Here is a 57,671-nt window from a genome sequence, read left to right as displayed (position 1 = left end):
CCTTGAGCAGTGAGAGCACAAAGTCCTGAACTTCAGGGCGGCTACCATTCATCCACTGGAATCCGTCTTTGCTGACGAGTTTGCCGTCGACATCCAAAGCTGCCCAATCGGGATGTTTTCGAATTAACCAGCCTCCGTCGGGCTCTTCATAGGAACAAGAGAACCCGAATTCAAACCAGGCGATTACACGGATCTTCTTAGCATGCGCCGCATCGACGATTTCCTTCAGCATGTCGAATTCTTGGTAGCGAGGATCGACTGCTTGACCCGATTCTCGCAGCATGATTTCGCTCGGGTACGTCGTCATGCCGCGATTCCAAACCACCACATACAGCGTGTTGATACCGCAGCGGTCGGCTAGATCAACGAACTCGTGAATGCCTTTTATTGAGGTCAATGTGGGCGTACCCACATTGGCAACCCACACGCCGCGAACGGGGCGCACAATGCGCACTGCGGAATCGGTGGAGCTTTGAGAGTAGCAGTCAGCCTCAAATAGCCCGGCTGAAAACAACAAGGCAATTAACCATCCGTGGTACATTGTTCGCTTCATGGCAAAGTATTTAGTCTCTACTAGAAGGAAAGAGAAATGCCAAGTACGCTATACTACCGAGGCACCTTTATCGGTGGACCTGTCAAGCGAAGCTCAATCGGTTCATTTCCCTCCGAATTGATATCGGCAGTAAGTCCACTTTGATCAGAATAGGTGTAATTCTCAGGAATTAGGCTGGGACCAAGTGTTTGTTCCCCGACAGTTTTCTTCTTGGCAAGCTCGGGGCTCTGAGATGCGTAACAGGAAACTTTCACTTTGTGCTGGCCGACGATTGCTCCATCGTATTCAGAAAAAGTACTGAGCTTGAAAGTTCCATCTTCAGCAATTCTCGCACCAGCGGGCTGTCCCATTTGTGGTTGAAACATCACGCTGCCGAAGGGAAGAGGCTTATCGTTGTAGTAAACCGTTCCCTCTACTGGAACAACCAGGGGCCCTTGATCGCAGCCCGCAGATATTCCAACGACCACGGCAAGCAATCCTATCCACCACAGAGGGAATGCTCGAACTTCACAGCGCCACATTAACAGGTTCCTCACCGTTTGCAGTGGCCAAGTCTTTATAAATCTCAATGTCGATATCATCGGAGATTGAATGAACGCTACCATCAATGTTCACAAACTGAGTAGTTCCCGGGTGAAAGCTACCCAGCGGGAGATAGTTGAAGTTTATCGCATTCCCAGTCACGCAGTCACCCGAATTTCGAACGACACAAGCATTTGGAGATGTTTCTAGGACCTTAAATGCATAAGGGCCATCACTGAACCCTGATACGTACCACGGTCGCACATTTCCGGGAGGAGCTTCCACCAATTGACCGAGACAACAGGCACGGTGGACAAACTCCCCGATCATGAATGTATTGCTTTGCCCATCCTGAATTTCGGCAAGTTTTCTCTCTCTGCCAATTCTTGCTATTTTTGGACGCGCTCCACCACCATACCTTATTTCCTCCATAAGAAACGCCCCATTGTCAGGTATGCTTCCGAAGGATGAAGCAATGAGCGCCTCTCCACGGTTTCGGACGGCTCCCCCAACTCCTGTATAAGAGTTCAGGGCACCCAACTGATATTCATAGTTCGGGTCAGCTGAGAGAGTAATCTTCGCATCTGGCCAGGAGGGACAAATATAGCTCTCGACAACGGAATCTCGCGCAGGGTCTTCGAAGTAAGGTTTTCCTGTCTTGTAATAGTCGAAGATCATTTGATCGTAGACGTTGCCTTGTTCCATATAGGGCAAAATATCCACAAATAAGCCATGCTTAACAAAGTTTACATTTTCCTCAATATGCTCAAGAGTTCTCCCATACCCAGTTGGAAGCGAATTGTGAGTTGAAGCGTAGTTTTGTGCGCCCAGTCCCATTTGGTGAAGATTATTACTGCACTGGGCTCGCCGTGCAGCTTCTCGGGCTGCCTGAACGGCTGGGAGCAATAAGGCTACCAAAACACCAATAATAGCAATTACCACCAATAGTTCTACTAAGGTAAAACCATGAATTGGCTTGTTGCGTTGCACTCTTTGCATGATTCACTTACTCCAGCATAAGTTGAGGGGCTTTTGGACAATCAGTGATCCAGATCATAACGCAATGCTCTCGACTAGGAATGGTTCTCAAAGAGGATAAAAAACTGTTGTGGCGCTGCCGTGCTACCCCAACCGGCAGCGCCGATAGTAACAGAATATATTATCGACGGTTGCGCCGACTCGTCCAGCAGCAGACCAATCCGCAGATGGCCAACCAAGCAGTAGCTGGCTCAGGCACTGCTGCGATAGCTACAACTAAAGGCGTGCCGTACTGCGTCTGCCAAATCTCCAGATCAAGCCCATCGACGTTCTGATCGTTATTGGCATCGCCATCCATCAGAGTTGCACCTCCCAACAAGCCAGAGTTGCGTTGCCAAGTGAGGAAATCTTTGCCGTCCACATCGCCGTCGCCATCGAAGTCAGCGTCGTCGACCGTAGCAGGGTCGATAGTCAATTCAAATGCCTGAATCCCGTTGTTGGTGCTCAGTCCGTAGATGATTGCCGTGCGGCCTTCGATGGGACCGAATCGGACCTGCCCCGTACCGTTGATGTTAGGATTCTGAATCATCCCCGTAGGCAACAAACTGGCCTCGGCAATCTTTCTCTCAGCTAATGGGAGTGAGAGATCCGACATGTCGTAAACAAACATCCTTGCACGGGCTATAGAATCCTGCGCGGCGCTGGCTTCCATGATCGCTAAGATGGGCCGACCATCGACAATTGCAAAATCCATGGGTCTAAGTACATTGCCATCGGTAGTAAAGGTGTCGACCAGCGTGCCAGTACTCCCCGAGACATCAACAATCGCTGGCGTATCAATTCCCATACCGATGACCGTATCTTCGTCCTGAAAGGTGATGCCCAGACTAAAATTTCCCGCATTTGGAGGAGTGCTCGCCACACTGACGTTCGCGGCTGAAAAGTTAGTGCCATCGGTCGTATCGAAAATTGCAAAGCTGTTGTTACCGGGTATATTGGGGTTGCGACCATAGCCTGCAATTAAACGGGTGTTGCTTCCGCTACCAATTACGTCAAACGAGTCGCCTAGGCGTGCGCCAGCGAGAGGGGTTCCGCTATAGGCTAAAGTTGGGGAGGCAGCGGCTTCATTATCCCAGCGATAAATCTTGAATGGCGACGCGGTGGCATCGGTGGTGAGATTGGCCATATAAATCGCACCGTCGTCAGCAACGGCTATCATGTTTCGAGTGAACGTACCGCCAGTCACGTTCGTGTTGTTGAAATCTACAAAGCCCTTGTCGACGCCCGTCGTACCATCGAGAATCCGGAGTCCCTTGACGGTATCAGGACTTCCAAAGCGGCTCAGCAATAGCAAGTTGTTTGTCGTAGAGTTATAAGCGATACCACGTTCCAAATCGGGCGTTCCAATGCCATCGTTGACGTCCCAGAGGAAGTCGTAAAAAGTGTCCATGTTTGTGTCAGCGCTGGCCACGTCGCCAGCGAGTAGTTCAGCCGGTGCACGCCAACCGGGCTGCGCCCCTCCGAAAGTAGACAGCGGGTTCAGCGTCGCCGCCGAAGTCGAAGCTGCCAGTAAACCAACGATGGTCGAAATACTTAGACTCAATATTATTGTTCGCTGGGTGCACATCATCCTCATCTCCAATGAATATCCGTTAAATTTTAACTATTCGTAAATCTTAATTGCAATAAACTACCGCCACTGAAAGTCTCATTGACCTCAGTTGCCAGACGGTAATTGTTGGTCGCGGCCCGTTTTTCGGGCCGCGACCCAATCTCTAGCTCAGTCTCTTTCTTAGCTTCGACGTCGGCTGATCAGTAGCCCCGCAAAGCCAAGACTCAACAAAGCAAACGACGCTGGCTCTGGAACCACCTGAAACGCTTGGATGCCGTTGTTGGTGTTCATGGCGTACAGCCGTAGGTCACCGGAAGGTCCCGTGCCGAACTTAAGATCGCCGACGCCGTTGCCATTCGCTACCGAAGCCGCTGTCAAGTTATTGGCCAAATCCATAAAGCCGGTTGTGGTGAGCAGACTCAAATCGCTACCGTCGTATAACCTCACGTCGCTGGAATTAATATCTATTGTGGCCAGCAGGTTGTTCGTCTGGTCGTACGCGAGAGGCGCTTCACCCAATGAATTCACGGGGTTGCCATTGGCAGCTCCTCCAGAAAAATCGGCGTCACTTATCGTTCCACCAGTCTGTAAGCCGACAGCGCGGGTGCTGTCGATAAAGTCGATTCCCAACCGAAATCTTCCAGCTGGAGCGGTCGCTCCAAAGTTTCCGGCGTTGTTGAAATTCACTCCGTCCACCGTATTGAGAAGCGCGAAACCTGTTGATCCGCCACCGCTAGCGATAATCTGGGTGCCGACACCTGATCCGCGGACGGCCAAGCTGTCTCCAGTTCTAGGCAAGTTGCTTAGTCCGTCGAAGGCAACCGTTGGCAAGGCTGCTTCGTTGGCCCAGCGATAGACCTTGAAATTGCTTGCTGCCGAAGTAGAGAGATTTCCAACGTAAATGGCGCCGTCTTCGGCGACGTCTATCATGTCAATAGTAAAAGTGCCGCCGCCAACTCCGGTCATATCCAGCGAGCTAATTAACGCGCCGGTGTCGCCATTAAGTACACGGATATTTGAGCCGCCTTCGCGATCAGCAACATAAACATGGTTATTCAAAGAATTATATGTCATGCCCCTCTGATTATTATTGGTTGTCAGAGCGGTTGATTCACTGGGATCCAGCCATCCGTCACCGCCACCAAAGCTACTGAGCGGAACAAGTGTCTTGGCCTCAGCCTGACCAAGGGCACTGAAAACTATCAGTACACAAAAGGACATCGGATAAAGTTTTCTCAAAAGCATTAGACTACCTCCCCATGATGTGGGACTAAGGGTGATTGCCAGAGAGCCATTAACAAAGCCGACTGGACTTGGATTCGTAAAATCCTATTCTTGGTGAACCAAAAGAAGAGTCAATTTAACGTCCACTTCAGACATACTAAGTACGATCCGCAAAAACCGCAAACACTTATCGCGTAAATTATTCCACTAAATGCGCATGGCTGCCTTGACTTCTCACTGTTTCTTCACGACATTTCCCTACTCTTCTGACAAGTTAATCAAGAGATTTTCGACCCTCCTAGCAATCAATCAACAGTCGGTTTGCCACGATGTCGTGCCAAATTCCAGCTCCTTCAGTTGCAACTGCAACAATCAACGAGAGACTCCTTTCGCTCGACGCCTTTCGCGGGTTTGTGATCGGGGCGATGCTGCTGGTAAACATGACCTGGAACGAGTCGGTCTTTCCGAGACAGTTCTTCCATGTCCCCTGGAACGACCCTCAACAAGGGGCCACCTTTGCTGACTTGGTGTTTCCCTGGTTCCTATTTATTGTCGGTGCTTCGATTCCATTCTCGATGGAAAGTCGAATCCGTGTCGGGCTATCTACCGCCAGAATTGTATCCTCCGCAGCCCGACGGGCAATGATCCTTTATTTGTTGGGAGTCTTACTGACCGTAGCCGGAACTGCAACAACCCATCCGTTGAGTTGGCAAAATTTGCTCCAGTGGAACATCCTGCAACTCATCGGAGCCGCCTACTTCGTGGCGATTTGTGTCTGGTTATTACCTACACAATGGCGGATAGGATTTGTGTTTCTCGTGTTGATTGGTCGCTGGGTGACGATGGAGGTCCCCTCCTGGGAGACAGCCAACGAGTTGATCGTGACACGTGCCCCCACAGATGCTCCGCTCGGACCTGGAACCTGGGCACATTTTGACGCCCTGCGGCGAATCTATTCCCTGGAGCATCTCCAACCTTCAGTTTGGCGAACTTTCTTCGGCTGGTTCGGAGCGAGTCAAGAATATCTACCTGGAGCTGCGATCGCTGTGCTAGGTGGCTTCACATCTTCAGCTCTCGCCGCTCAGCGCACCTACCACGGTGCCATTCGAGTTGTTCTAGCTGGGGCTGCACTGGTCTTAGTTGGGTTCATTTTGCAAGGAAACTACCAACCGACCGGAGGGGGTTTGCTGGGTGAAATCACCATTCCGTTTAGCAAATGGTTTTTCAGCCCAGCCTATTGCTTGCTAGCCGCTGGCACCGGGATGCTTTTGTTTGTCGCCTTTTTTATCGTGATTGACCTGAAACGCTGGACAACTGCATGGTGGCTGCGCGTATGGGGGATGAATGCCTTGGCCCTCTACGTAGCTGCGGAACTCTCCTTCAAAATGGTCTTCAGCAAATGGTTGATCAGGCTGCCGAGTGGCGGATCCGACTCGCTTGCTTCGGGATACCTTGCCTGGGTCGAGCATTCCACAGGATCGCCTGCCATCGCAGGGTGGAGTTTCGTATTAGGTTGGTTGGTAATGTGGTGGCTTGTTTGCTGGTGGCTTTATCGTAGGGGAATCTTTCTACGTGTCTGAAACAATCTAGCTTCCGTGGAGATTCTTACGGAATGCGAGCGGGGTTTGGCCGAAGCGTTTGCGGAAGGCGACGCCAAACTGGGTGGTCCCCGCGTAGCCACAGGCATCCGCGATTGCCTCGACTGACAGTTCAGATTGCGAAAGAAGTTCCTTTCCCCGTTCGAGCCGCAAGCGACGGATCTCTTCAGCAGGCAAACGGCCGAAATAGCGTTTGAATTGCAGTTCCAAAAATCTACGAGAGACCGGCACCTCGCGTAAGATGTCCTCAACGACAATCCCCTGGAAAGCATGCGTTTGGATAAATCGCATCGCCTTTGTAATCATCGCGTCATCGATCGCCAAAGCGTCGGTAGACTGCTTAGCAATGACGCAATTGGGTGAGATCAAGCGGGGCTCGCTGGGGCATGATTCGCCCCGCATGATTGCATCCAGCATAACGGCCGCTTCATATCCTATTCTCTGGCTGGCCACTGAGATGCTCGACAATGGAGGGGAGCTGAGACCGCAGATCAAGTCATCCGTGTCAGCGGCTAATATGGCCACTTCATCTGGAACTGAGATTCCCTCCATGCTGCAGATTTCAGTAAGTTCTCGGCCTCGACGTGCATCGACGGCAAAGATTGCCACCGGCCGAGGCAGGTTGCTGAGCCATCGATGAACGCGATTATGTTGCTCATCTCGCCCAATCCGCCGCGTTACTCGATACCCCGGCTTGTAGACGTGGCATGAGAGGTTCTGTTCGCTCAACTCAGCAACGAAGGCTTTTTCGCACTCTTTGGAATATTCATTACTCGGCGGGGCATAATACGCAAAGTGTTTCAGGCCACGCCCCTGAAAATGGCTAACCGCCATCTGCGCTCGTTCCGCCTCATTGGTTCGCACATGTCCCATATGGGGGAGATTGGGAAACACATCGTCGACATTGACTGTCGGAAGTCCCGTCTGAACAATCTCCTCGAGTTGCAGAGGAGAACTAATCCGCGCGATGATGCCATCTCCCCGCCAGCGATCCGGCAGCGACCATCTTCGACTATAGTCGCGAGGATCCGTCAGTAGATTCCACGGGCCGAACTTGTTGCAGTAGTCTGCGATGCCTTGTACGACAGAACGTCCCCAACTGTGATCCGTTTCTACGAGAACGGCGACTTCGAGTACTCGTATCTTGGAAGAATTGGGCATAGACAATTGATGTAGTCGAGGAGACTTGAGCGGGGTTTTACTGTCGAGCTAAAGAATCTCGTGGCGAATCAAATCTAAGCACATCATAACATGCGATGCGCAAATTGTCGAAATTTCTGCGCTGTTTATCGGGCGATATTTTGAGACAGCTGGTAGACTGAGATTTTAGGCTTTCTGTGGAATCTCCTCACGAGAGGTGCTGGGTGCCTCATTCCCCGCTTATTCGGTCCGTCGGATTAACGAGCTCTACTTCGGGCGACGGGGTAGAGGCTGCGGTCATTGATACCGATGGTCGAGATGAGATATCCCCGCTGGGAGGCGTTTCTCTTCCCTATGATAGCCAGCTTCGGTGGCGAATCCTCGAGGCGACCCAGAACGACCTACCAACGACGGAAATCCTCCGACTCGAAAAAAAACTTACCCAGCACCATATAAATGCTTTTGGACTCTTGAAAGAATCTTACCCAGAGAAAGTGGCAAAAGCGGAACTGATAGGTTTTCAGGGACACACCCTCCGTCACATGCCTAGCGAAGGACTGACCCTGCAATTAGGCAATGCCTGGCAACTGGCCGAAGGCACCCGGTTGCCGGTGGTGAGTGACTTTCGTCGCCACGATATGGCGATTGGTGGCCAGGGTGGCCCACTGGTTGCCATGTTTCACTGGGCACTTATGGCGCAGGAGCCTCGTCCCGCATTGATGCTTAACCTCGGTTCGGTAGCCAGTGTGACTTGGCTGAGCAAAGAGAACGAAATCATCGCCGGCGACACCGGTCCCGGTGTAGGGCTCCTCAACGAGTGGGTCCAGGAGATGGCGGAGCTGCCACACGACTTAGATGGTCGTGTGGCGATTGAAGGTAAAGTCGACAACACGGTAGTGCGGGAAGCATTGAAATCTCCGTTCTTCTCACGCAGCCTGCCAAAGTCGGCTGATCGATACGAATTCGATCACGTTGATGTTGCTGGACTGAGCGTGCCGGATGGTGCTGCCACATTATGTGCAGTGACAGTAGAAGCATTCGTGCGGGCAGCCAAGAAACTCCCGGAATTGCCCGACCTCTTGTGGGTAACTGGTCCCGGAAGTCAACATCCAGTGATTGTCAATCTGCTTTCCAAGCACTTTGGCAAGGTAGAAAACGTGAGCGCGCGCGGTCTCGATCCGCAGACGATGGCTGCAGAGTCTTACGCCTGGCTAGCGGTCCGCCACACCAAAGGCTTGCCCATTACAACTCCAGAAACCACGGGCTGCCGTAGTGCGGATTGCGCCGGGTTCATGACCTTGCCCCAGCAATAATAACCATAAGAAACAGCCACAATGTCATTTAAACGAATTGGTTTCGTCGACTACCACCTGGATAATTTCCATACCCGGGTCTATTTGGACGCATTGCGAGGTACCCTGGCAGATCGCGGGTTTCGTGTAACGGGTGCGACTGCCGTCCTTGCGGAACCAAGTGAGACTTGGGCATCGGCCCACGACTTGCGTTATTACGATTCCATCGAGGAACTTGCCGACGTGGTCGACTACTTCGCCATCTTGGCACCTTCGAATCCTGAGCAGCATTTCCATCTCTGCCAGGGGGTTTTTCCGCATAAGAAGCCGACGTTCGTCGACAAGACTTTTGCTCCAGACTACGAAACAGCAGAGAATATTTTTCGGCTTGCCGACGAGCATGGCGTCGCCGTGCAGACTACTTCCGCCTTGAGGAACACGAACATTCAACAACGAGTTCGTGAGCTTGTCAGTCCCCTGCGGAGCATGTTCATAACCGCGGGTGGGAGTTCCTTTCCTGAATACGGCATCCATCCGATGGAACTGGCAGTCAGTTGCCTCGGAGCCAACGTGATATCACTTATGCGAATCGGTAGCCCCGAAAATCCGCAATTCATATTGCAGTTCAGCGATAATCGTACGGCGATCATTGATTTTAACGAAAAGGCAGACGTTCCTTTCAGTGCGATACTATCGTCGCGTGAAGGGATTAAGTACGAGGTCGTGGACACCGCAACGCTGTTCGTCGACGCAGCTGCTGCAATCTTGGATTTCTTTACAGCCGAGTCAGCTCAGGTTGATCGTAAGGAAACCTTAATGATTCGCCGGATTCTCGATGTGGCAATGACTGACGAAGCAGCTTCCCGATTTGTTAGCCTCGTTGATGATCCTGATGGTGGACAAATAGTCCCTGCCCCTCATTGGAAGCTTTCTAAAACACATAAGGCGGAGAAGAGATGAAGATCGGTATTATTGGAGCGGGTACGATTGGCCAAAAGCATGCCGCCGCTGCCAAACTGGCTGGCGCAGAGATAATCTGGGTTGTGGATGCCAATGAAAGTGCCGGCCAAGCACTGGCTCAAGAGTATCAGGCTAAGTATAGCGCAACTACGGATGAGTTATGGAGCGATGAATCTGTAGCCGCAGTTGTCATTGGTGTTCCCAATTTTTTGCATCAAAGCTTAGCAATCGAGGCCCTCGAAGCACGGAAAGACGTCTTACTTGAAAAGCCGATGGCCTTGTCGCTGGAAGAATGTCAACAAATAGCCCAAGTCGCTGACGCAACGGGGCGGGTGTTGCAAATAGGATTTGTCCATCGCTACACAGGGGTAGGCAAGTTAGCCAAACAGATTGCGTCTTCCGGCAAGTTAGGCGAGATCTACTCCGCAAAGGCAAACTTGTATCTCCGTCGAAATGTGCCAGGCTTGGGAAAATGGTTCACGACCAAGGAGCTCTCTGGAGGTGGAGCACTCATCGACGTTGGAGTGCATCTTATCGATTTGTCTTGCCATATCATGGACTTTCCTGAAGTCGAATCGGTAGCGGCTCAGACATTCGAGAACTTCGGCCGTCGGATGGAGGCCTACCAATACGAGAATATGTGGGCAGGGCCGCCGAATTTAGCGGGTATTTGCGACGTGGAAGATGCCGCTCAGGCGCTGATCCGCTTCACTAACGGTTCGACGCTGGAATTGCACGTCGCTTGGGCGGGCAACTATCCACGCAGTTTTTTTCCAGATTCCGTGATGGGTTTCTTCGGAGATCAAGGGGGGATTGCGTTCGAACTGTTCGGCAGTGAAGTCCAGTTTACCTCGGAGCACGAAGGCAAGGTTGCTGACGAGTCCCTCGCCGTCGAAGACGGAGACTTTTTCCTGGATCAATTCCGAGACTTCCAACGGAGTGTTGAAACCCGTATCGTCCGGGGCGCCGACCACAAGCAGGCTTGCTCGGTTCAGGCGATAGTCGACGCAATCTATTCCTCCAGTCGACAGCAAGCGGCTCTCTCATTGTAAACTAGCGATCATCCATGCTTTCTTAGTCCCTCTATTCTTAGGTTGCCATCCTAAATCTTCCGCCGGCGACTATGAACGAACTCCCTTTTACCATCATGCCATTTGCGACAGCACATACGATCGATGCGGTGGTTATCGGCATCTATCTACTAGTGAGCTTTGGCCTGGGAGCATTTGCCAGTCGCCTACTGAACACTGGCGAAGGGGAAGAGGGCTACTACCTCGCGGGACGGAAGATACCCGGGTGGGTCAATGGCATCTCCTATGCCGTCACGGCGATGAATGCCGATGTTGCCCCACTCTATTGCGGATTGACGGCAGTGATCGGCCTGCCGATCGCTTGGTATTATTTGTCGCGTTTTACGTTCGCTTGGATGCTGGTTGCCTTGCTCTTCGCAGTCCGCTGGAGGTCAATGGGCATCCACACAGGTCCTGAGTTCTACTCCATTCGCTTTGGAGGACACGGTGCAAAGTTTGTTCGAGTCTATTCGGCCCTTTTCGCGATTGCCATTAATATGGTCCCCTGGTTGGGGGCTGGTCTGTTGGGAACTCATAAGATTCTGGGCCCCGTCTTCGGCATCGAGAGCAAGTTCACCACGCTTGCGCTAGTTCTCCCACTGTTGGTCGCTTATGTGTGGATCTCTGGTTTTGCCGGGGTTGTCTTCACAGACGTATTGCAATCTGCAGTCATCGTGCTGGCCAGCGTAATCCTGCTAGGTACGGTGCTATTCAACCACGGGGGACCCGTGGGCTTGGCAGAAGAACTCGTTGCTGCTCATCCTGCTGAACACGAACAAATCATGTCCATCTTTCCAGTGCCGGGCCATGCGGTCTTAGGGCCGCTGGTAGTGCTGGCGTGGTTCATCGTTCCGACAATTGGTCGCGGGGGAAGCGTAGACCTTGATGGACAGCGACTTTTTTCGGCACGGACACCCCGTGAAGCAGCCAAGGTACCCATCTGGGCTGCGGGAGCCTTGTACCTAATGTTGCTCCTGCTCACACTGCCAGTGCTAGGACTCTTGGCTAGTCGGCCGGAACTCTATCATGCCTCTCCCAGTGTGCGTGAAGAAACCTACGGTATGCTCTTAGACGAGCATCTGCCCGTAGGAGTTTTAGGGATCGCATTGGCGGCACTCTTGGCAAGTGTCATGTCGACCATTGACAGCCACATGAACTATGGAGCTCAAACGTTTGTCAATGACGTACTTCGTCAGATACTTCCCAAGTCGAAATGGCTGGATCCAGAGTCAAGCTCCTGCGTCTGGATTGGTCGATTGGCAATGCTCGGAATCCTGGCTTGTGGCGTTGGAGTCATGTTAGCCGCAGATTCACTATTCAGGATTGCCACGATCATTGCTGGCATGTTTGCATCTAGCGCAGCGTTCTTCTGGGCACAGTGGTGGTGGTGGCGGGTGAATTTCCTCTCCTGGGTGGCGGCCATGGTCTGTGGCCCTTTTGTGTATTTCGGTTTGGGATGGCTCTTACCGCACAACGAATGGTGGGCAGCCCAAATAGCAGTCAGCCCCGCGAATGCAGACACGATGGCAATGCTGCAAGCAGTGATTTCAATTGGTTTGACAACAGTTGTCTGGTTCACTGTCGCGCTTGTGACCGCTCCCGAGAGTGAAGCAACCCTTCGCAATTTTTATCGCCGCGCTCGACCTTTGGGTCTCTGGGGACCGATTCGCAAATCTGTCTTGGCAGAAGAAGGAAATCTCTCCCCCGTACCTCGGCTTTTACTAGCCGGGACTTTGATCGGCGTGGTCGGTGCCGTCTGGATCGCATCGGCTGTTTTGGGCCTCTCGCAATTAGCGGTCGGTCGATACGTCAACGCGATCGTATTAGTCATGTTTTCCTTGGTTGGGGCCGCCGTGTTCCTGCCACTTTTTCGTTGGCATATCAAACGCATGGAGGATTCCCAATTCGCCGCCCCAGCTAAGGCTATGGATTAACGGAAAATCAATCTATGAACTTTCTTTCACTCACCGCCAGAGTTATTTCGCGAGCCTCGCTCCGCCCCCTTCCGCTACTGGTCTTGGTTATCAGTGTGATCACCTCACCACATAATGCGAAATGCGCTGAACCTGTCGAGCTCAACGATTTCGACGTAGTCATCGCCGGAGGTTCAACGGCGGCCTTCGCTGCCGCTCTCGCCTCGGCCAACAGTGGCGCGAAGACGGCGCTGCTCGAACCAACCGATTGGATTGGCGGGCAACTCACCTCCAGCGGAGTCCCCGCGGTGGATGAAGCATGGCATACAATCCTCGATGTTGAAACGAAAGAGCCTCTGTTAAATGTAGCCAAAATTGCCCGCGACCCTCGGAATATAACTCCCAGTTTTCGCAAGTCGCTTGAAGACATTGCAGATTGTGGTGACTGCTGGGTAAGCCGCTTTTGCTTTCGACCGAAATTGTATCTCGAACAACAACTCCTACCGCTCCAGCATGAAGCTGGCGAGAATCTTACCGTGTTCCTTGAAACCGTTGTGAAGCAAGTTGAGGTAGATGCAGAATCTGGGCAGATACTTTCCCTGACTGCAATTCGCAGAGCCCCTGCAGAGAAACTTGCAGCTAAGGGCTACGATCGGCTACCGTCCGAAGACCTTCCCGACTGGTATTCGCCTGAACCTTCTGAACGCTTTAGCAAGGAAGTGCTTCGTTTCGGATCGCACAATGGTCGCCCACCGGTTTTTGTTGATGCAACTGAATGGGGCGAGCTGCTTGCCCTCTCGGGTGCGGATTACTTGCTGGGTGCTGAAGATTCCGAAGGAGAGCCTAACGGCCATGACCATTGTGGCCAGGCCACTGTCTTTTGTTTTGTTCAAGAACTACACACTAGACCGCAGCAACAGATGGCTACGGATCAAGATCTCTCAACCTTCGGATATGCTGACTACAACAACAACAAAGAAAATCCCTGGGAATTGATTTGGACCTATCGTCGAATCCATGGCCAAGACAAGCCTGCCCCGGGGGATCTTTGTCTGCAAAACTGGGGTTATTCGGGACGTCTCAAGCAGGGAGGAAATGATTATCCATTTGGCTTCCTTTTCAAGACAAATGCTGACACCGAGGTGGAACTCGCCGATTGGCAAGGAGGCATCGATTTGGAGGTTCTATCTGGTGCCGAACAACGAGCGTTTGGCTGGCATGAGTGGTTTCGACAGAATGCTCCGCCACCGCTTGAACCGGACCAGATTACTCTCAATGGCGCTGAATTAGGGACCGGACATGGCCTGGCCAAACTTCCCTACATCCGGGATACGCGACGATCTATAGGTCTCGATGGATTCGTACTGAAGTTTGACGATCTCTCGGGGCCAGCGAGCCAAGTAACCGGCACACAGTTTCCGGATCGGATTGCACTGGGGGCATACGCCGCTGATATCCATCCGTTGGTGACTTGCAGCTACCCGGCACACACTCAAGCTGCACATGACACCCTCCCCTTCTACCTACCCTTTCGAGCACTGACACACTATCGCTTTGGAAACTTGTTGGTCACCGGGAAGACGATGGCACAGAGCTTCCTAGCCAACTCAGCTACCCGCTTGCACCCTATCGAATGGTCGACAGGCACCGCGGCAGGCGTCGCCGCCGCCTACATGGCAGAAACTAGGCAGAATTCTCGACAGACTCTAGAGAATATTGAAAAATTGCAAGCAAGAGTCAAAGTCTTCACGCCCATTGACTGGACGATTCCGGATTAGAAGCGAAAGATTCAGACGAATAAAAATCATCTGATGAATACTGAGGAATATCCCAATGAATATGCGTGATCTGCAGGTAGCCGTTTGTCTTCTATGCTGCCTCTTGACGAACTCTTTGCCTGCGGCAACTCCCGAAGTACGAGGTACTTGGCTAACAACTACGGGTGTCGATCATATCCGAACAGGTTTCAATACCGAAGGCACAATGCATGACCTGCGCGCGGTTGGTCTAAATACTGTCTATGTCGAGACTTGGAAGAACGGCTACACCAACTTTCCTTCCCAGACACTCAAGGCACTAATTGGTACGACAGATCGCAACCCGACCATAGGAACAACGCGAGATCTGGTTCAAGAAACGCTCATTCATGCCCATCGCAATCAGATGGAGTACTACGGCTGGTTTGAGTACGGTGCCATGAGTCAATACATTGGTGCTGGAGGTAACCCCAATAATCCACTCTCAAACTACATGAAAAACCGCGGATGGCTTCTCAAGAATCAGTCCGGACAATACGCCGACAGCACCAACGGCGGGTTCGCCTATATGAATATAGCCGTCCCCGAAGTGCGGCAGTTCATAATCGGCATGACTCTCGAAGCAGTCAATCGCTATGATTTGGATGGAATTCAATTCGATGATCACATGGCTTGGCCAGTAAACTTTGGTTTCGATAGTACCACAATAAACCTCTACACCTCGCAAACTGGAAATCCGGCTCCCACATCGCCAACTAACTCGCAGTTCAGCGCCTGGCGACAGCAAAAGGTAACCAAGTTTGCTAGTGAATTTTACTCGGCCGTCAAATCGGCCCGCCCTGAAATCAAGTTTTCCATCAGCCCGTCAATCACCTCCTTCTCGACCACAAACTACAACGCAGACTGGCCTTTGTGGGAATCCCAAGGCATTTTTGACGAATTCGCAATTCAGATGTATCGATCTTCACTTTCCAGCTTCAATTCCATTGTGAATCAACAGGTCACACCTTTTGAACCCAACGACCTTGATAAACTTGTTTTTGGCTTGCGAATCAATCCCTCTCCTCTTACGCCTTATAATGATGTGCAATCTATGATTCAGCGCAGCCGTACCGAGGGTGCAGCAGGACACAGCCTTTGGTTTTCTAGCGGTGTTCTTGATATCTACGAAAGCCAATTGACCTCTTTCTACGACGTCGCCGGTCAAGGACAGGCTCAAAACCCCAATTTCTCCGCCGACCATCGCCCCGCACCGTTGGTGGCCAGCAGTCTTGGGAGCGGCCTGTGGGACGTAAAAGTAACCAACGCAGATCGCTATCGAATCGTCGCCAAAATCGGCAGCTTCTGGACAGAGTTCAACGTCGCAGAATTAAATGCCGGATCACAGCTAATTCAGGTGCCGGGTGCCACACAAGTTGAGTTGCTTGTCGATCGCCGTACGGCAACTTCATTCCTCGGTGATTTCGATGGGGACTTTGATGTAGACGCCAGCGATTTCATTCTCTGGCAACGAGGTAAAGGTTTAACTTCAGGTGCTACAGCTATGGATGGAGACGCCAACGCCGATGGCAAAGTCGATGCCTTAGACCTTGCCCGCTGGCAACTGAATTACGGTTGGTTCCAAGCTAATGGAGCCGTTAGCCAGCACAGCATTCCAGAACCGTCTGCCAATGCTATTCTAAGTGTGATTATTCTTGGCTGGCTAATACAGATACGACATTTCAAATCAGAATTCTTCAGAAAGCGAATTCCCATATGAATAACCTATTTTCTGATGTATCCCGTCGCAAGTTTATTACGGTGTCCACCGCTTCTGCGGCACTGGCTGCTGCGCAAGTTACGCGTGTCTCGGCTACATCCAACTCGCCATCAGCCAATGATCGGCTACGAATCGGCTTCATCGGTGTGGGAGGACGATGTCAGCAACATCTCGATTCAGCGGCACGATTACAAAACGAAGACGGCACTGTGGAGATTGCCGCCGTATGCGATGTGTTCAACCGTTACCGTGATCGGGCCGTGCAGAAAGTCACTGACGCCACCAAAAAGAAGCCGACCGTCACGGCTGACTATCGAGACATTATCAACGACAAGACGATCGATGCCGTTTGCATTGCCACGCCAGACCATTGGCATGCAAAACAAACACTGGATGCACTCGCAGCCGGCAAGCATGTTTATTGCGAAAAACCCATGACCCATACGGTGGAGGAAGCACTCGAAGTTTACAAAACCTGGAAGAAATCGGGCCTCGTGATGCAGGTGGGGGTCCAGTCCACTCAATTGCCAGTGTGGGAAGATGCTCGTCGCCGCATCTGTGAGGGTCAGCTTGGCAAGGTTGTGCAATACCAAACCGAGATTTTCCGCAACTCTGATATGGGGCAGTGGCGCTATTACGAACTCACCGAGGACATGACTCCGAAGAACGTCGATTGGAAGATGTTCTTGGGTACCGACTTTGGATTGGCCCCCGACATGCCTTTCGACCGGGCCAAATTCGGGCAGTGGCGTTGCTACTGGCCCTTCGGCTCTGGATTGTTTACCGATCTGTTTGTGCATCGTACCACTTCCATGCTGGCTGCCACAGGACTCCGTTTTCCTGGCCGCGTTACGGGAGCCGGGGGAATATTCCTGGAATATGACGAACGCAACGTTCCTGATGTAGCAACGGTCGTTGCTGATTTTCACGAAGGAGTACAGGGTTTTGTCACTGCCACGATGGCCTGCCAGGAAACCCCTTTGAATCAGACTATTCGGGGACACCATGGTTCCTTTGTATTCGGATCGGGCGAAGTCTTTGCAGGTTATGACTTTGTAGCTGAGCGTCCCCAGGTAACTCATGATAGTAGTATTAAGAGTGAGCGGATCGAAGTCTCCGTGCCCGAAGATACAACCTTTGCCCACTTCAAGAACTTCTGCGAGGCGGCAAGGGAGGGAGACCCAGTAGCTGTAAAGTGCGATCCCGAGATGGGGGCGTCGGCCATGGTAATTGTTAAGCTGGGATCAGAGAGCTATCGCCAGGGGAAAATTTTCCACTTCGATCCAAAGACCATGAAAATTTCTGATGGAAACTCCGAGTGGGCATCGAACTGGGAATCGATGTCCGCCCAGCGGGCGTCCGCCCACCATGTGCCGGGTTGGTCAGCGGGCGAGACTGGAAGCAAACTCATCCCTAAAGACTATCAGAGATTAGAAGGCCCTTGGGTAAACGGAGTCGATCCTGCCTCGAAGTCGTAGCCAAGTTTGTGCAACCCGAATCGACTCGTTTCACTACTTGAGCTATCCGAAATGAGCGACAAATTCTATTCAAGTGATAAATAGATATGCATACCTTTGCAGTCGGATTTATGAGCGGTACTTCTTGTGATGGAGTCGATGTCGCTGTTCTTGATACCGACGGGAAATTAAACGTCACCGCGTTGAGTGGCTTGACACTTCCCTATGAAGAGGACCTTAGCTCGCGTTTAATGGAAGCTTCTCAGCAAGAAGTTCCTTTGAGTAGTTTGCTTCGCTTAGAAAAAGAACTTTCCAATCACCATGTTGCAGCGCTCCGACTGCTTTTAGAGAAGCAGCCTGAGCTACGTTCAGAAGTTGCTGTCTTGGGGTTTCATGGTCATACCGTTCGTCATATTCCAGATGAACAGCTAACCATGCAGATCGGCAATCCATGGATCCTAGCCAAGGCGTTTGGAATACCCGTAGTCACCGATTTTCGCCGCTGTGACGTAGCCGCAGGTGGACAGGGTGCTCCGTTGGTGCCACTCTTTCATCAAACTCTGTTTGCCAAGGAAACACAACCTGTCTTAGTGCTTAATCTAGGAGGAGTGGCCAACGTCACTTGGTTGGGGCAGCATGAGCATATCATCGCCGGTGATACGGGGCCTGGATGCGGCTTGCTTGACAAATGGGCACAGGAAATGGCGAACCTACCTTACGACCGAGATGGAATACTCGCCTCTGCTGGCCAAGTGGATAGCGATATCCTGGTATCCGCTCTTTCAAGGAACTACTTCTCACGCCCGCTTCCTAAATCAGCAGACCGCTATGACTTCGACTTCGTCGATGTTTCTCGGCTAAGCGTCGAAGATGGTGCGGCAACGTTGTGTGCGGTTACGGCCGAATCTGTTTATCGGGCTGTTCAAAACCTGCCTGCCATGCCCAAGCAAGTTTGGGTTACAGGGGGAGGAGTGCATCACCCTGTAATCATGAGTATGTTAAGAGAGCGATTCAAAGATGTTCGCAATATAAGTGAACGAGGTCTCAATCCAGACTTCCTCGAAGCGGAGTGCTTTGCCTGGCTCGCAGTCCGGCATTTGGAGAATTTGCCGCTTACGATCCCTGCGACAACCGGTTGCGAGAAGTCGGTCAGCGGTGGAGTGACCGTTCGTTTCCAGTGAAACGACTAACTCTGGCACTGCTCTCTGCTGTTGGTAGCCAATTCGCGCCGAGCGAGCTTAAGGCACCCCTGCACAGGGTCGGTGACCATTTCTATCTTGTCGGGTAGCACGTCTTTGAGAGCCAACTTCTTAAGCAACGTGTCACGAAGTAATTGACTTCCGCAGAGCACGCCGCCTGCCATAGCCAACGAAAAGGTGTTGCCGAGTGCGAGTTTTTGGGTTGCCGCGACGACCAATCCCGCCAATTGCTCAGCAGCTTGGTCCAAGATCTGCAAGGCGATGAGGTCCTGTTGATCAGCCGCTTCTGTTACCAGATCGGCCAGCCCCGCAATCTCGGACCGCACATCGCCTCTCTGAGAAAGGGCAGTCAGCATCTCTCGCGGTTCTGAAAGTGCCATACGATCAAGGATCGCTTTAGTAAGTCTAGTCGGCAAAATGCGCCCGTCGTCTGCTTGGGAAACTGCTCGCAAAGCAGCTTGGCCCAACCAGTAGGCACCCCCTTCATCGCCAAACCAATAACCCCATCCACCTGCTACAGCTGTGTTGCTGTCTTGATCTGCGGCAAAGGCCACTGAGCCGGTCCCCGCAATAAGGGCCACGCCATGTCCCTGAGGAGTGCCAGCCGCGAGTACCGGCAATGCGTCATGGACGAGCATAAATCGCTGCGAGATTGAGTATTCCATATTCCACTGCTGCATGAGGACTTGTGCTTCCGGTCGACCGGCACCCGACATTCCCAGCACCGCTAGTGAAACAGGTTCTGGTGCTAAGTCAGTGGCAGACCAAGCCTGCTGAAGGGCTTGGAGTAAATTCTGAAGAGCTTTCTCAGGGCCAACGGCTTTCAAATTCGAGGATCCCGAGTTTCCCCGTCCCAGGATTGTCTGCTCGCCATCAAGACTAATTTGAGCCAAACAAGCAACCGTCTTCGTTCCTCCCCCGTCAATTCCGAGAATCAATTGCTTTGCCGCAGACATGAGCACGTTCTATCCTGGAAGTGTCAGGCGCTACCATTTTCTAAGGCTTGCCGTAGATGCCCTTGGTTCGATTCTAATCGCTGGCGCGCCTGTTCGGGATTCAAAGCCAATCGCTGGGAAACTATGGCGACTTTGAGTTCTCCACTGCATTGCTCAAGCAGCCTCGCGGCTTCGTCTGAAGTAATGCCGGTCAATCGAGACAAGATCCGCTTACTGCGCTCAACTAGCTTGGTGTTAGTGGCTTGAAGATCGACCATGAGATTGCCATAGGTTTTTCCGAGTCTCACCATGGCCCCGGTCGAAAGCATGTTGAGCACCATTTTGGTAGCAGTACCCGCCTTCATCCGGGTGGACCCGCTGAGGATTTCGGGCCCCACCACCAGGACGATGCTATGGTCGGCACAGGTGCTGATTACCGAGTCGCGATTGCAACTAAGACCAATCGCGTAGGCACCGACGCCGCGCGCATAATCCAAGGCTCCAGCGACGTAAGGTGTGCGACCGCTGGAAGCAATGCCCACGACCACGTCTTGGTCACAGAGATCAATGTCTTTCAAGTCCAGCGCCGCTAAATCTGGCGAATCCTCAGCACCCTCGACAGCCTTGAGCATTGCGCCAGGCCCACCGGCAATGATTCCCAGGACTTGGGAAGGGTTTGAATTGAAAGTCGGAGGACATTCCGCCGCATCCAGAATCCCCAAACGTCCAGAAGTTCCGGCACCGATATATATCAAACGCCCTCCGCTACGCAGACGATCTGCAATAACCTCGATCGCCTGGGCAATTGCGTCCGCCTGCTCGCCGACGGCGTGGGCGATCTTGGCATCTTCGGAATTGATCAACTCGACAATTTCTCGAGGATTCAAGCTATCGAGAAATTCCGATGCCGGATTACTGGCCTCTGTAGTGAGATGCTCTAACATTCCCCCAATTCTAATCAACAAGTGCGAACTATTATAGCTTGAGTGCGCGAAAAGGCGAAAACAATGCGCTTTGCTATGCTCCATCCATTCCTGACGAATCACCACTTTCCCTTTTACAAGTGAGCAGTGTAGTACAATTCTCCTTGGTTCCTTCCTGAGTTCGATTGCCTTTCCGTAGGCCTCTCTTTGGTTCATAATTAAGCAATCTGAGGCAGGGTCTAAATCTTCTCTTCCCTGGATTCATGCCCTCTACCGTATTCCTGTGACAATCTGTTAGCTGGTAAATATCTCTTGAACCTTTCCATTCATCCAATTGATGCGGCAATCGTCATCGGTTATCTTGCCGCAGCTATCCTTTTGGGACTGTGGGTAGGACGTGGCCAGAAAAGCACCGTCGATTACTTCCTGGGAAACCGCTCCCTTCCGACTTGGGCAGTGCTCTTGTCAATCGTAGCTACGGAAACCAGCACCGTTACCTTTCTCAGCATCCCTGGATTCACCTTTGCCAAGGGTGGAGACATGCGATTCTTGCAGATCACTTTTGGTTATATCGTTGGCAGATTCCTCGTAATCTGGATACTGCTACCACGATACTTCGAAGGCCAAATCTTCACGGCCTACGAGGTCCTTCAGCAAAGATTTGGTGTCTCTTCTCGGCGAGTGACATCGGCTTTGTTCCTGGTCACACGCAATTTGAGTGATGCCTTGCGGTTGTATTTGACAGCCCTCGCTCTTCAACAGGTATTAGGGCTGGATTTATCCAGTTGCATCGTGTTGCTGGGCCTCGTGACAATCATCTACACCTTTCTAGGTGGGGTCAAATCTGTTGTTTGGAATGATTGTCTCCAGTTCTTCATCTATATTTTGGGTGCCGTTGCTGCCTTGTGGCTAATGATCACTCGACTTCCCGGTGGCTGGGAGCAATTCACCCAGTTCGGCGAAGAATTTCAGAAGTTTCACATTTTCGATTTTGACCTGAGCCTCACCAAACCCACAATGACATTTTGGTCGGGATTGATAGGCGGTGTTTTTCTGACAGCAGCGACTCACGGCACCGACCAATTAATGGTACAGCGTTACCTGACCTCCCGAAGTCAGCGCTCGGCAAGTTGGGCGTTAGGGCTTAGCGGCCTGATCGTTTGCTGCCAATTCGCGTTGTTTCTCTTCATCGGTGTTGCCCTCGCTTGTTTTTACCGAGAGTATCCCCCTGATGTACCGTTCGGCGCGAGCGATGGAGATAAAGTGTTCGCACACTTTATCGTCAACTACCTGGGCCACGGCTTAGTAGGACTTACTCTGTCAGCCGTCTTTGCGGCAGCTATGTCGACACTTTCAAGCTCTCTCAACTCTTCGGCAACCGTGCTTGTTCAGGACATCTATCTACCGCTCACGAGGCAGGAACTTTCTCCTTCCCGTCAACTATTTGTAAGTCGAATTGCCACCGTGGGATTCGGACTCCTGCAGATTGGCATTGCCATTGCTTCCTATCACTTTGGAGCCACAGAAAGTACAGTCAACAGTGTACTTAGCATTGCAAGTTTTGCCCTAGGTCCGCTCTTGGGGTTGTATTTGTTAGCAGTATTGACCAAACGAGTGCGACAACGTGCCGCGTTGACCGGTTTTTGCATAGGTGTTGGTTCAATAACAGCTATTGCCTTGACGACTGATTTATATTGGGCGTGGTACGCAGGCACCGGAGCATTGATTACTCTTCTATCAGGATTCCTTACAAGTTACTGCATAAACGACCCTCTCAACGGTGATTCCAAACAGGAGTATTCATGATGACCAATCCGAGTCCAAAATTCCTGGCATACTGCCTGATGATTCTCTTCACGGTTTCAGGCCCGTGGAGCCTGGCGGAAAGCAGTACATCTGGTCTTCCAAGAATGCAACCAGCAGAACTTGGAATGAACGCAAGTCAGCTCGAACTAATTGATGGGCTCGTCGCCGCCGAGATCGGAAAAGGCAACCTGCCTGGCTGCGTCGTGATGATCGGACGTCGTGACGGAATCGCGTTCGCACGAGCCTATGGACATCGTCAGCTTGAACCCTCGAGAGAAGAGATGACGATCGATACGGTATTTGACATGGCCTCTCTGACTAAGCCGCTTGCCACGGCAACGAGCATCATGCAATTGGTAGAGCGCGGCCAGGTGCGACTACGGGAACCTGTGGCGACTTACATACCTGAATTCGCTCAAAAGGGTAAGGATCCCATTACAATCGAACACCTGCTCACCCATCAGGGAGGGCTCATTCCCGACAACCCCTTGGCAGACTACGAACATGGTCCCGAGGAAGCGTGGAACAATATTTGGAAACTCACGCCTACGAATCCTGTCGGAACTAAGTTTGCCTATACGGATGTTGGATTCTTGGTTCTTGGTCAAGTCATCGAACGCGTCACAGGACAAGATGTCGCCACATTTGCGGCTGAGAATGTTTTTCAGCCGCTTGACATGCAAGACACCGGCTATTTGCCTCCTGCGGAATTACAAGCTCGTGCTGCAACCACGGAGCAACGCGATGGCAAGTGGCTGCGCGGCGAAGTACATGATCCACGTGCAGCGCTACTAGGCGGCGTTGCTGGTCATGCGGGTTTGTTTTCGACGGCCGATGATTTAGCCAAATACGCTCACATGTTTCTAGCATGTGGCACAAAAGACGATTCTCAATTACTTGGTTCTCTGACTATTGGCGAGATGAGCCGACCTCGGATTATCGATGGCAACGAGCGAGGTTTAGGTTGGGATAGCCTGAGCAAGTATTCCACAAATCGCGGGGAGTTATTCAGCCGCAAAGCCGTAGGGCATGGAGGCTTCACAGGCACAGCCATGTGGATAGATCCCCAGCTCGATCTGTTCGTAATTTTTCTCTCAAGCAGACTGCATCCTGATGGTGTTGGCAATGTCAATCCACTTGCGGGTCGCATTGGTACCATCGCCGCTGCGGCAATTACGTCGAATGAGTGCTTACGTGAAGAGGGTGGAATAAAGCTCATCGAAAAAGATACCCAAGATACTCTGCTGGGAGTTGATGTTCTGGAAAGGGACCAATTCGCTTCACTGAGAGGGAGACGTGTGGGCCTGATCACCAACCACACAGGACTCAACAGCAAGGGTCAACGAACCATCGATATATTACACGCCACACCAGGGGTAGAACTTATATCCATCTTTAGTCCCGAGCATGGCTTGCAGGGAAAACTCGATGTTCCCAATGTCTCCGACACTCGCGACGAAGCGACAGGACTCCCTGTTCACAGCCTATACGGAGAAACTCGCAAGCCAGAGCCTAGTCAACTAGAGGGTATTGATACGCTGGTGTTCGATATTCAAGACATTGGTACGCGATTTTACACTTATGTGTCGACTATGGGTTTAGCCCTCGAATCCGCTGCCGAACACGACCTCAGGTTCATTGTACTCGACCGTCCCAATCCGCTGGGTGGCGAGTTGGTAGAAGGGCCAGTGCTCGATTCAGACAAGAAATCATTTGTAGGTCATCACGCCATACCTGTGCGGCATGGCATGACCATTGGTGAACTCGCGCGAATGTTCGTCGCCGAAAATGAACTCCAAGTCGATCTACAAATCGTTGAATTGGAGCATTGGTATCGCGGCCAGTACTGGGATCAAACTGGCCTGGTTTGGACGAATCCGTCGCCGAACATGCGAAGTCTTACCCAGGCAGTGATCTATCCCGGCATTGGATTGCTGGAGACCACCAATGTCTCCGTAGGGCGAGGCACTGATACACCTTTTGAGGTGATTGGTGCACCTTGGATCAATGGCTCGCAATTAGCTCGGCACCTCAATCAGCAAGCATTACCGGGAGTCACCTTTGTGCCGATTCGCTTTACGCCAAGTGAAAGCAAGTTTGCAAATGAACCATGCCAAGGAATCAATATTATCGTTGTCGATCGCCGGGACTTTCGGCCAGTACAAACTGGATTAGCAGTTGCATTGGCACTCAGAGAGCTTTTTCCCCAAGACTGGGACATGACAAAGTACATTCGGCTCTTGGCCAACGAGCAGGTTTTCGAGGCCATCGAAAACGGCACCACCAGTTCGCAACTCCAAGAACTCGTCGCTCCTACGCTAAATGAGTTCAAGAAGCGTCGAAGGAAGTTCTTGATCTATCGCTAGAGAAGCTACTTTACGCCGCATTCCGCTTAGCACCAAATTCCTCAACTAGTGGCATAAGCAACTGGATGGTTCTCTCAGTGGCGCCTTGCTGAGCAAGAACCAAGCTCTGAGCTCGCTCGCCAATTCCCGTTGCCCATGCCGGTTGTTCCAAAGCACGTCGCACAAACTTTTCCAATTGCTGTTCATTCTCGACAACTACGGCGCCCTCAGCGCCAATTAGCTGCGAAACAATATCTCGAAAGTTCCAAGTATTCGGACCAAAACAAGTCGCTACCCCAAAGGCCGCTGGCTCAATCATGTTCTGCCCGCCGCGGTTGCCGAAACTGCCACCAACAAAACCGAAATCAGCCAATCCCCACCATGCTCCTAATTCGCCAATCGTGTCAACGAGGATGATTTCGGAATGCGACCTCTGCAATCCGGCGTCATCAAGTTTCGAGCGGCAAATCCACGGCAAGCCAGAATGTTTGAGCAACGCGGCCACCTCGTCGAACCGCTGCGGATGGCGAGGCACAAGTACCAATCGCAATCTAGGGAATTCGTTTTTCAGATGGCGATAGACACGAATCACGATTGCTTCCTCAGGGTCTTGCGTACTGCCGGCTAAGAGCACCAAATCGTTTTCAGTAAAGCCTGCTAACTTGTGAAGTTCAATGGAACGTGCGTTAGCACGATCAATAAGAGCCCCATCAAACTTGAGCGAACCAGATACTTGCACTGCCGAGCAACATGCTCCTAATCGCCGAAACCGCTCTGCCGTTTCTTTATTTTGTGCGGCAATGAGATCTACTCTTGCGAAAATACGTGAAATCAAATGACGCACCCTTAGGTATCCACGCAGACTCTTGTCGCTTAAGCGACCATTAATGATTGCTACTCGCACCCCCTGCTCTTTTGCCATCGATATGAGCTGTGGCCACAATTCCAACTCAGCAAGCACGAGCAGATCAGGGCGAATTCTTAATATCGCTCGTTTCACGGCCCAACTGAAATCAAGCGGGCAATAGAACACAGCATGAGCGGCATATTTCTTTCGAGCCAGATCGTAGCCAGTCTTTGTTGTCGTAGAAATTACGATCTCTACCTCTGGGCGTTTGTTGGCGATCTCACAAATCATAGTTGAGAGCAGATTCACTTCGCCAACACTAACCGCATGCAGCCAGATACAAGGTCGATTACTGGTTCGCTGCGGAACATTCCCCCAGAATTTTTCGGAAAAGCCTTCACGATATTTGCCGTGCCGCCAAGCCGACCAGAGTATCCACGGCAGAGCGAACGTGATCGCGCCTAGATAAGCGGCATTGAGCAGCCATTTTTGAATACGCGACACGGGAATCCTTTCCCTCTGCTTCGAATGGGTCCTAACTTCGACCGCAGCAATTTTTGTGCTTTTTCCCACTTCCGCAGGGGCAGGGCTGATTGCGGCCAATCTTTTCTTGCCGATTGCGAATCGGCTCAAGCTTCTGCTTGGTATCGGTTCCCTCGATCGCAGCCTGTTGTTGTTCAGCGATATCCGATGTAGTCGGGGCAGATTCGTGAATTGCCGCCGACTCGACCCACGTACTGCCAACAAAACCTTCGTCCAGTTGCTCCATCTTGAAGATCAGGTTTGTGACATAGTTAGCCACACTGCTCCACATCACCTCGAACATCCGCATTCCTTCGCGTTTGTACTCGACCTTGGGGTCGATCTGAGCATAGCCACGTAGGCCGACGCTCGAGCGCAGGTGATCCATGCTCAATAAATGCTCTTTCCAACTTTGATCAAGAATCTGCAGGAGGACTGCTCTTTCCATTCGTCGCATTTCGGGGCGATAGCGATCTTCCACCAATTGAGCCACACGTCGCCGGGCTGCGTCGTAATCGAGCTTGGCAAGTTCTTCGCTTGTGAGCGTCGAATTGCATGAATTAGCAAGCCACTCACTCAAGTCGTTGAGCTTACCATTGTTCCCAGTAACCTGTCCCAAGGTAACGGCTCGTCCTGACTCAGTGAACAAGGCTTCGACCCGCTGCTGAGCTTCGGATGCGACCTTGTTTGCAGCCACATTCATTTGGCGGCTATATTCAACCAGCATGCTGCGAATCTCTTCGCGTTGCTTTGATTTAAGATCGTCCAGAGACAAATCGGCAGAGAAGCGACGCTTTGCCCATTCAACCAATTCCTCCCTTTGCAAGCCGCGCTGGCCGGCCTGATTGCGAGAAGCGAAGCGGTACATTCCGGCAAGCACGGGGTATTCCGACTCGCGCTCATCATAGGACTGCTGCGCTCGCTCTTGAGCCAAGTCTATGAACTCCTGCGAACTGAGATTGCCCACTTCGTCTGGCGAGAGTTCCACTCCAAATTTATCTTGTAACCAGGCGCAGGCCGTCTTTACTCCATAATTTGATTCTAAGAGTCTTTCACAATCAGAAAGATCGATCTCGCCGATTGCTTCGTTAGCATCCTTAATCAGGATCTCCGCCAATTGATCGCGACCAATTTTCTTTAAATCGCGATCACGATAATTGGTTGCCCAGCGAATATTCGACCACTTAGCCAAGGCATCCCAGTTCCACTCTGAAGGCTCTTCCTCCTCTGGAAGATTCTCTTCAATGGCATCTAAAATTTGCGTTTCGGCCAAGCGATATGCTTCGTCCCGGGCTAGTCGGTCGGCATCTTCCGGACTCACATTACGGAAATCGCGGCTTTCAAGCTGAACGTTGAGTAAATTGCCCGCGGCAGCTGCGAAGGAATCAGTACCGTAGTCAGAATCGAGAAACGCTTGAAAATGTTCATCGATTTGCTCGCGGATCATTTCCATGATCAATTCGCGACAATTATCACCGTCAAGAATTCGCTGGCGATAGCCGTAAACTCGCTTCCTTTGCTCATCCATCACCTCGTCGTATTCAAGAAGATTCTTGCGAATTTCGAAGTTCCGCTCCTCGACTTTTTTCTGGGCTCCCTCGATGCGGCGAGTAACCATCCGGCTTTCGATCGCTTCGCCTTCTTGCATTCCCAATCGGGTGAGAATGTTTTTCACCCATTCTCCCGCAAAAATCCGCATCAGATCGTCTTCCAGTGACAGGAAGAAGCGGCTACTGCCAGGATCTCCTTGCCGACCGCAGCGACCGCGTAGCTGCAAGTCGATGCGACGCGATTCGTGCCTTTCAGTGCCTACAATGTGCAGGCCGCCAATTTCTTTGACTTCTTTCCCCTGCTCTTTCATCTTTTCGCGGCGTTCGATCTTGGTGACCAATTGCTGCCATTCTTCTTTGGGTACATCCAAGCGAGATGCATACTTATCTTGCAACTCTGCCCACGCCATTGTCTCGGGATTGCCCCCCAGGACGATGTCCGTACCACGACCAGCCATGTTGGTGGCAATTGTCACTGCCCCCAATCGGCCTGCCTGGGCAACGATCTCCGCTTCGCGCTTGTGCTGCTTGGCGTTGAGCACTTCATGGGCGATGCCACGCTTGTTGAGGAGACTGGAGAGCCGTTCGCTTTTTTCTATCGAAACGGTTCCGACCAGAATTGGCCGACCAGGTCGCTGGATGTGGGAGATCTTGTCGCGCGAGAAGGTTTCCTTGCGGCGCTCCTCGGGCATGTCGAGAGTAACTGAGTTTTCGTCCTCGCCGACCAGTTTGCCGATATACTCAGAGCCATTCTTGAGTTCCACGGTCGTGAAGCGATTGAGCCTTTCAATCTCCTCAGCAATGACGCCGTATTTTTCGCGTTCCGTACGCAGGATCATGTCGGGATGTTCGATCCGCTTCATTTCCCGATTGGTCGGAACTCCAATTACGTCGAGCTTGTAGATCTTCCAGAATTCGCCAGCTTCGGTGAGTGCCGTACCGGTCATGCCAGAGATCTTCTTGTACAGTTTAAAGAAGTTTTGCAGTGTGATCGTTGCCAGAGTCTGATTCTCTTCCTTGATCTGTACCCCTTCCTTGGCTTCCACGGCCTGATGCAAGCCATCACTCCATTGTCGGCCTTCCATGAGGCGTCCTGTGAACTCATCGACGATGATCACTCGGCCCTGCTGAACGACATAACTGACATCGAGCTTGTATAAGTTGTGGGCCTTGAGAGCATTGTCGATCAGATGGGGCCACTGCATATTTCCCGCCGTGTAGAAGCTTTCTACCCCAGCGAGTCGCTCTGCTTCGCGCACCCCTTCATCCGTAAGGTGCGCTGAATGTTCTTTTTCCTTGACTTCAAAATGCAAGTTGGGCTTTAGTTGCCGAGCAATCTTGTCGGCCTTCATGTACTTAGTAATATCATCTTGTGCTGGACCAGAGATAATTAGCGGAGTACGGGCCTCGTCAATGAGGATGTTATCTACTTCATCGACAATGGCATAGTTAAGCGTTCCCTGGGCCTGCTGCTGATGCTTTGAGTAGCGATCATCGCCACGTGCAGCGTGTTTCATGTTGTCGCGCAGATAGTCGAACCCAAATTCGTTATTGGTGCCGTAGGTGATGTCGCAGGCATAAGCCTCCTGACGCTCATTCGGATCCATTCCAGACCAGATCGCATCGACCGTCAGTCCCAGGCCTTTGTAAATGGGTGCCATCCACTCCATGTCACGACGAGCCAGATAATCGTTGACCGTAACAATGTGGACTCCCTTGCCTTCAATCGCATTGAGATAGGCAGGAAGAGTTGCGACGAGTGTCTTTCCTTCGCCGGTGACCATTTCGGCAATGTTTCCTTCGTGCAGAATGATCCCTCCAATTAGCTGCACGTCGTAGTGCCGCATTGTCAAGAAGCGACGACCTGCCTCGCGACAAGCAGCAAAGGCCTCGACGAGCAAGTCATCGAGCGTCTCACCAGCCGTGATACGCTTACGAAACTCCTCGGTCTTACCGCGCAACTCATCATCAGAGAGTGCCTGATAGATTGGTTCAAGTGCAGAGATCGCTGCCACACGGGAGTTCGTATGCTTTAGGTAACGGGCATTGGCCGACCCAAATAAGGCAGTGATAGCGCGTTCGAAGCGGCCCAAGATGCCGTTCCCAACCCCGCTGAGTATTTCCCAAATTCTTTCCAGTAGTTCCATCGTTCACCTAAAAAGTCGCATGCAGAAGTCAAACCGCAAGTTTACCTGCTCAGTTTCCAATCGCAGCGACGCATGTTGACCCGATGCGCAAACATCCGTGCTGTGCCAATAGGACCAAAAACTCGAAGCAAGGAGTCCGAGTTGTTGCCGTCCCTATTTGGATCCATCTAGCCAAACAATCGCTATTAAAGACTCAGAATTGGCACACCTTCAGCGGACCCAGCCTCAAGGAAGTTAGCGGAGTTTGCGCAAAATTTTCGTAACGAAAAGTTTATTGCGATTCTAGGGGGCGGTCAAGACAGGATGGTAGCCGTCAAAGTGCCTCAACTTGCTTCTGCGAAACGAGTTATGGCGTAATGATGCAGGTGTTTTATCCTGTTTTGGGTGCATATATGAAACGGCGAGTCAAGTTTCAAGGTGATGACTCAGTTTTTCTCAGCGGACATAGCCTCTTTCTGGAGCCGTCCCGATCAACCTCAAGAGGATCGCAATTCGAAGATTTCTTGAGTGGAATCCAAACCAACCTCTCCGAGATGGATGCAATCTTATGTTCTCCCACTCGATGAACCCGAACATCAGGCGGCTGCCCCCATTTCTAATGCTACTCATCTCACACTCAACATGATCATGCTCTACCCCAGACCTACCTAGAGTGTTACTCTGGATTGACCGGCTCGAAAGAAATTACACCGCAAGATCTTTTTTTCTATAGTTTCGACCCACTTGCTTCGCCAGTTTGAGGTGGGGACTTCATGAAATCTTCCGACTCGATCCGAGTACGAACAGAGCATCTGCGCGTTGGTTGCTTTCTCAGGCACCCAGTGTTTGACGAAAATGATGTTATGATCTTACCGGCATCCACCGAAATCATTGATTCGATAAAGCAAGCCTTGCTCGACCGGCAGATTCTTGATGTGTTCTTGCATCCAGAAGACGGGTCGGCAATGTTCTCTTTGCCCCCTCAGTCCGGGGTTGCGGAGTCGCCCGCGCAAGGTTCAAAGGCACGCGAAGCGACCTTTGCAGCTCTGGTGGAATCTATCACGCATGTCAGTGAACAGATCGCCCCTCAGTTGGAAGAATTCGCTGCACGGATCCCCTTAGTAGTTGAAAACGTAGGCCCCCCACTTCGTGAACGATCAATTCGCATTGGGTGTGAGCCATACAATCACCACCAACACGAGCTCTTAACGCAACAGTTCGCTACTACCAAGAAGCTCATGGACACGATGATCCGCCATGCAGTCGCCGGACTTACGCAGGATACTCGGGCGATCAATACGGTAGCCAAGCGTGCATGCTCCGAACTCGTGCGAGATTCTGATCAGGCGTATGCTGCCTCTGCAGAAGTTTCCCAAGATCCGGGCCTTAACGAACGGACAATTCGCACTTCTGTGTTGGCAATGGCCACTGCGATTGAAATGGGTTGGGACGAAGACCATGTACGCGAAGTGGGTGAATGCGGACTCGTCCATGACTGGGGTTTGCATCGGCTTCCCGAAGCACTACGCGAAAAGAGGTCCGAACTGACTTTTGAGGAACAAGAGTTGCTCATCCATCATCCCTTGCACACGTTCGATCTACTGAGCAAGATGCAAAACATCTCGGACAGCGTGCGAATCTCTGCAGCTCAGGTTCACGAAAGGCTCGATGGCTCCGGTTATCCTCGGGGACTAACCAGCGAGCAAATCCACCCCTATGCCAAGATTGTCCACGTGGCAGACACGTACGTCTCCCTGACAGAAGAGACTTGGGGGCGCCCTGCTTATATCCCCTATGATGTGATGACCTACCTCTTGAGTCAGGTACGACTCAAGAGAGTCAGTTCCGAGATTGTTAAATCGCTGCTTGAAGTGGTCTCACTCTTTCCCATCGGCAGCCATGTCACATTGAGCGACGGGACTGAAGCACGTGTTATTAGGCGGGGGCAGGGGAACTACACCGAGCCCGTCGTACAGCGATTGGACGAAAATCGCAAAATACGATTGGATGAAGCCCACGACTTGCTGGTGGACCTTTCTAAGTCTCACCTCAAGGTCAGTGCCCCCCTCCCCCATCCTATTAGGAAGGAACAACGCCTCGATGAAGACGCCCAGAAGGGGTGGTAGGCTGGAAGCATTCCTAACCACGGTACTGCTGCAGGGTATAGCCCAGCACAAACAGGCCTACCGAAAGCAAGAGAAATTGCAACATCTTGCCGGTTGAGATTTGCTCAGCCAGTTGGGCAGCCATCGCCAGTGGGGGAATAACCAGGGCTGCGAATTGGAACATTCGTGCGATTTTTTGCATTTACAGAAAGTAGCGAGTTGCTGATCCCTTCGCAAGAAGTATCCTTGGTCCCATGGAGTGAGTCCTCCAAGACCTCAACGCAAAAGTTACCATTGACCTATGAATGAAGCCGATTCTGGTGAACCATCGCCACCCACTTTAGGCACTTGTGTGGGGCGTGCCTTGCGGCTCAAATGCCCGGCATGCGGACAACACAAGATGTTTCGCAACTGGATCACCATGGTTGATCCTTGCCCGGCCTGTGGGCGTAAATTTGATCGGGCGCCGGGGTACCTACTGGGGTCGATCTATATCAACTATGGTGTGACAGCCTTTTTGATCGTTGTGCTGTACTTCGGGCTCTTCCTGAGCAAGTCTCTGACGGGTAGTCAATTGCTGTGGGTTTTGAGTGGCCTAGGTCTCCTGTTTCCTCTATGGTTTTTCCGTTACGCACGGGCCCTGTGGATCGCGTTTGATGAACGTTGGGATCCTTGGCCTAATGACGAAGAGCGGCGGAGCATGGCAAACGAAGCAAAACCATCGGGCATTGAGTAACCCAAAAGGGGATACCAACGAAAGCGAAAGCTTTGACGCCCTCTTCATCGATCAACAGTCGATGCTCACTGCAGGGAGTGTGGTTCGGATCAGCCAGCCCTAGTGGTTTTCTTGAAGGCAATGGAAGGATCAACGGCTCACTGCTCGTGAGTTTTGCTACGGTTTTGCCGACGTTCTCCCCAGGCAATTTTACTTTTGAGGGATGTTGCGAGCAGTCCTCGGACGGGAACTTAATCATCAAGATTGGAGGTCTCAGTACCGGAACCATTAACATGAATGTTACTTTTTCTCTCAGCGATGGGAGTCAATTTCGCAAGACGGCAACGAATCTCCTCGCGAGTCCCGAGAACGCATTGATCCGTGGCACAGTCAACCACCGACCGAACATGAGACGGGTTATGATTTCTCAGTGCTTGCTCCGCTTGATGGCAATGCATCGTTTGCCGAGAAATCGTCTCCTGGGCAGGTCTGTCTCACTACAGCTATGCTGACCGCAGAAGCCGGGCATCACACTCACCACTTTTGATCGTGACGGTATATGCGTCGTAGCATCGATTTGCTTGCAAGTTCCTGTTCATCCCAGCGCGACGTCGAGGATCATCATTGTGGTGAAACCAATCATCAGGGTGACCGTTGCTAGATCGACGTTACCCGCACGCTCGGCTTCGGGGATTAATTCCTCGACAACGACGTAGATCATCGCTCCGGCTGCGAAGCTCAACGCGTAGGGCAGGAGCGGAGCGGCGACGACCACAAGGGCGGCCCCGGCCATCGCTGCGATCGGCTCCACCAGTGCCGAAAGTTGCCCAAACCAAAAACTTTTTAACTGTCCCATCCCTTCGGCCCGTAGGGGCATGGCCACTGCGATTCCTTCGGGAAAATTCTGAATGCCGATACCGATCGCCAGCGCGATGGCCGCCGCGGTGCTTGCCGACGGCACCCCCTCTATCACTCCGCCGAACGCCACACCCACGGCCAGCCCTTCGGGAATGTTGTGCAGCGTGATCGCGGACACTAGCAGAATGGATCGCCGCCAAGTTGTCTTGGGACCTTCCGCCTCCTCCACGGGAAACCCGAGATGCAGATGGGGCAAGGACTTGTCCAGCAGCCAGAGGACCGCTCCTCCCGCGAGAAAACCCACCGCCGGGGGAAACCATGCTGGCAAAGCTCCGTGCGAGGAGATTTCAATCGCCGGACCGAGCAGAGACCAGTAGCTCGCTGCGAGCATAACGCCGCCGGAGAAGCCGAGCATGCCATCGAGTAAACGCCGACTGACCCTTCGTGACAAGAACACCGACGCTGCTCCGACAGCCGTTACAAACCAAGTGAACAAGCCGGCGAGAAGCGCTTGGAAGATTGGATTCAGTGAGGAAAAATTCTCGTACATTTCTAAATGACGTTCCAGGAACGCGCCAAAAACGATATCAGCCAGCGACAAGACCAGCAAGAGTATTCTTTGATCAACATAGTCGAGCCATCCACTCTAGCTGAAGAGCAGTTCACCTAGACAACGGCAAGAACTGAGTACAATTACGCTAAATTCGCAAAGAAGGATCACTTACTAAAATGGTATCCCTCACATATTCTCAATAACTCATTGAGCGACTGTGAATCGCTGGCGTTCGACAGGTTTGCCCGACTCTTGCTGCTGATGTGCAGGCAGAAAGAAACAACATGAACTCTTCTTGGCGGATTCGGGCTTAGAAATCGACTCCCCATTACAGAGGCAATGTCTTGTGAATGTTTGATGCTGAAGATGGGCAATAGGATTCCATATAGTTCATTTGGACGAGAACGGGGCATATGATTTCCTATTACAAGAGCTAGCGGATTTGATTACTAAGCGGCTGTTGGGGGCGGCTCAAATGACAAGAAGGTTCGTTGAGAAACCTGTGTCACACAGTTGCTCTTGGATGATTCACTGTTTCGTCATCCTGGCTGTGACGTATGCACATGGAGAGACGCAAGGCTTTACGCTGGACAACCTCTTGCTGGCTGACGGAAGACAGATCACCGGCACGTTTGATTGGACCTCGAGCGCGGGCGACTTCGAGGGGGGGAGTGGGGTATTTACTGCGCAGGACATCCCCTACACCACATACGGTTTAAATGCTGGTAATCTGAATACGGATATTCAATCCAATGCTATCGAGATTACTGGAAACGGCGACTACCATGATATGGGCTTAGACATCAAACTTGTTTTCTTACAGCCCCTCTCACGCACTCAATCTGTGCCGATTGATACGGATCCAAACCAAAGCTTTTTCTAGTTCTGAGGTAATGGTTTCCAGGACCAGTCGTTTCAAAATGGAAGAGTAGTTCCCACTGCTCTCCTCAGCGGAGACTTCGACATCGACGGTCTGGATTTCTTGGTCTGGCAGCGAGGTGACTCTCTAGAGCCGCTGAGTGAGAACGATCTTGCTCTTTGGCGCAACAACTATGCAGCGTCACCGCTGGTGGTTGCAACTGAGGCCGTGCAGGAACCACCGACTTGGATGTCGCTGATGATATCTGCAATGGGGATGAGGCTTGCTAGACGGCGGCGAATCGCATAGCGAGGTTCAAGTACTCAACGGTGCGTGACACTACTGGTGGTCAACTACCCGCCTGTTCTTTAGAGACGAAAGCACGTGCTGCGAAAGGTGTACAAGGAAAAGATCGGGGGCTATCGACCATTTCAAATGATTGAAGCTCAAGAGTTGTCGTCGCTGTGCGTGCCAAGGGAGGTCATTTTTGACCAAAACGCTTTTTGGATTGTCAGCCAACTGTCCAATCCCACGGGAAACCCTGCCTTGATCATCTCTGCGGGCTGCAATGCGGTGATATTTGACATCATCCGTTCCTGCAGGTCCTTTAGCATCTCCTCTTGCATTGGCGCCACGTCCGGCAGGCCCATGTACTGCCGGGCTTCCGCGGGTGTGCAGTCGATGTTGATTGTAATTTTCATAGATAGGCGCCTCGCGGTAAACTGCCATTTGAATTACGCGAGTGTATGCCGTTTGATGGTTGTGAGCAAGGTGCGGTGTGATTCGTCACGTGGATGTGATCTGTTGAAAGAAGCATTTTAGATATGCCGGGTTAGATGTAGCTTCTGCTGCCTATGTGACTTCTAAGCAAACTACTCCAAGAATTCGGACGGGTTTCGGTGGGAAAGTTCGTCATGGTGGGGGGGGCTAGTTCAGCATACGCACCCTTAGCGTTACTTTTTCGTTTCCAAACCGCTAGCCAGTTAAAATACCCATCCATTCCTTAGGTACGTGATTTGCACCCTCTCACCCCTGCAGCGTTTGTGAACATTCCGTTTTGCGCTCAATACGATGAGCATGTGAGCTGCGCGTGCGAATTGGCACATTGGGCGCGTCGAAGTAACACGGTTTGCGGGTTGCCGAGTCGCTGTGCCTCGAGGTGGTGATCAAGTGATTCAGCGTTCAATATCCATGTGTACCTCGCTCATTGCACTTTTTTGGTGCAGTCTGACAGTTGCAGCCACGATCCAGTTTGTGGACAAGGTTACGGGTGATTTCCGGATCGACAAAGTTTTCAACGTCTGGCTTGACGAAGTGGCGTACACCGCGACGTTCAAGCACGACATCTCAGGTCAAGAATGGCTGATGAATAACCCTGACGGGCCGACAATTACCGGCCACCAGGATGCTATCTTCGCCGCTGATGCGATAAATAGTGTGATCGCTGAGCAGAACCTGTCGACCGCAGGCGGGACGAGGTTCACTCGGAACGCATTCGTGCCCTATGTGGCGGCGGGACCCTTTCCCGCTGCTGTGTTCATTACTCTTGCTGAAGAGTCGCCGTTAAGATACGAACTCGGGGATTCGTCGCTGTTGGTTCAGTCAATTGTCAAATATCCGGAGTGGGCGGTAGTGTCTTTCTCACTAGAAAATCTGTCCGGTGACTACGACAACGATGGCGACGTGGATGGAGAAGATTTTCTTGTGTGTCAGCGAAATCCCAGCGTCGGCAACCTTAGCGACTGGCAGTTGCACTATGGCTCATCCGTTTCTCTCTCGGAAACTAGGGCAGCGGTGCCCGTGCCAGAGCCATCGGCATGGATACTTGTGGGTCTAGTAGCTGTGGGAAGCATACTTGCCACTACCAGTAGGACAAATCGCCGTAGGAAGATTTGCACGGAAGCACTCAGGCAATCTTAGAACCGCATCGCCATTTTCATTTCTATTTGGGCTATACGCCGATGAGGAGAATTGAACTATGGTGGACAACAATATTAGTGAACTACCCGAAGTTGCAAAACAATGTTGTGAATATTTCGCAAGTCGAGATATTGCTGTCTTCAAGAACGAAGGGGAAGATTTCCACCGAATCAGGATGGCCGGACACGTCATGGAATTGCACTTTGCGAAACTGGATAACCCGTTTCCGTTTGCTGCCGATGGCGGGATCTATGGTGGACCCGTCTGGTGTTTCGCAATCAGACTTGCTGATGGAAGGTATTGTACCGAAATATGTGTTGGAGATTCGTCTGTCACCAACTGTTTTGATGCGGCTTTGAAGAGATTGTTAGAAGATGTTCAACACCTAACTCAACCCGATTAAGAGCAGGACCTCTAGTTGAGCTTTGATGGAACAAATCGCAGCTACCTCTAGATTGTTTTGCAAACAGTCGACTGCAAAAGACTAATTGCGATCTGCTGTTAGTTGGTATTAATTGATACTTGTAGTCGCGAGCATTGTAGACGATGAGCGCTAACAAAGAAAAGTTCCTCCACTAACGATTGGTGCGAATGCCTCCTTGAAGATAAGAATGGCTTTGCGTCCGGAAGTTAAGGCGTTACGCCTCAACATGATGCAAGCACACTCTACATTTCAAATTGCCTTCTTGGACCCCGGTTGGGCAGGGATTGCCGTCTGGAGGCTGGGAACAGCCAGACAGGGTTGGGGTAGACAAATGAATGACCTGCCGGGCGTTGCCCGGCGACTAGGGGAGGCTGGGGAGTGAATCATGAAAGGCGGGCGCTTGTCAGAAGAAACTGTAGGTAACTATCCTTGCCGGAAGGTAGTAGGGATACTTCCACCGCTTGGCGACGGTAGCTACAACTGGAGTAGTTGCAATTCATTTTCGGACAACTCAGATATTACGCGGAGCAGTCTATATGGCAGCGGGCGAAAAATTTGCCAAGCGGGTATTCTTTTGGGCGGGGGTCTATGGGGTGATTCTGCTTGTGCCGCAGTTTTTTCTTGAAGCCCAGATTGGGCGCGACTATCCACCGGCGATTACTCATCCGGAACACTTTTATGGATTTATTGGAGTGGCGTTGGCCTAGCAGATCGGGTTTCTGATCATTGCCAAGGACCCGCGGCGGCTGCGGCCGATGATGCTCGCAGGGGTGGCCGAGAAGTTTTTCTTTGCGGCATCGACGTTTGTGTTGCTCACAGGATCCCGTGTTCCGCTTTCGGTGGGGGTGTTTGCTGGGATCGATTTGTTGCTGGGGGTGTTATTTCTGGTGGCGTATTATCGATGCGCGCTCCCCATGGTTGAGCAGGACTCAACTCCGGGTCGAGGCTAACAAGAAGTCGGGGTCGGGGACGACCCGGTTCGCTATTCGCTATTCGCTATTCGCTCTTAAGCTCCTTCAGCAGATCTTCGGCTTGTTGTCGGAAGACGAAGAGGCCCTGTTTTTGGGCGAGGACTTGCTCAAGGGCCTGAATGGCTTTGTCCTTCTGTCCCTGGTCGGCCATGATGCGGGCGATCAGGTAAGCCGAGTCGGTTTGCAGTTGGCCGCGGGCACCGATTTGCAAAGGTTCTTGGGCTTCGTTCATGCGGCCTAGTTTATAGAGTACGTAGGCCTTGGTGATATTAGCTTGGGAGTTTTGCGGGAACAATTTCGTGTTTTGCTCCGCAAATCGCAGCGCCCGATCTTGATCGTCTTTGCTATCGCTTTCGACGAGCAAGAGTGCCATGAGGTCGTTGGCGCGGGCATTGCCTGGGTCGAGGCTCAGCACCTTGTTGAAGGCCTGTTCGGCTCGATCGTTCTGTCCGAGCATGAGTGCCACAACTCCATCGAGTAGGACGGCGACGGGGGCTGATGGGGTCAATTTCAAGAGTGCGGTAGAGACTTCCTGGGCTTGTTTGAGGTCACCTTGCTGCAACAACCACTCGGCGTATGTGCGCACGGTAGTGGGGTCCTTGCTGTCTTCTTTGTAGGCGCGCTCGAAGGCCTTGCGGGCGTTTGGCATGTCGTTGGATTGCGTGAAGAGCTGTCCAAGAGAAGCATAGGGGTGCGGGAGATCGGTGTTTAGCTTGCGGGCTTTGCTGAATTCATCGAAGGCATCTTTGGACTTATCCAAGCGGAACAAGGTAACTCCCAATCGAGCGTGGGCCATAGCGTTGTCGGGATCGGTTTCTACCCACTGGTTGAGTAAGGCAAGGGCATCCTCCCACTGACCACGGCGTTCTTTCACAGCAGCTTTGCCGGCGAGGACGCGAATTTCCATATCGCGTTTGCGTTTCGCATTCCCGTCGAACTTCTCCACGAGTGGTTCGGCTTTCTCGAATAGGGCTTCAGCTTCGGCAGTGCGATTGCCGGCGAACGATTGGTCGGCCAACAGCAGATAGGCTTCCGGGTCGGTCGGGTCTTCAGCGACCTGGAGTTCGAGCAGGTTGTAGGCACCCTGGGTGTTTTGCGCCATCACATGGAGTTTGGCGAGGGTGATGTAATTTGGTGGGAGCTTGGGGTATTTTTCCTTGGCTTTTTTCAGGAACTCGAGCGCTCCCTCGACATCGCCATTCTTGAAGCGTTGGATCGCTTTTTCGATCTCGGGATAATTGCGATTGGAAAGCGAGACCGCGTTGCCGATCAAGGCCTCGACGGTGGGTTGCATGTTGGCATCAGGGGCGTCACCTAACGCTGAAGGTGGGGTGACGGCGGGGGCCGTAGGGTCTTGTACTTGAGCGTAGCCGAGTGACGTAGTAAGGGCGATTGCCAAGCAGTAGCTGAGAAGGGCGTTGATTGTACGGCCAAGAGTCTTGCAGAAATTCATGGAAATGGTTTGCCTTAAAGTGGGTCGCAGATGCACGATGTGAGCATTGCAACAGTATGGTAACACGGGACACAAGAATCTTGCTTCCCAGACGAAGTTCATTCTAGACATTTTAGACTGCCTAGCCAGTCGCCCTTATGGAAAAATGACTCCGTTGGGGCAGTATTCAGCGGGTCTTGGGGAGGTGTCTCTTATTATCGTTGCAGGTTGCACACTCGACTCTTCCTGCCGGGGGCCTTATAGTGAGAAACTGGCAGAAATGGCATTTGTCGTCCGAGTTGGCGTAGCTTTCCCAGTTGCCCAAGGGGACCTGCGACTCGTTGAGTCGCTGTTATGGGAGTTGGTGGTTTCGTTTCGAGTAAGGAATATCTAGTTTGCTCATTGGCCCGGTTTTTTCTCGCGAAGTCACCACGAGTGTTCGCAGTTGGCGACTTTACCTGCAACGGGCCGTGTATGTGGCTGCGCTCTTTGGGTTGGTACTGACGGCCTGGCTGATATTGCTGGGGTCACAAAATGTGCGAAGTCTGAGCGATTTGGCTCGCTTTGGCTCAGCTGTGTTCGGGTTATTGGCTCCGCTGCAAATGGCGATGGCGGTGGCGTTTGCTGCGCTACTGACCACCGCGGCGGTGGCGCAGGAAAAGGATCGCCGCACGTTGGACCTCTTGTTGATGACCCGCATGACCAACGCTGAGTTGGTGCTAGGCAAGTTGCTGGCCAGTTCGCTTAGCGTGTTTGTGCTGATCTTTGCGGCGGTGCCGTTGTTGATGTTGTTGACCTTGCTGGGGGGAGTCTCCTACGGGCAAGTTTTTCGGGTAGTGGGTATCACTGTGGCGGCAGCTGCGGTGGCGGGAAGTTTGGGCTCAACGCTTGCGTTGTGGCGAGAGAAAACTTTTCAGTCGTTGGCGATGACGACGTTGGGGTTGGTTTTGTGGGTGATTGGTGGCGAGGTGCTCGCCAGTGGGCGGTTTGGAAGCGAGTGGCTGGGGGTGCCTGCCGAGACCTGGGCGATCGCACTGTCACCGCTGCGGGCGGTGTTGGCGGCAATTCAACCTCTGCGAGATGCCAATCCACTTTTCGAGTGGTGTGGTGGTGCGGTCAATCTATTCATGATTGTGGCGATTGTGGCAGCAGTTCTGTTGAACCTGTGGGCCATACTGCGAGTGCGGGTATGGAATCCGTCGCAAGAAACGCAACCACGGCTTACCGACGAACAGGCTGAGAAGCTGGCAGCCCAGGCCGCCGCGAATCCAAAAGAGAAAACGTCAAAGCAAGTGTGGGACAACCCGATTTTGTGGCGGGAAGTTTGTACCTGGGCCTATGGTAAGAAAATAATTGTTGTGCGGATCGCCTATCTTGTGATCTTTGCCATTTGTGCGGTGGCCCTGGTGGCGATGCTCGACACGGAAGCCAATATCGGGAGTCGGTATGCGGCTAGCCTCCCTGCCCTGGCGAAGCCACTGTTGCCGTTGATGGTATTAGGACTTGTATTGGTGAATGCATTGGCGGTGACCTCTCTCACCAACGAACGTGATTTGCGCGCACTGGATCTTTTGTTGGTAACGGACTTGAGTCCACAGGAAATCATTTACGGAAAACTCCTGGGGACGTTTTACAATTCGAAGGAGATGATTGTTTTGCCGCTCGCACTGAGTGGCGTGCTATGGGCCACCGGTGCAATGGGAACGGAAAACTTTGTGTTTCTTGTGTTGTCGCTGATCGTGATGAACCTTTTTGTGGCGGTGCTGGGACTCCACTGCGGCATGACCTACGCCGTGTCGCAGACGGCGGTGGGTGTGAGCTTGAGCACGGTGCTTTTTTTGCTGTTGGGAATCGGGGTCTGCATGCGAATGATGATGGCGTTTCAGAATTCGTTTACCTATCAGCTTCAGGCATTCATCGCATTCATGGTCTGCGGGGGGGCGGGGATGTTCTATGCCTTGGGGATCCGAAATCCCTCGCGGGCAATCGCACTGGCCTCGGGGATCACACCATTTGCCACTTACATTGTGATTACTAATTATTTCCAACAGAGTTTCGGCGCCGCGTTCTTGATTACGATCATTACTTATGCCTTTGCCACGGCAGCGATGCTTGTGCCGGCCATTTATGAATTCGATGTTGCTACCGGTCGGACGACTGGACAGGATTAGAGGTCGAGTCGAGTATTGAGGGTCAGAAGGTTTGCTCTCGGTACTCAGTTGCATCTCTAGATTCCTTTGCTATGTGTGAGAATCCAACGTGATCCTGCTGCAAAATTTTGGCGCTGCGTTTGCCGCGATGGCGTTGATCGTTGTTGGATCGGCATTCTTTTCTTGCAGTGAGGCAGCGCTGTTTTCGCTGCAACCCGAGGATCGGCGGCGGCTCAAGCGTGGGACGCCTCCCCAGCGGGTGGCCGTTCGACTCTTGGCGCATCCAGAAAAATTGCTGATGGCGATCCTGTTTTGGAACCTGATCTTAAATATTGGTTACTTTGCCATCGCTTCGGTAGTGAGCATTCGACTGCAAAGCGAACGCCATTCTGCTGAAGCGGGGATGGTAGCCTTTGTGGCCCTGATTACGCTGATAATATTCGGCGAGATGGTGCCCAAGACGATTGGCGTACTTGCCCCGCGGCAGGTATCGAGCATCATAAGTTTTCCATTGACCTTAGCGGTGAGGGTTTTCAGTCCGTTGGCACCGGTGTTCTCAGCGATCAACCATGCCTTGCGACGACTCCTTTTTCCCAACTTTGAGAAAGAGCAGTACTTGGAATTGGCGGATCTGGAGCAGGCGATCACGATCTCTACACCGGATGAGGAATTAGCCGCACAAGAACGGACCGCACTGCAGAACATCGTGTTACTATCGGACCTGACGGCCGAGGAGTTGATGAGGCCTCGGACGCTGTACCAAAAGTATTCGCCGCCCGTCCAGCTAGCCGACCTGGGAGGTGAATTTCCGCTGAGCGGCTACTTGCTGGTGACGGAACCGGAGAGCGAAGAAATTGCGGGTGCCATCGCCTTGAAGTTGCTTTGCACGATCCCGCATCACAACCTGGAGCATTTTGCTCAACCGGTGGTGTACGTACCTTGGTCTGCTACAGTGGCTTCTGTCTTCGATACTCTGAATGCGGAAGATCGGGAAGTGGCAGCAGTTATTAACGAATTTGGCGAGACGATTGGGATCGTCACGCTAGAGGATTTATTGCACACAGTCTTTGAGGACGATTCGAGCCGCAGCGCGCGGATGTTAGCCACAGCATCGATTCATCCCGTGGGGGACAACTTATGGCATGTTACGGGGATGACCAGCTTGCGCCGCTTGAGCAGGTTTTTTGCAGTGACGCTCCCCAAATGTAAAAGTACTACGGTGGCAGGGGTTTTACAGGAAGTACTGCAGAGATTGCCTGAAGTGGGAGACGAAGTCGAGTGGCCCCCGTTTCGGTTTCGCGTGCTGGGTACAGAGCCCAATATCTTGGTGGAATTGGAACTCTTCCAAGCTATGGAGGAGAGTTCGTGATAGTCGCTAGCTTACTATTCCTGTTAGGCTTAACGCTTAGTGCCTTTTTCAGTGGCAGCGAAACGGGATTCTATCGCATCACTCGTGTACGGCTGGGAATCGAAGCGCTTGCCGGGAATTGGACCTCAAAGGCCTTGTTGTGGCTCGGCAATCAGCCGACGGTGTTTGTCGGAACGACACTCGTCGGTAACAACTTGGCTAACTACCTGGTATCGCTGAGTGTGGTGATTGGCTCGCAGCGGCTCTTTCCCGACGGTGGTCTATTAGTCGAAATCCTGGGGCCAATCATCCTCGCGCCGGTAGTTTTTCTGTTGGGAGAACTTTTGCCCAAGAATTTATTCTACGATGCACCCAATCGGCTCTTAAAACGTTGTACGGGTCCGCTGCTGGGATGCACAGTGTTGTTTTTTCCGGTCACAGCATTGCTGTGGGCCTTCAGCCGCGCGGTGCAGATTATTACGAGCAGCTCACCGCAGGAATTACGACTCAGGCTTGCCCGCCGCGAGTTGGCTGAGTTGATTACCGAGGGACACGAGGCGGGAATTCTTAGGCCTGCCCAGCAAACTTTAGCCCAGGCGATGTTGGCGGTTGCCGGGTTGCCTCTCAAAACGATCGTTCAGCGGCATGACCGGGTAGTGCGTGTGACAACTACGATGAGCAAGAGCGATGTGCTACGGATCGCGCAACGGAATCATCGGGCGCTGTTGCCGGTGGAGGACCCTCGGAACAAGCGGGAGTTGGTGGGGTACCTGAGGATGATGGATTTGTTCCTAAGCGATTCGCCGACGTTGCCCGAGCCCCTGCCAATGGTGGAACTGAAGGAAAACCTGTCGTGCCTAGCGGCATTGCGCAAGCTGGGCCAAACGGACGATGCCCTAGGGCACGTAAGGAGTAAGGATGGCAAGACCGTGGGCTTTGTCACTGGGCGAGAACTGCGGATGGCGTTCTTGCGAGCGACATAGAACGGTCGCTGCAGGTTCGAACGTAGCTCGTCTAGCGTTGCGGTAGGTCTATTTGCTGTAGCCCAAGTTCTTGATGATGCCTAGCATCTCTTCAAAGTCGATAAAGCGGCGGCGATGGAGCAATTTGTATTGATCAATCGAGCGGGCTAATTCGGCGGCATCCGGTGAAAGCTCGGAGTGGCTGTTGGCAAATTGGCGGCGTTCACGACCGGGGGCAGCCCCATCGGCCTGGGCTTCGCGGCGGTCAACGAAATTGGATGATGCAGATATTTCGGCAATTGCGGACATGGGCGCGTTCCTGGCAGGTGTGTTGGAAGGATGGGAGGCGGGGCCACTGAAGCATACCTTACAGTTGCCAAAAGTGAGGATATGAATTGAGGAAGGAAGGAAAGTGGGAAATTTAGGAATGGGAGGACTGAAGGAATTCGATTTCTTCATTCCTCCCATTCCTGCATTCCCCCATTTTTTTAGCGGAGGATCGTTTGCCCGGCGGAAATCTCGACTTCTTGAAGTTGTGCGAGCATCACGCGGCTGGGTTCGTGGCCGGCGTCGATGGCGATCGCGCGTTGCAGGGTTACAGTTGCCGCGTCACGTTGGCCGGCGGCTTGTTCTGCTTGTGCGAGTTGAAACAATAATTCGGCGCGAGGCTCTCCCCGCACGCTAGCGGCTTGGAGACTCTCGACGGCCTCCTGATGTCGACCCAGAGAGTCGTAGGCCAGGCCTTCGAGCCAAAGCACCTGTTGTGGTTCTTCGCCAGGTGGATATACGTCGAGGAGATAGTGCAAGGTCGACAAGCTACGTTGCGGTTGACCAAGTTCATGTTGGATTTGCGCTACCTCAAGCAATGCACCCGAATCGTGCGGCGCGAATCGCAAGGATTGTTGCATGTCGGCCAAGCCTCTGTTGAGTTCACCTTGTTGTCGATAGACGCGGCCTCTCAGAGCCCAGGAGCCGGCCAAAGTAGGATCGACCTTGATGGCTTCCTCGGCGCGCTGCATGGCACGCTCACCTGCGCCAACCATGAGCAACATCTCGCCGGAACGGACTAGTGTCGGTGCGTGACGAGGGTCGAGCCGGACGGCGGTTTCCATATGGACAACGGCGTCGCGATGGGAGCCTTGTTGCCACAGTGCCTCGGCCAGATTACGCCGTGCTTCGGCATCGCTTGGGCTGGCCTCGACTGCGCCGGTCAGCAGTGTCTGTGCACGATTCCACTGACCAGTCTCCATGGCGGTCACCCCTTCACGGGAGAGTTCTCGACAGGTGGTAAGCGACTCGGGGACCAGCTTTTTCTTGCCGAGAGCGCAGCCGCTAACGGCAAGCGCAATCGCGCAGCAAACAAACATCAATCGTGACTGCCGAGAATAGAAAAGCACCTTCGGCCCAATCGACTAAATGGTAGGGACAAGAGCGGGCGAATCGTAGCAAGCACGTTGAGAAGGAGGCAACGGCAGTGGCAATTGATGGAAGGTGCTGATAGAATCTGCTAGCAGTGAAGGTACTGAAGTTATTTTTCAGGAAGCTTACGCTTCCCGCTCGCCACCCGCCTCCAACCACTTCCCCACATGCCTGCGACGTTTGATAAGCTTGGAATCTGTTTTGAGTATCCGGAGAATTGGTCTGTCGAGATACAGGAGGATACGCCTGGCAATGAACAGGTGGTGCTTTCGAGTTCGCATACGGCTTTCTGGCAACTCAGCAAGCAACCCGCCGAAACAGAGCTAGAACCGTTGTTCGATGAGGCCCTGGCTGCACTGCGGGCTGAGTATCAGGAGATGGATGTCGAGCCGACCGAAGAAATCCTCGAAGGGCATTTGATTGTGGGGTACACGGTCAATTTCTTCTTATTAGATCTGACAAACACCTGTTGGATTAAGGGCATCGAGACTCCAGAGGCAAACTTTCTATTGATCGCGCAGGCTGAGGATCGGGAGTTTGAGGAAGTACATCGCGTGTTTGAAGCCATGCTGGCTAGTGTGCTTAGGAATCTCAATTCGTAAGATAACTAGCGACTAATTTTGTAAGACTTGCAACTTGGAATGCTATCAATGCATGATGAGTCACGCGAGCAGGCTTCCAGGACAGAGAAGTTTTTTGGCCATGGATTGAAACAGATTGAACACGGATTTAAGTCAGCATTTCATGTTATTCATGTTTCATCCGTAAATTTCGGTAGCTAGATCTTTCGTTGCTGGCGTTTGATTCTTGGTTTGGCATGCAGTGTGCATTACCTTCCAAGCAGTCCGCCAGGCACGCAGCGGCAAAGTCTTCTCTCCCGCAAATTGAAGGCGTAGCACTGACCCAGGCGTTGCCTCTCGTCTTAGTGCGTCGACGTATGACGCTCCTTATCCCGCCACGGGCAATAGCCGAGGAGGACTGGAAGATGAGGAACCGGTTGGCATCCCTCGCAGGGCCAACCGGTTCCTTTCTGTTAGAATCAGCTCCATTTGGCGCGGCAAATCTTGCCTAAGCTGCCATCTCGTCGCCATCGGTAATCTTTGCTCAAGCGGCAATCTCCAGAGGTCGAAACTCAATAAAGAGTCGAGGTGCGCGCAGGAAGCAGTTATCGCTTTCATTATCAACTAAACCGAACGATAGCGCCACTGTGGCTGATGAATGAGGGTCTTCTTCTATGTCAACCGGAATTGAATACGCACCGCGACCGCGGCGAAATGTGTTGTCGGTGCTAACCGATCCGATCGCCGACTTGGGTGCCGTGGTGTTGCGGTCGATTGAGACGTTGGGAGACATGACGCTCTTTGCGTGGCAGACGCTGCGCTGGCTACTCGCTCGCCTACCGAGTAGAGATGCACTCTATACGAACATGTATCAGATCGGCGTGCTGAGTTTACCCGTAGTGGCTCTGACAGGGACCTTCATCGGAATGGTGCTTGCCGTGCAGTCCTATTCGCAGTTCCGCGCGTTCGGGCTGGAGACTCAATTAGGTGGCGTGATCAACCGCACGATGTTTCGTGAATTGGGCCCCGTTCTGGCCGCCACGATGCTAGCCGGTCGAGTTGGCAGCGCGATGGCTGCGGAACTTGGTACGATGCGCGTTACCGAGCAGATCGATGCCTTGTCGAGCATGGGTGCCAATCCGATTCATTTTCTTGTGGTCCCCCGCTTCTTGAGTTGTCTACTGTTAATTCCATCGCTTACCATCATGGCCGTGTTCATGGGTGTCGTGGGCGGGGCAGCGTATTGCGTGTTTCTCCTTAATATTGATGTGCACCATTACTCAGCGAATTCCAAGCTCTACGTCGAGAATTGGGATCTGCTTTATGGTGTGATCAAGAGTGTGTTCTTCGGTGCGACGATCGGACTGGTGAGCTGCTACCGCGGCTTTCACTGTAAAGCTGGTGCCGAAGGGGTGGGTCAAGCGGCAACGAGTGCTTTTGTGCAGTCATTCGTCGTGATCATCGTGCTCGATCTGTTCCTGAGCATCATGCTCGATAACGTCTATTCGTATCTGTGGCCGACCAGTCCCATGTTACTCAACGGGTAATGGCAGTTTCTCAATCAAATCGCGAGCCAATCATCGAAATCGACTCTCTTAATGTGAGCTTCGGTCGGCAAGATGTGCTGCGCAATATTTCCCTTTCAGTTCCTGCTGGACAAACATTGGCAATCATTGGCGAAAGTGGTTGTGGGAAGACGGTCTTGCTGAAAACAATCATCGGGCTCGTGCGGCCTTCAAGTGGATTTGTGAAGTTTGACGGGCAACGTATCGATCAACTTACTGATCAGGAACTCACCCAAGAGCGGACTCGATTTGGGTTCGTATTCCAGAACGCTGCTTTATTCGACAGCATGACGGTTGCCGAAAATATTTCGTTTCCCTTGCGGCAGCATCATCCCGATCAGCGTGCCGCGCATGAAGAGTCAATGTTGGCTCGATTGGCTGAAGTGGGACTCCCCACGGCCGTTTTGCGCAAGCGTCCCGCGGAGTTGTCTGGCGGTATGCGGAAGCGAGTCGGACTGGCGCGAGCCCTGATCATGAAGCCAGAAGTATTGCTCTATGATGAGCCGACCACGGGGCTAGACCCTATTGTGAGCGACGTGATCAATGAGCTAATGATGCGCACTCGCAAGAAGAATCCGGTGACGAGTATCATTGTCACCCACGACATGAAGACGGCACAGAAGGTGGCCGATCGCATTGTGATGCTTTATCCACTCGCAAGGTTGGCCGCAGGCGAATCACAAATTCTCTTTGATGGAACTCCCGATGAGATCGAACGCACCAAGGATCGGCGCGTGGCCCAATTCATTCGCGGTGAGGCGGGTGACCGACTTATGGAGATGAATGAAAATGCTGAAGAAGGAATGGTGATCTGATGGATGATCGAACGAAAAAATTCCGCGTCGGGGCGATGGTGTTCTTTACTGGCATCTCCACAGTGGTATTAATCTTGATGAGTAGTGACTTGTCTTGGTCGCCCTTCAGCGGGCATTACCAGTTACAACTGCTCGTGGATCAGGCACCTGGGGTCGCGCCGGACACTCCCGTGCGTCGCCGTGGGATTCTCATTGGTCGCGTGGATAAGGTCGAAGATACTGATACGGGTGCCTTGATCACACTCAATATCGATGACGACAAACATTTAAAGACAAACGAAGTCGCTCGCATTCAGACGTCGCTGATTGGCGATGCTGTTATCGAATTCGCACCTGCCAGCGGTCAAGCCTCGGCCCAAGTGGTACAGCCAGGGGGGCCACCATTGCGGGGCTTCTACAATCCGAGTCCGCTTGATTTGATTGCCAACCTGCAGGGAGATCTCAAAGAAACGATTAAGTCACTCGGATCGGCAGGCGAGGAAGTCGCCATGTTGGCGGATAAACTCAATGCCGTATTAGGGGACACCGACACGGAACGAGTCAACCGCATGATGCAAACTGCAGATTCCGCGTTGGCGAATTTCAATCAGGTGATGATCGACGTCGAAGACGTCCTGGGCGATGAACAATTCAAGGACGAACTCAAGCGAGGCCTTTCGCAGTTGCCCTCAGTGGTGGCCGATGCTCGTCAGATTCTGCAAGTTCTGGAACGGACCTTGGCTTCGGCCGACAAGAACTTGCGGAATCTCCAGGGTCTCACTGGTCCGCTGGGTGAACGCGGTCCCGACTTGGTGAATCGCCTCGAAGGGAGCATCGACAACTTGGGCGTAATGTTCGAGCAGGCGGCACTCTTGGTCAAGAGCGTGAACACGAGTGAGGGAACTGTGGGACTCCTACTACGGGACCGTGAACTCTATGATCGTCTGGGTAGCACCATCAATCAAGCTACCGCCGCGATTACCGATGTACGGTGTTTGATCAATGATCCTCAGATCCAACGCCGCATTCGGCAGATTCTGGACAATGTCTGGGTGCTGACGGACAAGCTGGCGCGGGATCCGGCACGGGTGGCTCGGGGTATTCTTCCCAACAATCGCGAAACGCCGTTGAAGTGATTTACAAGCAAAAAAGAACGCAGCAATTCGTCCCATTTTTCGAACTGGCCGCTAGTAGGAGTTTATATAGTAGAGATAGCTGATGATGAGTCCCATGAAATAGATGATAGGAAAAGCCCATTGCGCAGCACGGTCTAATCTCTCAGCCGCTTCCTTGCGCCCTGCCTTGCATAGCGAATAAAGGATCAGACTCTCAACGATTGCCAGGCACATCACCAGGAACGAATACAGCAGCACCGTATCCGTAAATGTGAAGTACGAAATTCGAGGCATCGTGCCATCGATCAGGAACTGGTAGGCCACAATCGTCAGAATTCCAATGAACGCGACATTTAGCCGATCCGACAGATTGTCCACCTCCATCCAAAAGACCGCCCACATCAAGAGAACAAGGACGATCAGCGGGACGATCACTTTCCAAACGATATTTGCCGACTGGCGTTCCAGAGTAATGTTTAGTCGTATCTCAGAAAGCTGCTTTGGCGCTCCGTAATAACGATAGTCCGAGAGCCCAGCCACCATGTCGAGGTTGACCAGGCGCCACTGTGCGATGTTGACTCGGTCGTTGCTCTTGACGTGTTCATCCGTGGCACCCAACATCCGTTCGTCTACCTCTAGTACCACCTGATCGCTGTAGTTGCCAAATGCAAGCATCTTCGCCTCCAGCGTTTGTGTGTCGAACGGAAACGGCTGCAGCTTCATCGGTGTCTCTAAGGTGACGTTCCGCTGCTCCAGGTACCGGACACGCCCGTCGTGGTGAACCTGGATAGTGATGGCGTTGATGTCACCCGAGCCGATTTCGTTGACGAGTAGCAGTTGCGGCCACCAACCGGCAAAGACTTCGTTAAACTGGAACTGCCCCTGGAAGAGCTTCATGTCTGTTCCTTCCACTTCCCGATCGAACTCCAGCCTCGGGTCCTCCCACTCTGCCACAATGACGAATTCAGCCTGAAAGGTTTCGTCTACCTCATTCAGGTCCACGATGTCGGCCAGGAAGATCCCCACCTTCACGACTGTTGGCGAACTTGGTGGATTCGGCATCCCGGCTTCGATAGCGCGCACTTGCCTAAGGTTAATTGCCAGGAAAACAGACGCCACAATTGAGGCATTCTGGAAGAGAGATATCCAAGGGAAGCATGAATTCTTCATTCGTAGTATTGACCTAGGAGTTGAGCCAGTCGCTTTGCTTTGCCGGAAATGACGCACGTTTTCTACTCCCTCAACGGGATCTCTCAACTGGATATGCCGGGAACGACTCCCGACACGGATAGGCATCAATTGTAACCACCAAGCCCTCACACGTGTCTAGCTCGTGGCGTCCAATTATCCCTAGAAAACCCTGCGGCTTTTCCCTCAAAGACGGCTTCTCTTGCGATAGAGAATCGCCGTTCCTCCGAGCAGGATCCAAACGGACGAAGGCTCGGGAATGGACTGTAGCCCGCCAAGCGGCTCGAGAACTGAGCCATAGGTGGTCTGCCAGTCAGATAAATTGCCCACGCTTGTGTTCCGCTGCCAATCCAGGAAGTCAGCGCCATCCACGTCAAGATCACCATCGAAGTCTCCGGCTAGTGCGGGAGAGGCGTCGAGTCGCACATTGTCAAAATCGACTTCAATATCTGAAGCGGGGAAGCTGGGATCGGCTTGATTCAAGTTAACCAGCAGGATTCCTAGATTCTCATCGAATAGATCATGCGATGCACCCGTTGTGTAGGTGATGACGCTGGTGGCAAACTCGCCGTCGGAGATCGTGCCCGATAGCAAATTATTGTCTTGTTCCAGCATCATGCCTCCGGCGAGCAGTTCAACTCGATAACCTGGGAAACCCTCCAGTGGGAAAAACGCTCCGTTCATTGCGGTGGCAGACGTGATGTTGCCGATCTCAACTTCGAGTGTGTAAGTCGTGTGCGGCTGAAGAGTTGCCCCCAGTTCTTGGAAGAATCCATATTCACCTTGGCCGTCGCTACCGTTGAAGTTGAAAGCAATACCTACGCGTTGTCCTTCGGCTGCCCCCAGCAGGAAAATTGGCAAACACTCCAGGGTTGCCAATTGGGTCTGGCTCAAAGGGCGTGAGCGTCCCAATAAAATAGGTTGGGCCATCACCATTGTCGGTAACGGTATTGGGATCGTAGAGCTCCCACCCGTTGAGTTCTCCGAAGGTGAATTCGTTGAAGGGACTCTCACCAGAGATGTCTTCGAATCCATAATTAACGACTTGCAACGGGATCGCCAGCGCTAACGTTGATTCGATCAGAAACGAGATTGCTGCAATAGGAAAAACGCAGCATCGTCTGATAGACATCGGATTCTCACTCCCGTTTGCTTTGGATTCGGCAAGCCTCTACTTCGTTGTAACTTGGGCCAACCCTCGAATCAAGTTTTGCATAGAGACAGAGTTGCATCTGTCTAGAGAATATCCAAGAGTTTTGGTCAGTCTTTGGAGAAACTGCCTACATCGCTTCTTTCAGTTCCTGCAGGCTAAAAAATCAGTCGTGGAATGGCGTCCAGCAACTGAATGGCACCGGTTGCTACGGCAACGGCACCAACGGTTGGCCGCCGGAGGGGAGAGATCCAGGTGGCGCAGCGATAACTCCTGAAGGGACCAGCGTTTCTGATTCGGTTGGGTTGGTCAGCAGTGGTTGTGTGCCGGGGGGAAGCACAGGGATGGCTGGCCCAGGTGGGACGACTGCGGGAGGAGGGAGCACCGCACCTTGCTGGGTGCTTTGGCGAAGTTCTTCGGCGCGGCCCAAAAGCTGTTCGGTGGGGACGATTACTTGCGGGACGAGATTGTAGGAGACCGTGCGGTAGTCTTGAATCTTGTGGGGATAGAGATTTTCGCTCACAAAATCGATGGGCGGAATCTGATACCATGGTGCCGGTATGGGCTGGCTTACCGTCAGAGTTTCAAAGCCAGGTTTCACGAGTCGGACTTCGCGCGTACCGTAGTAAATGAAATCTGTGGCACAGGGGGTTGTGCCGATGAGCTGGTTGTCGACGTAGACCATTGCTCCCGGAGGATTGCTGCGGACCATCAGCCGACGCCTGACGCAGCCGGGCAATAGCACCAGACACGCCACGGCAACAAACACTGCCAGGCGATGAAAATGCGGATTGAATGACGAGTCGAGCATGCCGAGGTCCGGGGAATGTGCTCTGCCTAGAAAAGTGGGGTGGGAGTATAGGGACACAAGTTGAGTGCTGCTAGGCGAAATCGGTAATTTTTGCGATGCCTCGACCGTCATTTCCCTGCTGACGGGAGCCCAGGGTGCAAGCTGCCACGCATTTCCGAGGTTCCCGCTTGCGCGGGGATGACAATACAGAGCCTCCCCTGCCCCGCTTTCAATGCGGCACTTTCGAAGTTAGAATGGCTAGCTTGCTGTGCTGGCATCATGCTAGCAAATTTAATCCCCCGATCTGATAAGACTTTGTGATAATCCACGTCGCGCATGAGTAGTCCCTCCAGTAAGTTGGAAAGCTCCATCGGAGGGTTGCGATGCGCTGCGGTTAGTGATGTGGGGATGCGCCGATCGAGCAATCAAGATTCCTTGGCCGTGTCGCTTGCCGAAGGAAGTAGCCAATGGAAATCGCATGGCCACCTGTTTGTGGTCGCCGATGGAATGGGTGCGCACGCTGCTGGGGAACTTGCCAGCAAAATGGCCACTGACACTGTGCCGCACAGTTATCACAAACGCTCGGAGGTTACTCCTAGCGAGGCGATTGTGGAAGCGGTTCGCGAAGCCAATCAAGTGATCTACACTAAAGGATCCAACAGTGTAGATTTCCATGGAATGGGAACCACTTGCAGTTGTTTGTTGGTCCTGCCTCAGGGGGCGCTCGCTGCGCATGTGGGTGACAGCCGAGTCTATCGCTTGCGAGGAAATTGTTTTGAACAGTTGACGTTTGATCATAGTTTGGTCTGGGAGATGGCAGCTGCTGGGCACGCTAGCGAAGACGAGATTCCTGCTTACGTTCCCAAGAATGTGATCACCCGTTCCTTGGGTCCACATCCGACCGTGTCAGTCGATGTCGAAGGTCCTTTTTCTGTGCAAACAGGCGATCGTTTCTTGCTGTGCAGCGATGGACTAACCGGCCCCTTAAAACCAGAGTTGATTGGTGCTGTCGTCGGTTGTTTGCCACTTAACGAAGCCGCACAAACGCTAATCGATCTGGCAAACCTACTCGGTGGACCCGACAACATTACGACGATCGTTGTGGAAATCGCCGAGTCGGAGAAGTTGGGGATGGCCGCCCCTCCTGAGGAAACGCATGAACCGCCCCGCCGGTTCAAACGCTCGCGTGGGATTCATCCACTGTGCTGGGTGGCAATGGTTGTTAGTGCAATCCTAGGTATAGCGCTGGCCACGAACCAAAGTTTTGGGGGAGCTTTCCTGAGCGCTGCCGCTTTTCTAGTGGCTGCCCTTGTCGCTTGGACCCAAAGAGACACTACCTCGGGGGCATGCCATAGCGGTTCTTCCGTGGGAATTCATGGCAAGGCACCTTATCGTCGCCATGACTGCCAGCCGGGCCCCGCCACGATCGCGACCCTTGGAGATATTGTGCGCCAGTTGGAAGATCTCGAAGGCCAAAATACTTGGGAAGTTGATTGGCCCGCGATCCATCGCGATCGGCAAACTGCCCACGAAGCAATCACCAAGGGGAACTATCAGGACGCGGTCATCGCCTATTGCAGCGCGGTGCGGCGATTAATGCAGGCATTACGCAATTCTAAGCGTACAGCAGCGAGCGACTCTTCTGTTGATCTGTGTTGAATTACGGGTGCTAGCACAGCGTTCACGACTCTGCAGGGGGTGGGGAAATGTCGTTTCGCGGGCTGGCCGTGGCTGCTACAGTGTGGCAATCTGAGTCCGGCCCCTTCCCCACGAGACTGTCACGAGCCTCGATGCGCATTCTAACTCGGTACATCGTCTATGAACTGCTGTCAGTTTTTCTGCTGACGCTGACCGCGATGACGGCTATCGTGTTCTTAATCCTTGTTGGCAAGGAAGCGGTTGAAAAGGGACTAGGGCTGGTGCCTCTCCTGCGGTTGCTGCCCTACATGCTTCCGCAGGCCATGTTGTTTGCCGTGCCCGGGACGATGCTATTGGCGTCGACCACGATCTATGGCCGGATCTCTTCGTCCAACGAAATAGTGGCTGTGAAGTCACTCGGCATATCGCCGCTGGTTATGGTTTGGCCAACGTTGATTCTAGCCACGCTGGCGAGTTTTGCGACGGTGTGGATCAACGATATGGCCGTTTCATGGGGCCACGGCGGTGTACAACGAGTCGTGCTTGAATCGCTGGAGGAAATTATCTACGGTCGTTTACGCACGACGCGCTCCTATAGCAACGACCAATTGAAGCTTACAGTCCAGCGAGTCTACGGTAAGCGACTCATCGAGCCTACGTTCTTATTCTATTCTGCGCCCAACAAACCCGCCTGGACGGTTACAGCCGACGAGGCAGAGATTCGCTCTGATGCCGCTGCCGAGCGAATCTTGCTCACGCTCGTTAATGCCGAGATTGACTTCGGAGGGGGTGGGTCGATCTCGCATCCCGGCCCTTGGGAGTTGCCGATTTCATTTGGTGAGTTCACAGGAGAAAGCGGACAATCTCGCAGCCCAGCCAATTACGCTCTCCGAGAGATTGGACCCAAGAAAGTCGAACAAGCCAGGCTAATCGAGTTGATGGAACAAGAGATGGCAGCGGATGCGTCCTATGCCATTATGACTGGTCGTATGTTCGAACTTGCTGAGAGTGGCTGGCAGAATCGCCGCCAACAAGTTCAGTACGCCCGCATCACGAAGCACCGCTTCTACACAGAACCGCACCGCCGATGGGCCAACGGATTCAGCTGCCTCTGTTTTGTGATGATCGGCGCCCCAATGGCCATTCGCCGTCGCCACGGAGAATTCTGGGGGAGCTTTTTCGCCTGCTTCCTGCCGATTCTGCTGATCTACTATCCGATGCTGGTGGGATGCCTTGATCAGGCGAAATCTGGCGTGTTCCCTGCCCCAGCTGTCTGGCTCGGGAATCTTGTGCTAGCAGGCTGGGGAATTTGGCTGATGCGTCGTGTGGTGAGGTTTTAGACAGATAGCTGCAATGATTCGTTTCTTCATGGAGCACTGCTATCGCGGAATATCTGTTCTTGTCAGATTTACAACGTGGGTGCTAAACTCCCGCTCCCGTCGGGCTTGGAAAGCTCGTTTTGATTGCTGCAATCACCGTCGACATGGAGGTCGTTGGTGCCTTCTCATTGGCCCCTACGCACGAAGCTCAAGCTGGGATTGGGAGTATTCCTCATCGCCATCCTCGCGCTGTTTGGAAGTGCCGTCTACGGGCTTTACGCTTACCGTGGATTGGTGCGAAGTCTCAGCTGCCGGTCTGCTGAACTGCCACTAGCCAGTGACATCCAGCAGCGTGTCAATGATCTGCGAGTTATCCTGAGCCAGGCAAACGAGCGAGTCGAACCTCCGCTAAGCATTCAAACCTTTCCAGATGCAACCACAGGTGATGAAGAATCCAGTTCACTCCCTTGGGATGCCCAGATGTTGCAGCAGGAATACCGAATGCACTTAGCCAGCCTGGTGGAAGCCATCAATAGGTACCGGCGGCAATTGAACGAAACCAGCCTCGATCGTGACTTACAACTGGGAGACGACAGTTTAGAGAGAGAAACACTGTCTAAGATTGACGAACTCTTGGTAAAGCTCGGAGGTGGCGATTCCAGTTCTCATTTAGGAGAAAACTGGGTGCTCAGCCCAGGACAAATTGAGTACATTCGCAATGAACTCGATAAGATGCGGTCGTTGGTTGCGGAGTTGCCTAGTTACTTACATACACGATTACTGGCGCTGTCGGACAACGTACGAGCCCAGTACCGAACTGCGCTGACCATCGCTTGGAGCAATGTGGGCATCGCCATCGTGCTGCTTTTCATCTCCATTCGGGGATTCATTCGCTGGTTTGCCGAGCCCTTGCAAACCTTGGTGGAAGGTTCCCGACAGGTGGCGTTAGGAAAATTCGATCACCGGATACACTTAGATTCCTCTGACGAGATGGGTGAATTGGCTGTGGCGATGAACAACATGACAGCACGCTTTCAGGAGATTCGTGATGACCTGGACCGCCAGGTTCGCGAGCGGACCAGCCAAGTGGTACGGAGCGAACAACTTGCCAGCGTTGGGTTCCTGGCAGCTGGCGTAGCACACGAAATCAATAATCCGCTCGCCTCAATCGCGTTGTGTAGTGAGTCGCTAGATTCGCGGATCGAAGAAATGATGGACCAGGCGGATTCTCCATGCAAGGAGCACGCTCCAGTCATCCATAATTATTTACAGATGATTCAACGCGAGGCGTTTCGCTGCAAGCAAATCACCGAAAAGCTGCTCGACTTTGCGCGTATGGGAGATTCCCAGCGTGTTAATACCGATTTGCGAGAGTTGGTAGCGGGCGTGATCGACATGGTGCAGCACCTGGGCAAGCACAAGGATAAGCATCTCGAACTTGCCGCCGGTCCTCCCGTGATTGTCGAGATCAATGCCCAGGAAATCAAGCAAGTGGTGTTGAACCTAATCACCAACGGTCTGGAAAGCCTCGACTCAACAGGCAAGGTGAACGTGTCTGTTGAGCAAACGGACGATTGGGCCCGGATCGTGGTGGAGGACAATGGGTGCGGCATGAGCGAGGAAGTTCGCAAGCACCTGTTCGAGCCCTTCTTTACCCGCCGCCGGGGAGGACAAGGGACGGGACTCGGATTATCGATTACGTATCGGATAGTGGAAGAACATGACGGCAACATCGAAGCAATGAGCGA

49 protein-coding genes and 2 pseudogenes (2 of these 51 cut by a window edge) are annotated in these 57,671 nt (G+C 52.6%); 29 read left to right on the top strand and 22 right to left on the bottom strand.

Annotated features, from left to right (window positions below; all coding sequences use genetic code 11):
• The 5 genes from Pla144_RS18300 to Pla144_RS24730 form a co-directional block, all read right to left on the bottom strand.
• Positions 1 to 553 carry the 5' portion of a glycoside hydrolase family 10 protein gene (locus Pla144_RS18300; RefSeq protein ID WP_146452153.1) on the bottom strand. The gene continues 590 nt to the left of window position 1, outside the view, so 553 of the gene's 1,143 nt are visible here — the first part of the coding sequence; it begins with the start codon at positions 551 to 553; its stop codon lies off the left edge, out of view.
• 53 nt (positions 554 to 606) lie between these two features.
• Positions 607 to 1,074 (bottom strand): hypothetical protein, encoded by a 468-nt coding sequence (locus tag Pla144_RS18295; protein WP_146452152.1) that lies wholly within the window; start codon positions 1,072 to 1,074, stop codon positions 607 to 609.
• Positions 1,061 to 2,065 (bottom strand): DUF1559 family PulG-like putative transporter, encoded by a 1,005-nt coding sequence (locus tag Pla144_RS18290; protein WP_197530807.1) that lies wholly within the window; start codon positions 2,063 to 2,065, stop codon positions 1,061 to 1,063. The genes Pla144_RS18295 and Pla144_RS18290 overlap by 14 nt, the downstream gene beginning before the upstream one ends.
• 169 nt (positions 2,066 to 2,234) lie before the next feature.
• Positions 2,235 to 3,683 carry a DUF4623 domain-containing protein gene (locus Pla144_RS18285; protein ID WP_197530806.1) on the bottom strand — a complete coding sequence of 483 codons (1,449 nt, stop codon included), beginning with the start codon at positions 3,681 to 3,683 and terminating at the stop codon, positions 2,235 to 2,237.
• Between the two features lie 162 nt (positions 3,684 to 3,845).
• On the bottom strand, positions 3,846 to 4,886 hold the full coding sequence (locus Pla144_RS24730) for a DUF4623 domain-containing protein (protein WP_197530805.1): 1,041 nt from the start codon (positions 4,884 to 4,886) through the stop codon (positions 3,846 to 3,848).
• Positions 4,887 to 5,218: 332 nt separating this feature from the next.
• Between Pla144_RS24730 and Pla144_RS18275 the strand changes: the two genes are divergently transcribed.
• Positions 5,219 to 6,469 carry a heparan-alpha-glucosaminide N-acetyltransferase domain-containing protein gene (locus Pla144_RS18275; RefSeq protein WP_146452150.1) on the top strand — a complete coding sequence of 417 codons (1,251 nt, stop codon included), beginning with the start codon at positions 5,219 to 5,221 and terminating at the stop codon, positions 6,467 to 6,469.
• 6 nt (positions 6,470 to 6,475) lie between these two features.
• Here Pla144_RS18275 and Pla144_RS18270 read toward each other — a convergent pair whose 3' ends face one another.
• On the bottom strand, positions 6,476 to 7,648 hold the full coding sequence (locus Pla144_RS18270; RefSeq protein ID WP_146452149.1) for an AraC family transcriptional regulator: 1,173 nt from the start codon (positions 7,646 to 7,648) through the stop codon (positions 6,476 to 6,478).
• Between the two features lie 203 nt (positions 7,649 to 7,851).
• Between Pla144_RS18270 and Pla144_RS18265 the strand changes: the two genes are divergently transcribed.
• The 8 genes from Pla144_RS18265 to Pla144_RS18230 all read left to right on the top strand — a co-directional run bounded on the left by Pla144_RS18265 (position 7,852) and on the right by Pla144_RS18230 (position 19,016).
• Positions 7,852 to 8,940, top strand: coding sequence for an anhydro-N-acetylmuramic acid kinase (locus Pla144_RS18265; protein ID WP_197530804.1), 1,089 nt, complete (start codon positions 7,852 to 7,854; stop codon positions 8,938 to 8,940).
• A 21-nt stretch (positions 8,941 to 8,961) separates the two neighbouring features.
• A complete protein-coding gene (locus tag Pla144_RS18260) occupies positions 8,962 to 9,879 on the top strand; it encodes a Gfo/Idh/MocA family oxidoreductase (RefSeq protein WP_146452147.1) in 918 nt (305 codons plus the stop codon).
• Positions 9,876 to 10,931: a Gfo/Idh/MocA family protein gene (locus Pla144_RS18255; protein ID WP_146452146.1), complete on the top strand. Its 1,056-nt coding sequence runs from the start codon at positions 9,876 to 9,878 to the stop codon at positions 10,929 to 10,931. Before Pla144_RS18260 ends, Pla144_RS18255 begins: the two co-directional genes overlap by 4 nt.
• A 71-nt stretch (positions 10,932 to 11,002) precedes the next feature.
• Positions 11,003 to 12,883, top strand: a complete 1,881-nt coding sequence (locus tag Pla144_RS18250; RefSeq protein ID WP_146452145.1) for a sodium:solute symporter family transporter — start codon at positions 11,003 to 11,005, stop codon at positions 12,881 to 12,883.
• A 14-nt stretch (positions 12,884 to 12,897) separates the two neighbouring features.
• Positions 12,898 to 14,640, top strand: a complete 1,743-nt coding sequence (locus Pla144_RS18245; RefSeq protein ID WP_146452144.1) for an FAD-dependent oxidoreductase — start codon at positions 12,898 to 12,900, stop codon at positions 14,638 to 14,640.
• Positions 14,641 to 14,695: 55 nt separating this feature from the next.
• Entirely contained in the window at positions 14,696 to 16,378 is a 1,683-nt protein-coding gene (locus Pla144_RS18240; protein WP_146452143.1) for a glycoside hydrolase family 10 protein, read from the top strand.
• Positions 16,375 to 17,856, top strand: coding sequence for a Gfo/Idh/MocA family protein (locus Pla144_RS18235; protein ID WP_146452142.1), 1,482 nt, complete (start codon positions 16,375 to 16,377; stop codon positions 17,854 to 17,856). Before Pla144_RS18240 ends, Pla144_RS18235 begins: the two co-directional genes overlap by 4 nt.
• 86 nt (positions 17,857 to 17,942) lie before the next feature.
• Positions 17,943 to 19,016 carry an anhydro-N-acetylmuramic acid kinase gene (locus Pla144_RS18230; protein WP_146452141.1) on the top strand — a complete coding sequence of 358 codons (1,074 nt, stop codon included), beginning with the start codon at positions 17,943 to 17,945 and terminating at the stop codon, positions 19,014 to 19,016.
• 5 nt (positions 19,017 to 19,021) lie between these two features.
• On the opposite strand, the gene Pla144_RS18225 is transcribed toward Pla144_RS18230, so the two are convergent.
• Together Pla144_RS18225 and murQ are read right to left on the bottom strand one after the other, a co-directional pair.
• Positions 19,022 to 19,990, bottom strand: coding sequence for an N-acetylglucosamine kinase (locus tag Pla144_RS18225; protein ID WP_146452140.1), 969 nt, complete (start codon positions 19,988 to 19,990; stop codon positions 19,022 to 19,024).
• 23 nt (positions 19,991 to 20,013) lie between these two features.
• On the bottom strand, positions 20,014 to 20,913 hold the full coding sequence (murQ, locus tag Pla144_RS18220; protein ID WP_146452139.1) for an N-acetylmuramic acid 6-phosphate etherase: 900 nt from the start codon (positions 20,911 to 20,913) through the stop codon (positions 20,014 to 20,016).
• A gap of 291 nt (positions 20,914 to 21,204) precedes the next feature.
• Here murQ and Pla144_RS18215 point away from each other — a divergent pair, with 291 nt between their 5' ends.
• Entirely contained in the window at positions 21,205 to 22,698 is a 1,494-nt protein-coding gene (locus tag Pla144_RS18215) for a sodium:solute symporter (protein ID WP_146452138.1), read from the top strand.
• Positions 22,699 to 22,823: 125 nt separating this feature from the next.
• Entirely contained in the window at positions 22,824 to 25,064 is a 2,241-nt protein-coding gene (locus Pla144_RS25175) for an exo-beta-N-acetylmuramidase NamZ domain-containing protein (protein WP_231936436.1), read from the top strand.
• A 10-nt stretch (positions 25,065 to 25,074) separates the two neighbouring features.
• Here Pla144_RS25175 and Pla144_RS18205 read toward each other — a convergent pair whose 3' ends face one another.
• The 4 genes and pseudogenes from Pla144_RS18205 to Pla144_RS25675 form a co-directional block, all read right to left on the bottom strand.
• Complete coding sequence (locus tag Pla144_RS18205) at positions 25,075 to 26,394, bottom strand: 3-deoxy-D-manno-octulosonic acid transferase (RefSeq protein WP_197530803.1); 1,320 nt, start codon at positions 26,392 to 26,394, stop codon at positions 25,075 to 25,077.
• Positions 26,395 to 26,425: 31 nt separating this feature from the next.
• A complete protein-coding gene (locus tag Pla144_RS25685; RefSeq protein ID WP_449240218.1) occupies positions 26,426 to 28,060 on the bottom strand; it encodes an SEC-C metal-binding domain-containing protein in 1,635 nt (544 codons plus the stop codon).
• Positions 28,061 to 28,621: pseudogene (locus Pla144_RS25680) on the bottom strand (preprotein translocase subunit SecA); the annotation flags it as partial.
• A 261-nt stretch (positions 28,622 to 28,882) separates the two neighbouring features.
• A pseudogene (locus tag Pla144_RS25675) lies at positions 28,883 to 30,109 on the bottom strand (preprotein translocase subunit SecA); the annotation flags it as partial.
• A 752-nt stretch (positions 30,110 to 30,861) separates the two neighbouring features.
• Between Pla144_RS25675 and Pla144_RS18195 the strand changes: the two are divergent.
• Positions 30,862 to 32,214, top strand: a complete 1,353-nt coding sequence (locus tag Pla144_RS18195; protein ID WP_146452134.1) for an HD-GYP domain-containing protein — start codon at positions 30,862 to 30,864, stop codon at positions 32,212 to 32,214.
• Positions 32,215 to 32,227: 13 nt separating this feature from the next.
• Here the strand turns inward: Pla144_RS18195 and Pla144_RS24720 are convergent, their stop codons facing one another.
• Entirely contained in the window at positions 32,228 to 32,377 is a 150-nt protein-coding gene (locus Pla144_RS24720) for a hypothetical protein (protein WP_197530802.1), read from the bottom strand.
• Positions 32,378 to 32,494: 117 nt separating this feature from the next.
• Between Pla144_RS24720 and Pla144_RS18190 the strand changes: the two genes are divergently transcribed.
• Positions 32,495 to 32,929 carry a DUF983 domain-containing protein gene (locus Pla144_RS18190; protein ID WP_146452133.1) on the top strand — a complete coding sequence of 145 codons (435 nt, stop codon included), beginning with the start codon at positions 32,495 to 32,497 and terminating at the stop codon, positions 32,927 to 32,929.
• A gap of 574 nt (positions 32,930 to 33,503) precedes the next feature.
• On the opposite strand, the gene Pla144_RS18185 is transcribed toward Pla144_RS18190, so the two are convergent.
• Positions 33,504 to 34,316 (bottom strand): ZIP family metal transporter, encoded by an 813-nt coding sequence (locus Pla144_RS18185; RefSeq protein WP_146452323.1) that lies wholly within the window; start codon positions 34,314 to 34,316, stop codon positions 33,504 to 33,506.
• A 526-nt stretch (positions 34,317 to 34,842) separates the two neighbouring features.
• Here Pla144_RS18185 and Pla144_RS18180 point away from each other — a divergent pair.
• Positions 34,843 to 35,202, top strand: coding sequence for a hypothetical protein (locus tag Pla144_RS18180; protein WP_146452132.1), 360 nt, complete (start codon positions 34,843 to 34,845; stop codon positions 35,200 to 35,202).
• A 422-nt stretch (positions 35,203 to 35,624) separates the two neighbouring features.
• Here the strand turns inward: Pla144_RS18180 and Pla144_RS18175 are convergent, their stop codons facing one another.
• Positions 35,625 to 35,879: a DUF6489 family protein gene (locus tag Pla144_RS18175; protein ID WP_146452131.1), complete on the bottom strand. Its 255-nt coding sequence runs from the start codon at positions 35,877 to 35,879 to the stop codon at positions 35,625 to 35,627.
• Positions 35,880 to 36,348: 469 nt separating this feature from the next.
• On the opposite strand from Pla144_RS18175, the gene Pla144_RS18170 reads away from it, so the two are divergent.
• The 4 genes from Pla144_RS18170 to Pla144_RS24710 all read left to right on the top strand — a co-directional run bounded on the left by Pla144_RS18170 (position 36,349) and on the right by Pla144_RS24710 (position 38,472).
• Positions 36,349 to 37,098, top strand: coding sequence for a hypothetical protein (locus Pla144_RS18170; RefSeq protein WP_146452130.1), 750 nt, complete (start codon positions 36,349 to 36,351; stop codon positions 37,096 to 37,098).
• A 58-nt stretch (positions 37,099 to 37,156) separates the two neighbouring features.
• Positions 37,157 to 37,501 (top strand): hypothetical protein, encoded by a 345-nt coding sequence (locus tag Pla144_RS18165; RefSeq protein WP_146452129.1) that lies wholly within the window; start codon positions 37,157 to 37,159, stop codon positions 37,499 to 37,501.
• A 557-nt stretch (positions 37,502 to 38,058) separates the two neighbouring features.
• Positions 38,059 to 38,229 carry a hypothetical protein gene (locus Pla144_RS24715; RefSeq protein WP_197530801.1) on the top strand — a complete coding sequence of 57 codons (171 nt, stop codon included), beginning with the start codon at positions 38,059 to 38,061 and terminating at the stop codon, positions 38,227 to 38,229.
• A gap of 48 nt (positions 38,230 to 38,277) precedes the next feature.
• Positions 38,278 to 38,472, top strand: a complete 195-nt coding sequence (locus tag Pla144_RS24710; protein ID WP_197530800.1) for a hypothetical protein — start codon at positions 38,278 to 38,280, stop codon at positions 38,470 to 38,472.
• A gap of 46 nt (positions 38,473 to 38,518) precedes the next feature.
• On the opposite strand, the gene Pla144_RS18155 is transcribed toward Pla144_RS24710, so the two are convergent.
• Positions 38,519 to 39,946 carry a tetratricopeptide repeat protein gene (locus tag Pla144_RS18155; protein ID WP_197530799.1) on the bottom strand — a complete coding sequence of 476 codons (1,428 nt, stop codon included), beginning with the start codon at positions 39,944 to 39,946 and terminating at the stop codon, positions 38,519 to 38,521.
• 184 nt (positions 39,947 to 40,130) lie between these two features.
• Here Pla144_RS18155 and Pla144_RS18150 point away from each other — a divergent pair, with 184 nt between their 5' ends.
• The 4 genes from Pla144_RS18150 (at position 40,131) to Pla144_RS18135 (ending at position 44,406) form a co-directional block, all read left to right on the top strand.
• Positions 40,131 to 40,319 (top strand): hypothetical protein, encoded by a 189-nt coding sequence (locus tag Pla144_RS18150; RefSeq protein ID WP_146452127.1) that lies wholly within the window; start codon positions 40,131 to 40,133, stop codon positions 40,317 to 40,319.
• Between the two features lies 1 nt (position 40,320).
• Positions 40,321 to 42,096 (top strand): ABC transporter permease subunit, encoded by a 1,776-nt coding sequence (locus Pla144_RS18145; RefSeq protein ID WP_146452126.1) that lies wholly within the window; start codon positions 40,321 to 40,323, stop codon positions 42,094 to 42,096.
• A gap of 88 nt (positions 42,097 to 42,184) precedes the next feature.
• On the top strand, positions 42,185 to 43,444 hold the full coding sequence (locus Pla144_RS18140) for a CNNM domain-containing protein (protein WP_146452125.1): 1,260 nt from the start codon (positions 42,185 to 42,187) through the stop codon (positions 43,442 to 43,444).
• Positions 43,441 to 44,406, top strand: a complete 966-nt coding sequence (locus tag Pla144_RS18135) for a CNNM domain-containing protein (RefSeq protein WP_197530798.1) — start codon at positions 43,441 to 43,443, stop codon at positions 44,404 to 44,406. The genes Pla144_RS18140 and Pla144_RS18135 overlap by 4 nt, the downstream gene beginning before the upstream one ends.
• Before the next feature lie 48 nt (positions 44,407 to 44,454).
• On the opposite strand, the gene Pla144_RS18130 is transcribed toward Pla144_RS18135, so the two are convergent.
• Both Pla144_RS18130 and Pla144_RS18125 read right to left on the bottom strand, forming a co-directional pair.
• On the bottom strand, positions 44,455 to 44,694 hold the full coding sequence (locus Pla144_RS18130) for a hypothetical protein (protein ID WP_146452123.1): 240 nt from the start codon (positions 44,692 to 44,694) through the stop codon (positions 44,455 to 44,457).
• Between the two features lie 179 nt (positions 44,695 to 44,873).
• Positions 44,874 to 45,752: a tetratricopeptide repeat protein gene (locus Pla144_RS18125; RefSeq protein WP_146452122.1), complete on the bottom strand. Its 879-nt coding sequence runs from the start codon at positions 45,750 to 45,752 to the stop codon at positions 44,874 to 44,876.
• 219 nt (positions 45,753 to 45,971) lie between these two features.
• On the opposite strand from Pla144_RS18125, the gene Pla144_RS18120 reads away from it, so the two are divergent.
• From Pla144_RS18120 to Pla144_RS18105, 4 genes are all read left to right on the top strand, one after another.
• Positions 45,972 to 46,406 carry a hypothetical protein gene (locus Pla144_RS18120; protein WP_146452121.1) on the top strand — a complete coding sequence of 145 codons (435 nt, stop codon included), beginning with the start codon at positions 45,972 to 45,974 and terminating at the stop codon, positions 46,404 to 46,406.
• Positions 46,407 to 47,155: 749 nt separating this feature from the next.
• Positions 47,156 to 47,911: an MlaE family ABC transporter permease gene (locus Pla144_RS18115; protein ID WP_231936449.1), complete on the top strand. Its 756-nt coding sequence runs from the start codon at positions 47,156 to 47,158 to the stop codon at positions 47,909 to 47,911.
• Positions 47,911 to 48,744, top strand: coding sequence for an ABC transporter ATP-binding protein (locus Pla144_RS18110; RefSeq protein WP_146452119.1), 834 nt, complete (start codon positions 47,911 to 47,913; stop codon positions 48,742 to 48,744). The genes Pla144_RS18115 and Pla144_RS18110 overlap by 1 nt, the downstream gene beginning before the upstream one ends.
• Complete coding sequence (locus Pla144_RS18105) at positions 48,744 to 49,859, top strand: MlaD family protein (protein ID WP_146452118.1); 1,116 nt, start codon at positions 48,744 to 48,746, stop codon at positions 49,857 to 49,859. Before Pla144_RS18110 ends, Pla144_RS18105 begins: the two co-directional genes overlap by 1 nt.
• Positions 49,860 to 49,910: 51 nt before the next feature.
• On the opposite strand, the gene Pla144_RS18100 is transcribed toward Pla144_RS18105, so the two are convergent.
• From Pla144_RS18100 to Pla144_RS18090, 4 genes are all read right to left on the bottom strand, one after another.
• The gene (locus Pla144_RS18100) at positions 49,911 to 50,900 is read right to left on the bottom strand and encodes a hypothetical protein (RefSeq protein ID WP_197530797.1); all 990 of its coding nucleotides are present in this window, start codon (positions 50,898 to 50,900) and stop codon (positions 49,911 to 49,913) included.
• Positions 50,901 to 51,212: 312 nt separating this feature from the next.
• A complete protein-coding gene (locus tag Pla144_RS18095; protein ID WP_197530796.1) occupies positions 51,213 to 51,887 on the bottom strand; it encodes a PEP-CTERM sorting domain-containing protein in 675 nt (224 codons plus the stop codon).
• Positions 51,820 to 52,158 carry a hypothetical protein gene (locus Pla144_RS24705; protein WP_197530795.1) on the bottom strand — a complete coding sequence of 113 codons (339 nt, stop codon included), beginning with the start codon at positions 52,156 to 52,158 and terminating at the stop codon, positions 51,820 to 51,822. Before Pla144_RS24705 ends, Pla144_RS18095 begins: the two co-directional genes overlap by 68 nt.
• Positions 52,159 to 52,384: 226 nt before the next feature.
• Positions 52,385 to 52,987: a PEGA domain-containing protein gene (locus Pla144_RS18090; RefSeq protein ID WP_146452115.1), complete on the bottom strand. Its 603-nt coding sequence runs from the start codon at positions 52,985 to 52,987 to the stop codon at positions 52,385 to 52,387.
• A 315-nt stretch (positions 52,988 to 53,302) separates the two neighbouring features.
• Between Pla144_RS18090 and Pla144_RS18085 the strand changes: the two genes are divergently transcribed.
• The 3 genes from Pla144_RS18085 to Pla144_RS18075 all read left to right on the top strand — a co-directional run.
• Positions 53,303 to 54,625: a protein phosphatase 2C domain-containing protein gene (locus Pla144_RS18085; RefSeq protein ID WP_146452114.1), complete on the top strand. Its 1,323-nt coding sequence runs from the start codon at positions 53,303 to 53,305 to the stop codon at positions 54,623 to 54,625.
• Positions 54,626 to 54,756: 131 nt separating this feature from the next.
• A complete protein-coding gene (locus Pla144_RS18080; RefSeq protein WP_197530794.1) occupies positions 54,757 to 55,944 on the top strand; it encodes an LptF/LptG family permease in 1,188 nt (395 codons plus the stop codon).
• A 156-nt stretch (positions 55,945 to 56,100) separates the two neighbouring features.
• On the top strand, positions 56,101 to 57,671 hold the 5' portion of the coding sequence (locus Pla144_RS18075) for an ATP-binding protein (protein ID WP_146452112.1). It continues 88 nt past the right edge of the window; 1,571 of the gene's 1,659 nt are visible here — the first part of the coding sequence; its start codon is at positions 56,101 to 56,103; the stop codon falls past the right edge of the window.

The organism is Bythopirellula polymerisocia, from assembly GCF_007860015.1.
Lineage (GTDB): Bacteria > Planctomycetota > Planctomycetia > Pirellulales > Lacipirellulaceae > Bythopirellula > Bythopirellula polymerisocia.
The sequence above is the reverse complement of the archived record's forward strand: the minus strand, read 5'-3'. Positions and strand labels throughout refer to the sequence as shown.

What these genes read in the sequence shown, in the direction of transcription:
- Pla144_RS18180 (WP_146452132.1), top strand. Translation starts at nt 34,843, where the DNA reads ATGATTCACTGTTTCGTCATCCTGGCTGTGACGTATGCACATGGAGAG.
- Pla144_RS24730 (WP_197530805.1), bottom strand. Translation starts at nt 4,886, where the DNA reads ATGTCCTTTTGTGTACTGATAGTTTTCAGTGCCCTTGGTCAGGCTGAG.
- Pla144_RS18090 (WP_146452115.1), bottom strand. Translation starts at nt 52,987, where the DNA reads ATGCTCGACTCGTCATTCAATCCGCATTTTCATCGCCTGGCAGTGTTT.
- Pla144_RS18120 (WP_146452121.1), top strand. Translation starts at nt 45,972, where the DNA reads ATGCCTGCGACGTTTGATAAGCTTGGAATCTGTTTTGAGTATCCGGAG.
- Pla144_RS18240 (WP_146452143.1), top strand. Translation starts at nt 14,696, where the DNA reads ATGAATATGCGTGATCTGCAGGTAGCCGTTTGTCTTCTATGCTGCCTC.
- Pla144_RS18110 (WP_146452119.1), top strand. Translation starts at nt 47,911, where the DNA reads ATGGCAGTTTCTCAATCAAATCGCGAGCCAATCATCGAAATCGACTCT.
- Pla144_RS18115 (WP_231936449.1), top strand. Translation starts at nt 47,156, where the DNA reads ATGACGCTCTTTGCGTGGCAGACGCTGCGCTGGCTACTCGCTCGCCTA.
- Pla144_RS18085 (WP_146452114.1), top strand. Translation starts at nt 53,303, where the DNA reads ATGAGTAGTCCCTCCAGTAAGTTGGAAAGCTCCATCGGAGGGTTGCGA.
- Pla144_RS18155 (WP_197530799.1), bottom strand. Translation starts at nt 39,946, where the DNA reads ATGAATTTCTGCAAGACTCTTGGCCGTACAATCAACGCCCTTCTCAGC.
- Pla144_RS18105 (WP_146452118.1), top strand. Translation starts at nt 48,744, where the DNA reads ATGGATGATCGAACGAAAAAATTCCGCGTCGGGGCGATGGTGTTCTTT.
- Pla144_RS24705 (WP_197530795.1), bottom strand. Translation starts at nt 52,158, where the DNA reads ATGTCTATCAGACGATGCTGCGTTTTTCCTATTGCAGCAATCTCGTTT.
- Pla144_RS18275 (WP_146452150.1), top strand. Translation starts at nt 5,219, where the DNA reads ATGTCGTGCCAAATTCCAGCTCCTTCAGTTGCAACTGCAACAATCAAC.
- Pla144_RS18250 (WP_146452145.1), top strand. Translation starts at nt 11,003, where the DNA reads ATGAACGAACTCCCTTTTACCATCATGCCATTTGCGACAGCACATACG.
- Pla144_RS18165 (WP_146452129.1), top strand. Translation starts at nt 37,157, where the DNA reads ATGGTGGACAACAATATTAGTGAACTACCCGAAGTTGCAAAACAATGT.
- Pla144_RS18190 (WP_146452133.1), top strand. Translation starts at nt 32,495, where the DNA reads ATGAATGAAGCCGATTCTGGTGAACCATCGCCACCCACTTTAGGCACT.
- Pla144_RS18080 (WP_197530794.1), top strand. Translation starts at nt 54,757, where the DNA reads ATGCGCATTCTAACTCGGTACATCGTCTATGAACTGCTGTCAGTTTTT.
- Pla144_RS18100 (WP_197530797.1), bottom strand. Translation starts at nt 50,900, where the DNA reads ATGCCGAATCCACCAAGTTCGCCAACAGTCGTGAAGGTGGGGATCTTC.
- Pla144_RS18285 (WP_197530806.1), bottom strand. Translation starts at nt 3,683, where the DNA reads ATGATGTGCACCCAGCGAACAATAATATTGAGTCTAAGTATTTCGACC.
- Pla144_RS18175 (WP_146452131.1), bottom strand. Translation starts at nt 35,879, where the DNA reads ATGAAAATTACAATCAACATCGACTGCACACCCGCGGAAGCCCGGCAG.
- Pla144_RS24710 (WP_197530800.1), top strand. Translation starts at nt 38,278, where the DNA reads ATGATGCTCGCAGGGGTGGCCGAGAAGTTTTTCTTTGCGGCATCGACG.
- Pla144_RS24715 (WP_197530801.1), top strand. Translation starts at nt 38,059, where the DNA reads ATGGCAGCGGGCGAAAAATTTGCCAAGCGGGTATTCTTTTGGGCGGGG.
- Pla144_RS18255 (WP_146452146.1), top strand. Translation starts at nt 9,876, where the DNA reads ATGAAGATCGGTATTATTGGAGCGGGTACGATTGGCCAAAAGCATGCC.
- Pla144_RS18185 (WP_146452323.1), bottom strand. Translation starts at nt 34,316, where the DNA reads ATGTACGAGAATTTTTCCTCACTGAATCCAATCTTCCAAGCGCTTCTC.
- Pla144_RS18295 (WP_146452152.1), bottom strand. Translation starts at nt 1,074, where the DNA reads ATGTGGCGCTGTGAAGTTCGAGCATTCCCTCTGTGGTGGATAGGATTG.
- Pla144_RS18260 (WP_146452147.1), top strand. Translation starts at nt 8,962, where the DNA reads ATGTCATTTAAACGAATTGGTTTCGTCGACTACCACCTGGATAATTTC.
- Pla144_RS25175 (WP_231936436.1), top strand. Translation starts at nt 22,824, where the DNA reads ATGAACGCAAGTCAGCTCGAACTAATTGATGGGCTCGTCGCCGCCGAG.
- Pla144_RS18230 (WP_146452141.1), top strand. Translation starts at nt 17,943, where the DNA reads ATGCATACCTTTGCAGTCGGATTTATGAGCGGTACTTCTTGTGATGGA.
- Pla144_RS18270 (WP_146452149.1), bottom strand. Translation starts at nt 7,648, where the DNA reads ATGCCCAATTCTTCCAAGATACGAGTACTCGAAGTCGCCGTTCTCGTA.
- Pla144_RS18130 (WP_146452123.1), bottom strand. Translation starts at nt 44,694, where the DNA reads ATGTCCGCAATTGCCGAAATATCTGCATCATCCAATTTCGTTGACCGC.
- Pla144_RS18225 (WP_146452140.1), bottom strand. Translation starts at nt 19,990, where the DNA reads ATGTCTGCGGCAAAGCAATTGATTCTCGGAATTGACGGGGGAGGAACG.
- Pla144_RS18125 (WP_146452122.1), bottom strand. Translation starts at nt 45,752, where the DNA reads ATGTTTGTTTGCTGCGCGATTGCGCTTGCCGTTAGCGGCTGCGCTCTC.
- Pla144_RS24720 (WP_197530802.1), bottom strand. Translation starts at nt 32,377, where the DNA reads ATGTTCCAATTCGCAGCCCTGGTTATTCCCCCACTGGCGATGGCTGCC.
- Pla144_RS25685 (WP_449240218.1), bottom strand. Translation starts at nt 28,060, where the DNA reads ATGCAAGAAGGCGAAGCGATCGAAAGCCGGATGGTTACTCGCCGCATC.
- murQ (WP_146452139.1), bottom strand. Translation starts at nt 20,913, where the DNA reads ATGTTAGAGCATCTCACTACAGAGGCCAGTAATCCGGCATCGGAATTT.
- Pla144_RS18235 (WP_146452142.1), top strand. Translation starts at nt 16,375, where the DNA reads ATGAATAACCTATTTTCTGATGTATCCCGTCGCAAGTTTATTACGGTG.
- Pla144_RS18195 (WP_146452134.1), top strand. Translation starts at nt 30,862, where the DNA reads ATGAAATCTTCCGACTCGATCCGAGTACGAACAGAGCATCTGCGCGTT.
- Pla144_RS18245 (WP_146452144.1), top strand. Translation starts at nt 12,898, where the DNA reads ATGAACTTTCTTTCACTCACCGCCAGAGTTATTTCGCGAGCCTCGCTC.